Genomic DNA, 56,810 nt, shown 5'->3' with positions numbered 1-56,810 from the left:
GGAATGCGACGAGCGGGTGATCTTGATCGAAGACACACGCGAGCTGCAGTGCGCTGCCAAGGACTGCGTTGCACTCAGGACAAGACGGGGCTCGGTGACGCTTGCCGATCTCGTACGCTCGACGCTGCGGCTCAGGCCCGACCGCATCGTCGTCGGCGAAGTCCGGGGTGCGGAAGCCCTCGATATGCTGAAGGCATGGAACACTGGCCACCCCGGCGGCATCGCAACGGTTCACGCCAATTCGGCGCGCTCCGCCCTCTACCGGATCGAGCAACTCGCGCAGGAAGCCGTCGTCACTGTACCACGCCGTCTGATCGCCGATGCCATCGATCTGATTGTCTTCATCGCCGGGCGCGGATCCTCGCGCCGCATTGACGCCATCGCCGAGGTCACCGGTCTCGACGGCAGCGGCGATTACGCCGTCACCCAACTGACGCTCCCGCAACTTCAGCAGTTTTGAAAGGCCAATTCATGTGCAAGAAGCTTCGCTTTCTTTCGTCCACCGCGCTCGTGCTTGTTCTCACGGTCTCAGCCCGCGCAGCAGGCTCCGGCATGCCTTGGGAACAGCCGCTGCAGCAGATCCTGGAGTCTGTACAGGGACCGGTCGCCAAGATTATCGCCGTGATCATCATCATCACCACGGGCTTAACCCTTGCCTTCGGTGACACCGCAGGCGGTTTCCGCCGGCTGATCCAGATCGTCTTCGGGCTGTCGATCGCCTTCGCGGCATCGAGCTTCTTTCTCTCCTTCTTCTCCTTTGGCGGCGGAGCACTCGTCTGATGGCCGCTGGAGAGCAGCATATTGAGGGCTTCGCGGTTCCCGTTCACCGGGCATTGACCGAAGCCATCCTGCTGGGCGGTGCACCGCGAGCGGTGGCGATCCTCAACGGCACGGTGGCCGCAGCTATCGGCTTCGGTTTGCAGCAGTGGATCGCTGGGCTGGTGCTGTGGATTGCCGGCCACACGCTGGCGGTCTTTGCCACAAGATGCGATCCAGACTTCGCCAGCGTGCTCGTTCGTCACCTTCGTCTGAAGGGATGGTTGGCATGCTGAACCTGTCAGAATACCGCAGCAAAGCCGACAAACTTGCGGACCATCTGCCCTGGGCAGCGCTCGTCGCGCCCAGCATCGTGCTCAATAAGGACGGCAGCTTTCAGCGGACCTTACGGTTCCGCGGGCCCGATCTCGAAAGCGCGACGGAAGCAGAACTTGTCGGCATCTGCGCCCGGGCAAACAACGCGTTGAGAAGGCTCGGCTCCGGCTGGGCATTGTTCTTCGAAGCCGAGCGCATAGAGGCGCTCGGCTATCCTAACTCAACCTTTCCCGACGCCGCGTCTTGGCTGGTCGATGAAGAACGACGCGCGGCCTTCGAGGGCAAGGTCGCGCATTACGAGAGCCGCTATCATCTGACTTTGCTGTTCATGCCGCCCCCGGACGCACGGGCGAGGGCTGAAAGCGCGCTCGTTGACGCACACCAATCTGGCGGCGGGAGAGACTGGCCCCAGGAGCTGGCGCGGTTTCGCGACGAGACCGACCGGGTCCTCGATCTTTTGTCCGGCTTCATGCCCGAGGTGCGCGTGCTCGACGATGCCGAGACCCTGACTTACCTGCACGGCACAATCTCGACCCGCCGCCATCCACTCGCTGTCCCGGAAACGCCGATGTATCTCGACGGCATCCTGGTCGACGCGCCGCTTACGGGCGGCTTGGAGCCGATGCTCGGCGAACACCATCTTCGCACCCTTACCGTCCTCGGATTCCCGAATCTCACCCGGCCCGGAATTCTCGACGCGTTGAATCATCAGGATTTCGCCTATCGCTGGGTGACGCGCTTCATCCCGCTCGACAAGACGGAAGCCACGAAGACGCTGACACGGTTGCGCCGCCAGTGGTTTGCCAAGCGCAAGTCGATCGCGGCCATCCTGCGCGAGGTCGTGACCAACGAACCTGTCCCGCTGGTCGACAGCGATGCCGACAACAAGGCGCTCGATGCCGACGCAGCCCTTCAGGCGTTGGGCGGCGACCATGTCGGCTTCGGTTATCTCACCACAACGGTGACAGTGTGGGATGAGGACCATCAAGCCGCCGCGGAGAAACTTCGCGCGGTCGAGCGCATCATCAATGGGCTCGGCTTCACCACCATCCACGAAAGCGTCAATGCGGTCGAGGCGTGGCTCGGCTCGCTGCCTGGTCATATCTATGCCAATGTTCGCCAGCCGCTCGTTCACACATTGAACCTTGCGCATCTCATGCCGTTGTCGTCGGTCTGGGCAGGTCCTACGGCGAACGAGCATCTCGCCAAGGTCACCCAGCGAGAGGCCTCGCCACTTCTGTTCGCAGAGACCAACGGGTCGACACCATTCCGGCTATCCACCCATGTCGACGATGTCGGCCACATGCTGATCGTTGGCCCGACCGGCGCCGGCAAATCGGTGCTGCTTGCCCTGATTGCACTGCAGTTCCGGCGCTATGCCGGCGCGCAGGTCTATGTCTTCGACAAAGGCAATTCAACGCGCGCGGCAGTCCTTGCCACGGGTGGAGAACACCACGCGCTGGGTGCTGACGGTGCGCTCGCCTTCCAGCCCCTGCGCAATATCCGCGACCAGGCTGCCCGCAGTTGGGCAGCCGAGTGGATTGCCGGCCTCATTGCCCATGAGAATGTCACCGTCACGCCGGAGGTGAAGGAGGCAATCTGGTCGGCACTCACCAGCCTTGCCACCGCGCCGGCGCAGGAACGCACGCTGACCGGCCTTTCGGTCCTGCTTCAGTCCAACAGGCTGAAGTCCGCGTTGATGCCCTACACACTCGACGGTCCTTTCGGCCGCCTGCTCGACGCCGATGATGATCGGCTGGCCTTATCGAATGTGCAGTGTTTCGAGACGGAAGAGCTGATGCAGAGCCAAGGCGCTGTGCTGCCTGTGCTCACTTACCTGTTCCATCGTCTTGAAGAGCGGTTCGATGGACGGCCGACGCTGCTGATGCTCGACGAGGCTTGGCTCTATCTCGACAATCCGCTCTTCGCCGCCCGTATCCGCGAATGGCTGAAGGTGCTCCGAAAGCGGAATGTTTCGGTGATCTTCGCTACGCAATCGCTGGCTGATATCGCGGGCTCTTCAATCGCGCCGGCGATCGTCGAGAGCTGCCCCCAGCGCATTTTCCTTCCCAATGATCGTGCTGTGGAACCGCACGCGCGGGCAGCCTACGAGCGCTTCGGCTTGAACGAGCGGCAGATCGAATTGATCGCCCGCGCCACGCCGAAGCGCCACTACTATCTTCTGTCACGTAGCGGAAACCGTCTCTTCGAGCTCGGGCTTGGCCCCATCACTCTTGCGCTTTGCGGCGCTTCCGATCCGGCGACGCAGACCCTGATCGACAAAATCCAGTCCGAAAACGGGCAAGACAGCTTTGCCTCCCGATTTCTGAGCGCGCGCGGGCTCGATTGGGCTGCCGAGCTTCTTCAGCAATTCCCTCAACCAGACATGGAGCAATCCTCATGATTGGACGCCGTCTTTTCACCAGCCTGATCACCGTCTCCCTGATCGCCAAGCCAATGGCCGACTATGTGCAGCCGGCCTACGCCCTTGTCGTGTTCGATCCATCCAATTATGCGCAGAACGTGCTGACGGCGGCGCGCGCGCTGGAGCAGATCAACAACCAGATCCAGTCGCTGCAGAACCAGGCAACCATGCTGCAGAACATGGCGCGCAATCTTCAGCGTCTGGATTTCTCTTCCGTGGGCCAACTCACCGGTTCGCTCCATCGCATTGACGGTTTGATGGACCAGGCGAGTGGCCTCAGCTTTGATCTGGGCAAGCTTCAAGACCAGTGGCGCAGCCAATATCCAGAAAGCTACGAGGCCACGATCAAGGTCAGCGATGTGGCAACCGCTGCGCGCGAGCGCTGGCAGAGCGCCATGCAGGCGTTCCGCCAGACCATGCGGGTCCAGTCGCAGATCGTCGAGAACGTCCGCGCCGACGGCGACCTGCTTGCCGATCTCGTCAACCGCAGCCAAGGGGCAGCCGGTGCGCTTCAGGCAAGCCAGGCCACCAACCAGCTGATCGCGCTTTCAACCAAGCAGCAGATGCAGATCCAAACGCTGCTCGCGACTCAGTTTCGAGCTGAGGCCGAGGATGCCGCGCGCAAGGCGCAGTCCGAGGAAGCCGCCCGCGAGACGACCAAGCGCTTCCTGGGTACCGGCTCGGCCTATCCCGGCAATTGATCACCAACTCTGACGAGGAAGGCGGCGGCATGAACGACCTTGGCGTCATCGATCGCTTCATGGAGACGTTCATCCGCTATATTGACAGCGGGTTCGGTCTGCTTTCGGGCGACGTCGCCTTCCTCACCACCATCCTGATCGGCATCGACATCACGCTGGCCGGGCTGGCCTGGGCGCTCGGCGATGAGCCCAACATTCTCGGCCGGCTTACCCGCAAGGTGCTCTTTGTCGGCGTCTTCGCCTTCATCTTGAACAATTTTAAGAACCTCGCCGACATCATCTATCGCTCCTTTGCCGGGCTCGGCATCAACGCGTCCTCCGGCAATCTCTCCCCAGACAATCTCCTGCGCCCGGGCCGCATCGCCGCGACCGGTTTCGAAGGCGCTTGGCCGCTGCTTGATCAGGCAAGTCAGCTGCTCGGCTTTCCAGAAATCTTCGGCAACGCGCTCACCATCTTCGTGCTGCTCATGGCCTGGTTCCTGGTCATCATCGCCTTCTTCATCCTTTCCATTCAGCTGTTCATCACAATCCTTGAGTTCAAGCTCACCACGCTTGCCGGCTTTGTTCTGGTTCCCTTCGCACTCTGGAATCGATCGGCGTTTCTGGCCGAGCGCGTGCTCGGCAATGTCATCTCTTCAGGCATCAAGGTGATGGTACTTGCCGTCATCGTCGGCATCGGCTCCACACTCTTCGGCGAGTTTGCTTCCGCGCTGCGAGGCAAGGAGCCGGACCTGGCCGCCGCGATGTCACAGGTGCTGGGCGCGCTGGCGTTGCTTGGGCTCGGCATCTTTGGGCCCGGCATCGCGTCGGGTCTAGTGTCCGGCGCGCCGCAGCTTGGCGCGGGCGCCGCACTTGGCACGACTGCGGCGGCTGCTGGTGCATCGCTCGTTGCCGGAGGCACGGCATTTGCTGGCGCGCGCATGGCAGCCGGCGGCAGTCTCGCCGCAATTCGGGCCGGCACAACGATGGGATCGGCTGCTTTAACGGCCTGGCAGATCGGGCGAGCAACCTCGCCCCACACCGGCCTGTCCGGTGTGGCTGCTGGATTGCAGGGCGTGACCAGTGACGCCGGCGGCGCCGCGATGCGAGCAGCAAGAGCTGCCGCGGGAACGTTCGGGCGCAGCGCCGATGCCGGCCGGGAAGCGGCATGGACCGCGACCGGTGGTGCGCCCACCGCGTCCATGACTGGAAACCCGACCGCTGCAGACCCTAATGCCGCTCCGACGTGGGCAAGGCGCTTGCGTTCCGAACAGACCGCCCGTGCCCACCGCCACGCCGCCATGCAGGCTGTCCCTGAAGGCGACAGCCAGGGAGGCAGCGCCAATCCATCTCTCAACGACAAGGACGACTAGATGCTGTTCAAGCGACCCGTTCAACGTTACGGCAAGACACCCGAACCGGTCACGCCGTATCAAAAGGCCGCCCAGCTATGGGACGAGCGCATCGGCTCATCTCGAGTACAGGCTAGGAACTGGCGGCTCATGGCCCTCGGCTGTCTGGCCTTGGCGACCGGGCTCTCTGGCGGACTCGTATGGCAGTCGATGCAGAGCCGTGTTGTGCCTTACGTCGTCGAGGTCGACCGCTTCGGCGAGGCACGCGCCGTCGCGCCGGCGATCCAAGGCTACGAGCCCTCCGACGCCCAGATAGCCTGGCACCTCGGCCGCTTCATCCAGAATGTCCGTTCCGTCTCCACTGATCCGGTGCTGGTGCGGCAGAACTGGCTGGCGGCTTACGACTTTGCCACCGACCGTGCGGCACTCTTCCTCAATGAGTACGCCAAGGCGAACGATCCCTTCGGTCAGATCGGAACGCGCAGCGTGTCCGTCCAGGTGACCAGTGTGGTCAGGGCTTCCGACAGCTCGTTCCAGGTTAAATGGACTGAGCAGGTCTTTGAGCGCGGCAGCCTTGCCAGCACCACGCGCTGGACCGCGATCCTCACCGTCGTGATCCGCCCGCCAAGCAATACGGATCAGCTGCGCAACAATCCGCTCGGTGTCTTCATCAACGCCATCGACTGGTCGCGCGAGCTCGACAGTGCCGCACCGACATCCGTTTCCCCGAAGGAGCCCGCCGATGACAAATAGAGCCCAATCGTTCCGTGCCGCGCTGATCCTATCCGCATCGGCAGCAGTTCTCTCGGCCTGCGCATCAAAGCCGGTGCCGCCTGAGATTTCGTATGATGCTGCCGACTTCAAAGCAGCGGCAATCGAGAAGGCGCCAGAGACACCGGTCAAGATAGTCGAGGTGCCAAAGCCGTTGCCGCTCCCCGGCCAGTTGCAGCCAGAACCGGGCAAAATCGCCGACAAGCGCTCTCCTGAAGAACGCGTCGCCGACGCCAACAAGGCGGCGACGCAGCAACCCACCCGGTACGGCTACGTCAATGCGGTGCAGGTCTATCCCTTCACCGATGGCGCGCTTTATCAGCTCTATGCCGCGCCGGAGCGCGTCACCGATATCGCCCTACAGCCGGGCGAGAAACTGACAGCCGTGTCGGCCGGCGACACGGTGCGCTGGGTCATCGGCGATACCGTCAGCGGCACCGGTGACGACCAGCGCACCCATGTGCTGGTAAAGCCCTTCGCGCCGGGGCTTAGCACCAATCTGGTGATCACCACGGAACGACGCACCTACCATTTGCAGCTTCAAAGCACCGATAAGACCGCTATGGCGGCGATCTCCTGGACATACAGCGAGGACCAGATCGTCGCGCTCCGCCAGCGCAACGCTCAGGCCGAGGCTACCATGCCGGTGGCGGCGAACGTGGCGCTCGAAAACATTCGCTTTCGCTACTCGATTAGGGGCGACACACCGCCCTGGAGACCGACGCGAGCCTTCGATGATGGCAGCAAGGTTTATATCGAGTTCCCGCGCCGCATAGACCAGGGAGATGCCCCGCCACTCTTCATCGTCGGCTCTGACGGGGACAACCAGCTCGTCAACTACCGCATGCGCGGCAACTACTACATTGTCGATCGGCTCTTCGCCGCGGCCGAACTACGCCTCGGCACCAAGCAGCAGCAAGTGGTGCGCATCACAAGGACGGACGGCCGTCAACCGCCGCGTCGCGTATCTCTCTTTGCGCGCTCTAGCAGGTGAGGAGAGGGGCCTTATGACCGACACTTCCCCATCCAATGCTCCGCCAAAACTCGATCCCGAGCAGCTGCAGTTACGGGCCTCGCCCCGCCGCGCCGTGCGGTTCAGGCGCGGCGTGATCGTCGCCATCGCTGCCGTCGGGTCCGGTGCCATCCTGGGCGTCACGATGATGGCGCTGCAGGGACCGGCGCTTCGCTTCAAAGAAAAGGCGGAAGATCTCTACAACACTGACCGCAAGCCAACCCCTGAAGGACTTGAAACACTTCCCAAGGACTATTCCGGAGTGAAGCCGAACCCTCCTGTGCTTGGACCACCACTGCCGGGCGACCTCGGTCGCCCCATCCTTGAGCGGCGGCGCCAGCTCGGCATCGCGCCAGGGCAGGACAACTCCGCCGAGGAGCAGCGTGTTGCCCAGCAGGCGATTGAGGCGCGCGAATCACAAGTCTTCTTCCGCATTGAAAATCAACCCAAGGAGGCGGGCATCGGCGGTAATGCGAAAAGTGCCCAGCAGCCGTTCGGGGCGCCTCCGCAATCTGATGCCGCTCGGCCGTCAGATTCCGTTGCCCCGCCTGAGGGCGATCAGAACAATCAACAACGCAAGCTCGATTTTGTCAGCCAGCGCAACACCAGCGGGATCTACAACCCGCATGCATTGCAGACGCCAGCTTCTCCAAATCAGCTCATGGCCGGCAGCGTGATCGCCGCAAGTCTCATCACCGGCATAAATTCCGACTTGCCCGGGTTTGTCGTCGCGCAGGTCACCGAGAACGTGCACGATACGCTCACCGGCAGCATCCTGCTTATCCCGCAGGGCTCGCGGCTGATCGGGACCTATGACAGCGTCGTCGCTTTCGGGCAAAAACGGGCGCTTCTGGTTTGGCAGCGAATAATACTGCCAGACGGTTCTTCGATCGAAATCGACAATCTGCCGGCGACAGACACTGCCGGCTATGCCGGGCTCGCGGACAAGATCGATTTCCACACCTGGCAGCTGATCAAGGGAGTCGCGCTGGCCACATTGCTGGGCGTCGGCAGCGAGTTAAGTTTTGGAGAAAACGAAAGCGATCTGGTCAAAGCGATCCGGGAATCCACTCAGCAGAACGTCAGTCAAGCCGGCCAGCGCATCACCGAGAAGAACCTCAATGTTCAGCCCACCATCACCATCCGCCCAGGTTGGCCACTGCGCGTCATCGTGCACAAGGATCTGGTGCTACGGCCATACGCGAGTTGAGCGGGAGTGAATATGGCCAACTTGAAACTTGGAAAGCTTCCTGACCGAACACCTTCGAAGATTACCATCACCGTCAGCGCGCAGTTGGGCCAAGCGCTCAAAGAGTATGCTGCCCTTTATCGTCAGGCCTATGGCGAGTCTGAAACGGTGGCAGAACTCATCCCTTTCATGCTGGCGGGGTTTCTGGAAGGCGACCGAGCGTTTGCCAAGGCCAGAAAAGAAGGTTTGCCGACGTCCAGCATGCCGGAGAAGTCGCGGCGTCTGGCACGCTCAGATTCCGAGTAACCGAGGCAATGAGTGAATCGCCCGCACACGAGCCTCGATGGGCTAACTCCGCTTGAATATGTAATCCGATCCGTCAAGGATCACACGTGAACAGGCTCACTCACAAATGGAGGCAAACAGGGGAGCACGTCACCGCGACCGCACTCTTTGGCTCAAACTGCAACCGAGTGCCTGGCCCTTCCGCTTTGGAAATATTTGTCGAACCTGGCCGCGATGCTTCGGACGAATGGGCGACTTTCAGCCGGCACGACGAAACGGTCGCCATCCAGTTCAAGCAATCGAACGGGATCGTGGAGGGCCATGGTACTCGACTCAAGGAGGAGCTTCTGGCCGGCTTTGCCGAAGCGTTCCACCAGATCGACTGCCGAGAAGGCGAAATCACACATTAGCCTCTCGATGATCCAGCCGCGAACGCGGTCGTCGTCGGAAAGCGCGATACCGCGGACAACCGCCAGCCCGCCATGCGCGACTATACTTCCGTACTCGGCGGTTGAAATATTGTTCTGCACGTAGCCCTGGCGAAAACGGCCGATGGACGAAGGGCCAAACCCGATCAGTGTCTCGCAGCGATCCTCCGTGTAGCCCTGAAAACTGCGATGCAAAGCCCCTGCGCGCGCCGCTATCGCCAAGGCATCGCCTGGCTTGGCGAAATGATCGAGCCCTATTGCTTCATACCCCTTGTCCACAATCGCTCGCGCGGCGAGTTGCGATTGCGCCAAGCGCTCCGTGGGGCCAGGCAGCCACGCCTCTTTGATTATCGTCTGATGCTTCTTGAACCAGGGCACATGCGCGTAGCCGAACAGCGCCATCCTGTCCGGTTCCAGGGTCAGCGCCTGCGCTACGGTGGAACAGACGCTCTCCCTGCTCTGGTGAGGCAATCCGTAAAGCAGGTCCAGATTGACGGAACCGACGCCGCGGGAGCGAACTCCGTCGACGACAGCTTTCGTTTGCAAAAAGCTTTGCTCGCGGTTGATTGCCTTTTGCACTTTTGGCTCAAAATCCTGGACGCCGAGACTCGCCCTGGTCATGCCGATTTCGGCCAGCGCATCAAGGCGCGCCTCATCCATGTCGTTTGGATCGATCTCGACGCTGATTTTTGTGTCCGGGACAAAATCGAAGCTGTCCCGCAAGAACGCGCCAAGCGCCACCATGTCCCCGGGCTTCAGCATGGTGGGCGAACCGCCGCCGAAGTGAACTGCGCGGACATGCCCCTTGCCGCTGACGAGTCCCGCAACCGTCGCGATCTCCGCGTGTAGCGAGCGCAGATAGGCCGTCACCGGCTCATAGTGGCGCGTCTGTTTGGTATGACACGCACAGAACCAGCAGAGTCTGTCGCAATAGGGGATGTGCAGATAGAGCGAGATCTCGCCGCCACTTTTGAGCGCCTCCAGCCAGCCACGATAAACCGCAGGATTGACGCCCGTGTGGAAATGCGGTGCAGTCGGATAACTGGTATAACGCGGGACGTTCTCGCCAACCCGGGCAGCTAATTCGGACTGCATGTCGTGGTCCACCATGTTTGCATCGCTGGAACTCTGGGCTTATTGGCAAGCCAAAGCCCTGATTTCGGTCAATCAGCAACTCGGACAAACTGCCGCAAGGATTTTTCTACCTTAGATTGGTATCCTGCCGGCACTTGGGATCGGGTTGAGCGAGCGCATGTCAGTACGGCGAGACATTTACATTTCCGGTATCCCCGTTCTTTGCGTCCATTGCGAAGCACGGCATCGCGGCGTCTGCGGTTCGCTTCGTCCAGACAATTTGGTTGGGCTCGCCAAGACTTGCTCGCGGCGCCAGATCGAGTCAGGAGTGGAACTGATCGGCGACGCACAGGCGGTCGACAGCTATTCGAACCTGGTTTCAGGCGTGGTTAAGCTGACAAAGAGCCTTTCCGATGGTCGCCAGCAGATCGTCGGTCTCCAGTTTGCACCGCATTTTCTGGGACGTCCTTTTAAGGTGGAAAGCTCGATCAATGCGGAAGCGGTGACAGCTGTCACGCTGTGCTCGTTTCCAAGGGCAGCCGTCGAACGGATGATGAAGGGGTCGCCGGAATTCGAGCATCGCCTGCTCAAGCAGACGCTGAATGAACTCGATGAAGCACGCGAGTGGCTGGTGACGTTGGGGCGCAAGACCGCATCGGAAAAGGTGGCGAGTTTTCTCCTCATGATCGCTCGGAATATGGATTTCGGTGTTGACCCGGTAGCCAGGTCAGCGTCCTTCGATCTGCCGCTGACGCGCGCCGAGATGTCTGATTTTCTTGGAATTACGAACGAGACTGTGAGCCGGCAGCTGACGCAATTGCGGGCTGACGGCGTGATTCGGATCGAGAACACACGCCATGTGACGGTGGACAGCATGAGCCGGCTGCGCTCGATGTCGATGCCGAGCCTGAGCCAGAAGACCGACAGCCTGGACAGGTTATAGAGGCCGTTCGGCGAAGAGAAGGTACAGCCGTTGTCGCTCCTGATGGCGGAAGGCAGGCCGCGTTCCCTGAACAGGCGGATGGCGGCCTCGATGACCGGTCCTTCCTTCTTCGATTCGAGCGCTTCGCAGGCGAGCAGGTAGCGCGAGGCCTGGTCGGTGACCGTCACAATTCGACCATCGCCCGCCGGAACTCCCCTTAGAAGTCCGTGCACCATAACGCGTTGGTGATAGTTGCGTGCCGAAGCGCTGCCGCTGACGGGCGCGCTTTACAGGCCGTGACGATCGAGCAGACATGCGCCGTGCTCTTCGAGGGTATGCGGACATCGCCGGCGAGCCTCCTAATCAGGAGCTCCCTAATCTTCCTGGCGCCCAGTGGGTTGGCTTGTCCTTCTTGGTTGCGACGATCGTCAGCTCGATCTGGTCGGGCAGGCTTGGCGTAGCGCACCGGCCGCCGTGAAGGTCAACCTAGCTGCCGAAAAATCGTGCGCCCCCTGACATGGATCAGGGCGAGCAGGCGGCGGCTGCGCAATTGATGCACAGCGGATTTGGCGTCCGCCGGGTTCGAGATCGGGATTTGCGATGAAATTCGGCACAGAGATCGTGCTTCTAAGCCTGTTTGCTTTTGCGGCCCTGGTGGCTGCCGGTTTCGGCGTAGATGAACCTTTCCGCCAGCATATGTGGGTGTTGTTCTTCGCCGTAGCTGGTTTCACCGCGATCCTGTTGCGCAATACGGAGTTCAAGCCCGCAGTTCCGATAGACCCCGCCGCTTTTATGGACGGTCCAATCCGTTACGGGGCCGTCGCGACGGTGTTTTGGGGCGTCGTAGGCATGCTGGTTGGTGTGGTCATCGCGCTGCAGCTTGCCTACCCCGATCTCAGCGTCGAGCCCTGGTTCAACTTTGGCCGCTTGCGGCCGTTGCATACATCCGGCGTGGTTTTTGCCTTCGGCGGCAATGCGCTGCTTTGCACGTCCCTTTATGTCGTACAGCGCACCTGCCGCGCCCGGCTGTTCGGCGGCAATCTCGCCTGGTTCGTGTTCTGGGGCTATCAGCTGTTCATCGTCATGGCTGCGACGGGCTACCTGCTCGGCATCACCGAAAGCCGCGAATACGCCGAGCCCGAATGGTATGTGGATCTTTGGCTGACCATCGTCTGGGTCGCCTACCTCGTCCTGTTCCTCGGCACCATCCTGAAGCGCAGGGAACCGCACATCTACGTCGCCAATTGGTTCTACCTGTCCTTCATCGTGACCATCGCGATGCTGCATGTGATCAACAACCTGTCGATGCCAGCCTCGTTCGTGGGTTCAAAAAGCTATTCAGCCTTCTCCGGCGTCCAGGACGCCTTGACGCAGTGGTGGTACGGCCACAATGCCGTGGGCTTCTTTCTCACCGCCGGCTTCCTTGGCATGATGTACTATTTCGTGCCCAAGCAGGCGAACCGGCCAGTCTATTCCTACCGGCTGTCGATCATCCACTTCTGGGCGCTGATCTTTCTCTACATCTGGGCCGGCCCGCACCACCTCCACTATACCGCCTTGCCCGACTGGGCGCAGACGCTCGGCATGGCGTTCTCGATCATGCTTTGGATGCCCTCCTGGGGCGGCATGATCAACGGCCTGATGACGCTGTCCGGCGCCTGGGACAAGCTGCGGACGGACCCGATCATCCGCATGATGGTCATGGCCATAGCCTTCTATGGCATGTCCACTTTCGAAGGCCCGATGATGTCGATCAAGACGGTCAATTCGCTCTCGCACTACACCGACTGGACCATCGGGCACGTGCATTCCGGCGCACTCGGTTGGGTCGGCATGATCTCGTTCGGCGCGATCTATTTCATGGTGCCGAAGTTGTGGAACCGCGAGCGGCTCTATTCGCTGCGGCTCGTCAACTGGCACTTCTGGCTGGCAACGCTCGGGATCGTCGTCTACGCCGCGGTGATGTGGGTCTCCGGCGTTATGCAGGGCCTGATGTGGCGCGAATACGACGAGCAGGGCTTTCTGGTCTTCTCGTTCGCCGAAACTGTCGCCGCCATGCATCCGTACTACATCATGCGTGCCATCGGCGGCGCGATGTACCTGTCCGGCGCGCTGATCATGGCATGGAACGTCACCATGACAATCCTCGGCTACCAGCGCGAGGAGAAACCGATGCCGCGTCCCATCGCCGCCGTCCGACCTGCGCGATCAGGAGCCAGAAAATGGGCTTGATGGACAAACACGCCGTAATCGAGAAGAACGCCACGCTTCTTCTCGTCGGCTCCCTTCTGGTGGTGACGATCGGCGGCATCGTCGAGATCGCGCCGCTCTTCTATCTCGACAATACGATCGAGAAGGTCGAAGGCATGCGGCCCTATTCGCCGCTCGAACTCGCTGGCCGCAACATCTATGTGCGCGAGGGCTGCTACCTCTGCCACAGCCAGATGATCAGGCCGTTCCGCGATGAGGTCGAGCGCTATGGGCACTACAGTCTGGCGGCCGAGTCGATGTACGACCACCCGTTCCAGTGGGGATCGAAACGCACAGGACCGGATCTCGCGCGGGTGGGCGACCGTTATTCCAATGGATGGCACGTTCAGCACCTTGTGGATCCGCGCTCCGTGGTGCCGGAATCGATCATGCCGAGCTACGCGTTCCTGAAGGAAATGCCGATTGAGGTGAAGGACTTCTCGACGCACCTGATCGCGAACAGCCGTGTGGGCGTGCCCTACTCCGACGACATGATCGCGAGCGCGAATGCCGATCTCATGGCGCAGGCAGATCCCAACATCGACACATCCGGTCTTGAAGCGCGGTATCCAAAGGCCAAGCTCGGTGACTTCGATGGCAATCCGCAACAGGTCAGCGAGATGGACGCGCTGGTCGCTTACCTCCAGATGCTTGGCACTCTGGTCGATTTCAAAAACTACGACGAAGCCGCCGGTTACCGCTGAGGAGAATGGTGATGACCTACAACTTCATGCGGGCGTTTGCCGACACTTGGGGCCTGCTCGCTATGGCGCTGTTCTTCGTCGGATGCATCACCTTTGCGCTCCGTCCCGGCAGCAGGACGCGAGCCGACGAAGCTGCTCAAATCCCTCTCAAGGACGACTGATCATGAGCGGTGAGCACATTGACGAAGTCTCCGACGTCTCGACCACCGGCCATGAATGGGACGGGATCAAGGAGCTCAACAATCCGCTCCCGCGCTGGTGGGTGATCACCTTCTACGTCACCATAGTCTGGGCGATCGGCTACACCATCGCTTATCCCGCATGGCCTATGCTAAGCTCCGCCACCCGAGGCGTGCTCGTCTATTCCAGCCGCAACGATGTCAAGAATGAGCTGGCAGCGGCCGAGGTCGCCAAGGGCAAGTATGTTGCCGCCCTTCAGGCGAAGACTGTCGCCGAGATTGCCGCCGACGATGTTTTGCGCGGATTCGCTATCGCGGCCGGTGGCGCCGCCTTCAAGGTCAATTGCGTTCAGTGCCATAGCTCCGGCGCCCAGGGTTCGAAGGGCTTTCCCAACCTGAATGATGACGATTGGCTGTGGGGCGGCAAGGCCGAGCAGATCCAGCAGACAATCACGCACGGCATCCGCGTTGCCTCAGACCCCGACACGCGCCTGTCGGAAATGCCGGCGTTTGGTGACATCATTACGCCCGAGCAGATTACACAGGTCAGCGCTTATGTCTCGAGTCTCTCCGGCGCTGTTGGCGATCAAGCAATGGTCATACCCGGCGCCAATGTTTTCGCCGAGAATTGTGCCGCCTGTCATGGTGATAATGCAAAGGGAAACACGGAGCTTGGCGCACCCGACCTGACCGACGCGATCTGGCTCTACGGGGCGGGCGAGACGGCTATTGCCGCGCAGGTTCGCGCGCCAAAGCAAGGCGTCATGCCGGCCTGGGGTGGGCGTCTCGGCGAGGTCAAGGTCAAGGAACTTGCGGTCTATGTCCATTCGCTTGGCGGCGGAGAATAGGAACGGAAGCCTATTCTCGGCCCTCCCCCTGCCAAGCGACGAGGCCCGGCGCGAGCCGGGCCTCGACACCATTCCGGCTGTGACCTGCATCAACACGGGCGGACCGCCCACGGCGAGGCTGTTCGATGGGCGGCCCTGACATCGGCAGCGGGACTGGAGATGCCACGTGCGTGATAAAACGCAGACAGAACCGCCCCAAGCAGAAGCGATTGACTCCCCCAACACCCGTGAGCCGCTTTATGCCCCACGCAAGAAGGTTTTCCCCAAGCGAATCTCGGGTAATTTCCGTCGCTTCAAATGGCTGGTGATGGCGATCACGCTAGCGATCTACTATCTGACGCCCTGGCTGCGCTGGGACCGAGGTCCGTTTGCACCGGACCAGGCCGTGCTGATCGATCTTGCCAACCGCCGCTTCTATTTCTTCTTCATCGAGATTTGGCCGCAGGAATTCTTCTATGTGGCCGGCCTTCTCGTGATGGCCGGCATCGGCCTTTTCCTAATCACATCCACAGTCGGCAGAGCCTGGTGCGGCTATACCTGTCCGCAGACCGTATGGGTCGATCTGTTTCTGGTTGTGGAGCGTGCGATCGAGGGAGATCGCAATGCCCGCATGAAACTTGACGCCGGACCGTGGACCGCGCGCAAGCTTGTGCTGCGTGGATCGAAACACGCGATCTGGCTGGCCATAGGCTCAGCGACCGGCGGCGCCTGGATCTTCTATTTCGCCGATGCGCCAATGCTGATTGGCGAGGTCTTCGTTGGCACCGCGGCGCCGGTCGCCTACATCACCATCGGCGTGCTGACGGCAACCACCTACACATTCGGCGGGCTGATGCGCGAGCAGGTCTGCACCTATATGTGCCCGTGGCCGCGCATTCAGGCGGCCATGCTCGATGAAAATTCGCTCACCGTGACCTACAATGACTGGCGCGGCGAACCTCGCTCGCGGCACGCCAAAAAGGTCCAGGCCGCGGGGCAGCCGGTCGGAGACTGCGTCGATTGCAATGCCTGTGTCGCCGTCTGCCCGATGGGGATCGACATTCGCGATGGCCAGCAGCTCGAATGCATCACTTGCGCGCTGTGCATCGATGCCTGCGATAGCGTCATGGACAAGCTCGGCAAGGAGCGCGGGCTGATCTCCTATGCGACGCTGTCCGATTACAACGCCAACATGGCGGTAGCGACTGCAGGCGGCTCCTGCTCGGTGAACCCGTCGCTCGTCCGGACCGACGGCGGCGCTTTCTCCGACAGGTTAGCCCATTTCCATGTCCGCAAGATCTTTCGACCGCGCACCTTCGTCTACATGAGTGCGTGGTCGGCGGTCGGTCTCGCCTTACTCTACTCGCTGCTGACGCGCGATCGGCTCGAGGTCAACGTTCTGCACGACCGCAATCCGCAGTTCGTCACGCTGTCCGATGGTTCGATCCGCAATGGTTACACCGTCAAGCTGCTCAACATGATCCCAGAGCCAAGAACGATCGTCGTCACCATGCAGGGCCTGGCCGATGCCGAGATGAGCGTCGTCGGGATCGACATGCCTGCGGATCGCTCCCTCTCCGTTCCGGTCGAACCGGACCGGCTGAAAATGCTGAAGGTTTTCGTCCGCCAGCCGGCGGAACAGATCAATGCCCAAGCGCAGACGTTCAAGTTTCGGGTCGAGGACAAGGCGAGCTTCGAGTCGGACGAATACACGGCCACGTTCAACGCACCGGAGATCGTTAGATGAGCGTCAATGCACGAAGGCCCCCCGAATTCACCGGCAGGCATATGTTGCGTATCATCCTTAGCTTTTTCGGCGTGATCGTTGGTGTGAACCTGACCATGGCAACACTCGCCAGCACAAGCTGGACCGGCCTCGTCGTCGAAAACACCTATGTCGCGAGCCAGCAGTTCAACCGGATGGCCGAGAAAGGGCGCGCGCAGGCCGCACTCGGCTGGACCGGCAAACTGACCATCGCACGGGGCGAGGTCCGCTACGGCCTCAGCGATGCCGCCGGCAAAGCGGTCCAGTTGCACGGCGTCAGGCTCCTGTTCCGTCATCCCGCCTACGAGGCCGAGGACAAAGCCGTCATGCTTGCGCTCGCCACGAGCCAGGAATTTGCCGCCCAGCATACGCCAAGGGACGGCGTCTGGATCGTCCAAGTCGACGCCGATGCTGGTCTGGCAGAACCCTATCGCGACGTCCGTCGAATTATAATTTCCCATGGAGCGTTACAATGAGCTGTTGTGCACCGGGCGCCGAAACGGCGCTGGATCTGGAAAGCAGCATATCCGTCCTGCCATCAAGCCAAGAGGTCAGGCTGGCGAGCCGCTCGCTTGGCGGCGATCTGCACCAAACCGATCTCTCGGTCCCGACGGTGCATTGCGCAGCCTGCATCCAGAGTATCGAGAGGGCACTTGGAAAACTCGATCGCGTCGAGGGTGTACGTGTCAACCTGTCGACGAAACGGGTTGCGATCCGGTGGCGCGGAAATGAGGTTCCACCGTTTGTCGCCGCGCTTGGACGGCTGGGATACGAAGCGCATTTGTTCGCGCCCGAGACAGGGGAGAAGGACAAGACGCTATCGGAGCTGATCCGGGCCGTGGGGGTTGCCGGCTTTGCAGCGGGCAACATCATGCTGCTTTCAATGTCGGTCTGGTCCGGCGCTGAAGGTGCGACCCGTGACCTGTTCCACTGGGTCTCGGCACTGATCGCCATCCCCGCGCTCGCCTTCGCTGGTGGCATCTACTTCCGCTCGGCATGGAACGCATTGCGTCACGGCCGCATGAACATGGATGTGCCGATTGCGGTTGGTGTCTCGCTCGCCTACGCGATGAGCCTTTACGAAACCATCAACCATGGCGACCACGCTTACTTCGATGCATCGGTATCGCTACTGTTCTTCCTGCTGATCGGCCGCACGCTTGATCACGTGATGCGCGAGCGTGCCCGGACCGCGGTGAACGGCCTGTCACGGCTGGCGGCGCGCGGCGCCACAGTATTGCGCGACGATGGCACGCGCGACTACCGGCCGGTTGACGAGATCGAACCAGGCATGCAGTTGCTGATCGCTGCCGGCGAACGGATTCCCGTCGACGGCAAGGTCATTCGAGGCTCTTCGGATCTCGACTGTTCACTGGTTTCCGGTGAAAGCACACCCAGAACCGTGTCGTCAGGGGAAACCGTGCAGGCCGGCACACTCAATCTCACGGGCCCGCTGACCATCGAAGCAACAGCCGCCGCAAAAGACTCCTTCCTGGCCGAGATGGTGCGCCTGATGGAAGCCGCTGAGGGGGGGCGCGCGCAATATCGCCGGATCGCCGACCGCGTTTCGGCGCTCTATGCTCCGGTGGTCCATCTGACCGCCTTCGTGACGTTCCTCGGCTGGATGGTGGCCATCGGCGACTGGCACCGGGCAATGACGATCGCCATCGCCGTCCTTATCATCACGTGTCCCTGTGCGCTCGGCCTCGCCGTGCCGATCGTGCAGGTGGTCGCCGCGCGGCGCCTGTTCGAAAATGGCGTGATGGTCAAGGACGGTTCGGCCATGGAGCGCTTGGCGGCGATCGACACGGCGGTGTTCGACAAGACCGGCACGCTTACGCTCGGTGAGCCCCGGCTCGTCAACGCGTCTTCCATCGATCCGGCCATGCTGGCAATCGCTGCCGAGATGGCCGCGCACTCCCGTCACCCGCATTCAAATGCCATTGCCACCTTTGCCGGTTTCGCCGGTCAGCCAAAGCTCGAAGCTGTCAGCGAACACCCCGGATTCGGCATCGAAGCCACCACGAGGGGAAGCACCTGGCGACTGGGGCGGCGTGGTTGGGCTGGATGGAAGGCCCGAACCGGTGGCGAAAGCAGATACGGCGGAACGGTTCTGACCAAAGACGGGATCATCGTGGCGTCCTTTGTCTTCAAGGACGCGCTGCGTCCGGACGCCAGGGCGGCCATCGAGCAATTGAACAACGCCCGAGTTTCCGTGAAAATGCTGTCGGGCGATACCGGGGCTGCATGCGGCGAGGTCGCGACGACGTTGGGGATACATCACTTTGTTCCGGCGCTGCTTCCTTCCGGCAAGGTCAAGTATATTGAAAACCTGGCGAAGGACGGCCACAAGGTGCTCATGGTTGGCGACGGCCTCAACGACACCCCTGCGCTGGGCGCGGCATATGTCTCGATCGCTCCAGCCACGGCGGCCGATGTTGGCCGCAAAGCTGCGGATTTCGTTTTCCTGCACGAAAGCCTTTCGGCCGTCTCCCTTGCCCTCGACGTTTCGCGAAAGGCCGGACAACTGATCCGGCAAAACATCGCCATCGCGATTGTCTACAACGCCATTGCCGTCCCGATCGCCATTTTGGGGCAGGTAACACCATTGATTGCGGCAATCGCGATGTCGGCCTCATCACTGCTTGTCATTGGCAATGCGTCGAGGCTGCAAGGTTTTGTGCCAGACGTGCCAAGGAGAACTGCTCCGCCTGATAGCCGCTCCCACACCGGCACATTGACGCAACCCTCATGACAATCCTGGTCTATCTCATACCGGTGGCGCTGTTGTTGGGCGGGCTTGGACTGTCTGGCTTCCTGTGGGCCTTGAGGAGTGGTCAATACGAGGATCTCGACGGAGCCGCCGAGCGTATCCTCATTGACCGGGACGAGAGGCCGGAACGCTGATTCCGTCACTCGAAGGCCTGCGTCGCCCATTCCTCCAAGCGAGCGGCTGATGCCACGAAGTACCTCCCACGGCCGCACGAGCGCTGGCGATGTACGTGTTCCAAGTGCAACGGAGCGGATAGACCGGCGGCGCGGATTTGTCGTGTCTGGCTGACCCAGATCAGTGCTGTCTCCTCATCGCCCTGATTTCAATGGACGAGTCTTTTCAAGGGGAGAACGCATGTCTAGCGGGACGGAAGCTGAGCGGCATCAGGTGCTGGCCGTGTTCGCCGGGGGCGCCGGCATTGTCGAAGCCGTGAGCAGTCCGGCGCACGTCATTGCAGGAGCCGATGCGTTCGAATGAGCGAGTTCAAGCCAGTTCGGTTCGTTGATGTCGCGCTGGAGGGGCAATTCTGGCGCGAGAGGCTGGAGACGGTGCTGACACGGACCATCCCCAGCCAGCACGTCCAGCTTGGCAAGCAAGGTGTATTGCTGTCCCTCACACTGCCGAACCAGTCGCTGCCACTGAGCGTCCCAGGCAACGAGCACGATTCCGGGCAGGTGTTCTGGGATTCCGACGCTGGCAAGTGGATAGAAGCAGCATCCTACGCGCTGTCACACAGGCGTGATCCCGACATCGAGGCATGGATCGAAAATATTGTCGATGATCTCGAAAAGGCGCAGGCTCCCGACGGTTATCTGAACTGCTGGTACCTGCAGCGCGAGCCCGACAAGCGCTGGACCAACCTGCGCGACAATCACGAACTCTACAATCTTGGACATCTGCTCGAGGGCGGTATCGCCTACTTCCTCGCGACGGGCCGGCGCCGGCTCCTGGACATCCTTGAGCGGTATGTTGACCATGTCCGCAAGACATTCGGCCCGAACCCCGGCCAGAAGCGCGGCTATTGCGGCCATCAGGAAATCGAGCTGGCCCTCGTTAAGCTCTATCGCTTGACTGGAGACAGAATGCATCTCGACCTCGCGGCCTATTTCATGAATGAGCGCGGGCGTCAGCCGCACTACTTCGATCAGGAAGCGGTCGCGCGCGGGGAGAACCCCAGAGATTTCAGGGCGAAAAGATATGAGTACAACCAGTCGCACAGGCCGGTGCGCGAGCAAACTAAGGTGGTCGGACATGCGGTCCGAGCGATGTACATGCTTTCTGCCATGGCCGACCTCGCGGCGGAACTGAATGACGACAGCCTCAAAAAAGCATGCGAGGTGCTCTGGGCCGACGTCATCTCCTCGAAAATCTACATCACGTCCGGCTTGGGTCAGGCTGCCGCGAATGAAGGCTTTACTGTGGATCACGACCTGCCGAACGATACGGCGTATGCGGAGACCTGCGCCTCGGTAGGCCTGATCTTCTGGGCACATCGCATGCTGCATCTCGAACTCGACGGCCGATACGCCGACGTTCTGGAACAGGCGTTGTTCAACGGCGCGCTGACCGGCCTTTCGCGCGATGGCGAGCGCTATTTCTACTCCAATCCGCTCGAGAGCGATGGGCGACGCAGCAGATGGGCCTGGCACTCATGCCCATGCTGCACGATGAATTCGTCTCGTCTAATTGCTTCGATCGGAGGCTATTTCGTCTCGGCCAGTGAAAACGCAATCGCCTTCCATCTCTACGGCGGCGTTTCGACGAACATCCAACTCGCTACGGGCAATGTGTTCCTGCGGGAAACCAGCGCCTATCCATTTTTCGGCTCGATCAGGATCGAGGTCAGCCCTGACGCGCCGACCGAGTTCACGATCAACCTCCGCATTCCCGGTTGGGCTCATGAAGCCGAAGCTTCGGTCGGGGGATGTGCAGTCGACGTGACGGCATGCACCAGAAATGGCTATCTTGCGATCTCGCGGCTATGGAATGCCGGAGACACCATCGCCCTCGAACTACCGATTTCTCCCGAGCGCATCTATGCTCATCCCTCGGTCAAGCAGGATATCGGCCGGGTGGCGCTTAAGCGCGGACCATTGGTTTATTGCGTTGAAGAGGTCGACAATCCCGGGGCGCCCGTGCAGCAGCTCACACTGCCGCGAGAGTCCAAGATCGAAACGATGGAACGGGGCGATCTTTTCGATGGCGTGGTCACGCTGACTGCCTCCGCGCAGCGCGTCGAAGACCAAGGCTGGGGAGACAGCCTATACAGAAATACGCCCCCCATCGCTTCGGACTGCCGGCTAACCGCCCTGCCATACTATCTCTGGAACAATCGGGCAAAAGGCTCGATGCAAGTGTGGCTGCTGGAAAGCTGAATGGCCGATGTGAGAAACCCGTTGGTTGGCTGGCTATCTGCCCAGGTGAGCGGAGTATGCCAAAGTTTTGTTTGCAGGAGTGAACGGATGTCGCGATTTCGCCTATTGACGATCTTCATGTCGGGAATGCTGGGAACGGCGACGTTGCCGGATCCAGTCGCCTCGGCACCAGTCCTCAACCCCGCCAATCGCAATGGGCTGGTCGAGCAGAACGAATTACTGATGCTGGAGAACAGGCTGCGGCGGCAGCAATATCAGCAGCAGCAGCAGCAGCAGTTCCGTTCCCAGGATCGCGAGATCGCGACGCAGCAACGGCCCGATCGACCGCTTACTTGCCAGCTACAGCCGTCAAGCAACGGCTTTGTGAGCATCTGCCGCTGATGAGGCGGCTTGCCACTTATTTAGGCGGCCATAGCTTGTGCGCGTCGTGCTTAACTAGCATCAGAGGCGTTTTTTGATTTCGCAGCTCGTGCTTGGGCACTGGAGAGCCTACGCGATGGCGCCACGCTGATGGCCGACTCCGATGACAGCTTCGACATCATTGTCGTTGGAGCGGGGCCGGTCGGACTTTGCTTCGCCGCATCACTCGCTCAAAGCCAACTCAAGGTCGCAGTTGTCGAACAGAACTCAATTGATATTCTCGCCAATCCGCCTTTTGACGGCCGGGAAATCGCGCTGACCCACGCCTCGATCAGAATCCTTCGCGAGATCGGCGCCTGGGATGCCATCCCCGCTTCGGACAAATCACAGCTTCACGGCGCGCGCGTGCTCAACGGTTCGAGCCCTTTCGCTCTGCGTTTCGATCCTCCCAGCGGGTCTGGAGAACCCCTCGGAGTTTTGGTCCCAAATTGCCGGATCCGCTACGCGCTGTTCAAGACAATCCACGTGCAGAATCACGCGCGGCTCCTGTGCGGCCACTCGGTCGTAGATGCAACAACCAGCCACACAGGAGCACTCGTAACGCTGTCTAATGGCGTGCAGTTGAACGCTAGCCTTGTGGTTGCCGCCGATTCACGTCTGTCGGCCACTCGTGATCTGCTCGGCATAGGCGCCGATATCAATCGGCTTGGCTACTCGATGCTAATATGCCGGGTGCGGCATGAGCGCGCCCACCACCAGGTGGCAATCGAATGGTTCGATCACCATCAGACAATAGCGATGTTGCCCCTGGCGGAGGGAGTGTCGTCGCTGCTGCTCACCCTGCGCTCAAACGAGGCCGATAGACTGCTTGCCTTCAGCGACCATTTGTTTCTGAGGGAATTGACGAACCGGTGTCGAGGGCGCCTTGGAAAAATGACCTTGGCAAGCAAGCGCCATACCTATCCGCTGGTCACGACTTGGGCGCACAAATTCCGAGCTCCCAGCGCCGCACTCATCGGCGACGCTGCCATCGGCATGCACCCGGTGACTGCGCATGGTTTCAACATCGGTATCAGCGGCCAGAAGCAACTCGCCTATGGAATCCTAACAGCATGTCGCGACGGTCGCGAGATTGCCGATCCCGACATGCTGCACGGATACGAAAGGTGGCTGCGCCTGTCAGCGGCGCCGCTCTTCCACGGCACGAACATTCTTGTCGGACTCTACTCAAGCGAGCACCCGGCGGCACGGCTTGCACGACATGTGGGGCTTCGGTTCGCCCAACATGCCCCCTTTATGCGGCATGGCATTTCGGCCATGCTTAGGCGATGAAACCGTACCAGCAGCTTTGGACCGTGCGCGATGAAAGAGGGCCTCATTCGCCGGAGTAATCGCTGCCCCTGCACGCAGAGGCGGCAGCTTCCCGCGGCAGGCCCTAAATGTCGCCCCGAAGAGGTATTGTCACCGCGCGAATTGGAAGCCGGCGATATCGACGACATGGTTCTGAATGGTCTGGCGGCAAAAGACCTCCCAGCAACGATGTTCGAAATCGAGATTACCGAAGAATCCCCAGTGGACCCGGACAGAGTAGATGAAAAGCTCGGGCGCCTTTCACATGCCGGCATTTCCATCGCGCTCGATGACTTCGGCACCGGCTTTTCCACGTTGGCATCGCTCAAGGACAGTCGGATACGCAAGGTGAAAATAGACCAAGGCTTCATTCGCGGCCTAGCCAAGTCTCGGGAGGACCGGCTGCTTGTCAAAACGGTGATCGATCTTGGTCGGGCGCTCGGGATCGATGTCATGGCCGAGGGCGTCGAAACAGAGGCAGACCGGCAAATTCTGCACAAGCTTGGCTGCAGAACCGCTCAGGGCTTCCTATTCTCCAAGGCGGTGCCTTTGAGCCAAGCGCTTGAATTGGCACTAAAAGAGCACGCGAAGCAATGTTGATCGCCGCCGTCATCAGTCACTGCATCGAGCAGAGCAGTCACTGCATCGAGCCGAGCGTAAAAGGACCGATGGGCCGGGCGAGGCGGAAATGGGAAACACGTTGATCACTGGCGTGCCATACGCCGTTTGTGGCGCAGGTTAGGTTTTCCAGGGTGGCAAGTCGCCTCCAGTCCGCGGTTCACTTCGGTTACGCCGATCATGATGTCCGGAAGCAAAGCGAAGGCTTGGAAGGGTAGTCTGCTTGCTCAGGTCAGACGAATCCCAGTTGTTGGGCGGTCTGGAACAAAGCGAGCAGCATGATCAGGCAGCCGACGAGCCGCAAAAGCGTCCGCTCGGCAATCGCCTTGAGCACCCATCCGGCAAGCGGAGCGGCGACTATGCCGCCGACGATCAGCCCCAGCACCGAGCTTGCATGTGTCGACAGCGCCCCCGCTTCCTGCCAGTGCCCACTGACGAGCGCGACGATGAAGGTGACGGACACCGCTAGCGTGATCAGGAACTCGGCCGCATTGACAGTGCCGATCACGTAGCGGGGCGGCGCGCCGGCGCCGAGCAATCCGGTCACGACCATCGGGCCCCATCCGCCGCCGCCTGCAGCGTCGAGGAAGCCGCCTACAGTACCCAGCGGCGCCACAAGACGGGTAGGAACCGGATTGCTGGGGATCTTGCGGAACGACCGGAGGAACAGCCAGAGCCCGATCACAGCGAGATAGGTCGTGACGTAGGGCTTCACCTTGTCGCCGTCGAACGAGGTCAGCACGAAGGCGCCGAGGCAGCCGCCGAGAATGCCGAAAGGAGCAAGCCGCCAGAACAGCTTCCAGTCGATATTGCGGTGGTAGTGGTGCGCCGTGCCGGAAGCGGCCGTGGTGAACACTTCCGCCGCGTGTACCGCGGCGGAAGCCTGCGCCGGCGGAACACCGAAGGAGAGCAGCACGGTGGAGGAGATCGCGCCATAGGCCATGCCTAACGCGCCGTCAACCGCCTGGGCGAGGAAGCCGACAATGGCGAACAGAATGAAGTCAGTCATTGGTGTCCGCCGTGAACGTGCCGCCGTATGTAGCCTTGTGGATGTGGCATCCGGCTTGGCTCCGAGGCAGAGAAAAGGGCGGCATCGCTGCCGCCCATCGAGATTATTGAAGTGCGTGGACCTTAGAAATCCATACCGCCCATACCGCCCATACCGCCCATGCCACCCATGCCGCCGCCGGGCATGCCGGCAGGCATGCCGCCGCCAGCCGACTCCTTCTTCGGAGCCTCCGCGATCATGGCTTCGGTGGTGACCAGCAGGCCGGCGACCGAGGCCGCGTCCTGAAGAGCTGTGCGCACGACCTTGACCGGATCGACGATACCCATGGCGATCATGTCGCCATATTCGCCGGTCTGGGCGTTGAAGCCGAAGGTCGGGCCCGTGTTCTCGAGAATCTTGCCGGCAACGATCGATGCTTCCGCACCGGCGTTGGCCGCGATCTGGCGGGCCGGAGCCTGCAGCGCGCGACGCACGATGCTGATGCCAGCGGTCTGGTCGGAGTTGGCGCCGCTGACGGTGATGGCCAGCGAAGCGCGCAGGAGTGCGACGCCGCCGCCGGGAACGATGCCTTCTTCGACGGCCGCGCGGGTCGCGTTGAGGGCGTCGTCGACGCGGTCCTTCTTTTCCTTGACTTCGATCTCGGTCGCACCGCCGACGCGGATGACGGCAACGCCGCCCGCCAGCTTGGCGAGACGTTCCTGCAGCTTCTCCTTGTCGTAGTCCGAGGTGGTCTCCTCGATCTGCTGCTTGATCTGGGCGATGCGGCCCTGGATCTCGGCCTTCTTACCGGCGCCGTCGACGATGGTGGTGTTCTCCTTGGAGATCGACACCTTCTTGGCGCGGCCGAGCATGTTGAGGCCAACATTCTCGAGTTTGATGCCGAGGTCTTCGGAAATGACCTGGCCACCGGTGAGGATGGCGATGTCTTCCAGCATGGCCTTGCGGCGATCGCCGAAGCCCGGCGCCTTGACGGCGGCGATCTTCAGGCCGCCACGCAGCTTGTTGACGACCAGCGTGGCCAGGGCCTCGCCTTCGACGTCTTCCGAGATGATGACCAGCGGCTTCGAGGTCTGCACGACAGCCTCGAGGATCGGCAGCATGGCCTGCAGATTGGAGAGCTTCTTCTCGTGGAGAAGGATGTAGGCGTCTTCCAGATCCGCAACCATCTTGTCGGCGTTGGTGACGAAGTAGGGCGAGAGATAGCCGCGGTCGAACTGCATGCCTTCGACGACTTCGAGTTCGGTCTCGGCGGTCTTGGCCTCCTCGACCGTGATGACGCCCTCATTGCCGACCTTCTGCATCGCTTCGGCAATCATCGAGCCGACCGAAGCATCGCCATTGCCGGCGATGGTACCGACCTGGGCAACCTCTTCCGAGGTCTTGATCTTCTTGGCATTCTTGATCAGCGTCGAGACGACGTCGCCAACCGCAAGGTCGATGCCGCGCTTCAGGTCCATCGGGTTCATGCCGGCGGCAACCGCCTTGTGGCCTTCCTGGACGATCGACTGCGCCAGAACGGTCGCGGTCGTGGTGCCGTCGCCGGCGATGTCGTTGGTCTTCGAAGCAACTTCGCGGACCATCTGCGCGCCCATGTTCTCGAACTTGTCCTCAAGCTCGATTTCCTTGGCGACGGTGACGCCGTCCTTGGTGATGCGCGGGGCGCCGAACGACTTGTCGATGACCACGTTGCGGCCCTTGGGGCCGAGCGTGACCTTCACTGCGTCGGCGAGGATGTTGACGCCGCGCAGCATGCGCTCACGGGCATCGCGAGAAAATTTTACGTCTTTGGCAGCCATTTTTAGCTCCTGGCAGGGGCTTGAATTGAGCCCGGGGTTTAAGCGATGGTGAGGCCGATATTCAGCCGATGATGCCCATGATGTCGGATTCCTTCATGATCAGAAGGTCTTCGCCATTGAGCTTGACTTCGGTGCCCGACCACTTGCCGAACAGGATGCGATCGCCGGCCTTGACGTCCAGCGGCACGAGCTTGCCGGCTTCGTCACGGGCGCCGGAACCAACGGCGATGATATCGCCTTCCTGCGGCTTTTCCTTAGCCGTGTCGGGGATGATGATGCCGCCGGAGGTCTTGGATTCGGATTCGACCCGACGAACGACCACGCGGTCATGCAGCGGCCGGAAATTCGACTTTGCCATTTTGGATATCCCTGGTGCGGAGGTTGAAAGGTTCTCCGTTGCCGGAGCGTGGTTAGCACTCGCCAGTGGAGAGTGCTAACGTGGCGCTGAAATAGGCTGCGGGCTCGTACTAGTCAAGACGTACGAGGGGACGGCCGAAGAGCAAAGGATTTGGAATCGGCGCGGAAGGCTCGCCCCCGTTACGGTGCATCCAACTGCCTTAGCGAGCGTTTCGGCCGTAAGCTCTGGGCCAACTTTCGTCTCTGTTTGGAATGTGAAATTATGTGAAATTAATGGCCGAGCAGTCGGCCGGAATCGATGGCCAGCCAAACAGTCTTGAGCTTTTTGCAATTCATCTAACCTAAGTGGCATCGCCAAAAGGAGCGCTTATCGCAATCGATGGTCTGCAAATGCCTGCCGAAGCGCCTGGCAATCCTAAAGCAAGGCGCTCGCAATTTGCTTGTTCGGTAGTTCCGATCAGCAGGTCGAGAGGAATGCTCGTTTTGAGGACGATGTTTGGGATTTCGTGATCGAGGTGGATTGTTTCCGTGGTGAGGTTTGCGTCGGCGATTAGATAGACAAGATGGCGCGCCCGTCCAGTGCGCCTACCGCGCGAATCTCTCCCTTCACGAATTCCGCCGTGAACGCAGCGCGTTGAGCCGCAACGGCACCGGAAAGCCTTCACGATCATGCCCGGTACTGGCGTGTGCTGCGATGTTGTAGGGTGGTCAGGCGGGCCTTGACGTCATTGCGACGGTAAATGAGCAGCGGGGACCGGGTGGGGGGGCTTGGGGTTAGTCCCCGCTGCTTTGAGCTGCCTTCGCAGGGTGCAGTGGCAGCACAACTAAATAGTGACTGAGCGATGACAGGACCCAGACAGCGGAGCCTTGGGCACCCTGTCAGTCTTACATCGGCTAGTGCCGCCCCCCAAGGCTACCCGGGCGGGTGTCTCAAGAGTGCGGCCGGCGACGGACCTTCAAAGATTGCGACTTCCGCGCCCCAGCCTACACTCCGGCCTGACGCGCGTGCCCACCCAATGACGAGTGCCCACCCAATTGACCCCAGCGTCAAGCGACAGGTCATTAGTAGCCGATAAAGATCGCCCCCAAATCGGCCCCTTGGGCTAGCTCGGATAAACAATTCGGGTGAGCGGGTTCAACGGGGTCAAAAGGAGGGGTCGGAATATCCGGGCCAAATTTTCTTACGACCCATCGGATAACAGGCTCATGCGTGGCACCCCCCGTGCCCCTTCGGTTTCACCACACAGGCCCGAGCGAGACGACCGCCAGACGCCGAGAGGCTGCCCGGTGGCGGTACCTCAGACCGACATGAGCACGCGCTGGCGGGGCAATCCTTGTCCAGCGGTTGGAGTGCGGAGTGTGCGTAGGGCATACCAATCGGGTCGCCTACTTGCGGCTGTCGTCAGTGCAACGTAGCTACCGGGTAACGAAATGGAGGGGTCTATGTTTCTATGGCCGCATTGCGCTCCTGGTCCTCAGGCCGCTCCCGGTAGCGCCCTTCCTGCTTGGCCTTCCGGATACCCTGGGCCTGCCGCCGCCGCCTGTCGTCATAGTCCTTGTGGGCAATCGCAGCGATCATGTCCAGCATCATCCCGTTGATGGCCTCCTGCATCCGGCCGGTGAACTCGTCGGTTCCGCTTGAAGCCATGCTCCAGGAGGTGGGGAGGTCGAGACTGGTCTTCGTCTGCGCGATGTGGATCACCGGCTTCGACGTGCCAACCTGCTCGACGATCCATCTCGACAAGCCAATGAAGAACCACACTCTGATGCAGACGATCACGCGCGCGAACCGAGTTGCGCCCGGCAAACAAGCGGGTCAGCGCGGATCGATCCGCTGCGCGACCAAACGCAGTCGTTGCGCGTGTGCAAGGTCGAGGAGGCGATCTTCAAGTTTACGGATCCCAACATTGCGGGGAAATCCAAGCTCACGCGGCGACTCGCGCCCGGTCGGCCGGACCATCCGCAGGAAACATCGCGGAGCGAACCGACGCCGGCAGACGACCAATGACAAGCGTCTGAATTGTGACGACCTGCTCGCGCCGATAGGCCCCTTCGGCGACATCCCGCCAACGAACGCGTCCGCGCTGGCGAACCCAACGGACCTCGGCGACGGTGATATGCATATAGTCGCCGGCAATGGCCAGGCCACGATCAGATCCATCGCAGCTTCGTTGCGCACCGGGACGACCGCGGCGACGGAGCACATAGCCTTCGGCCTGTTGGCCTTCGCGATACATCGGTTTTCGCGCGCAAGCGTCCACACCGCGTCTGCCGCTCCCTTCGCGCTGCTGTATTCCTCTATGAGCCTTTTCGCGATCGCCTTCCGCATGGCGTCGTCCATTGACGCTGCATGCTCTCTGCGTAGCCGAAAGGCCTCGAGGAATCGCTGGTGCAAGGAAGAGACTGCCATCCGGAACTCGTTCACAATGTCGTTGATCACTGATTGTGCGACAGAGGGGTTGGCGGGCCTTCGCTCTTAATGATCTTGAGTGAAACGAAGCCGGGTCGGCTGCTTACGTCGACCGCTTAGGAAGAGGCGACCGTCGCGCGTTGGGCCGAGCAGTACGGAAATGGCTGCAGAGAGATAGCACGCGGGTATAGATATTGGGACATGCGAACAGCGTGTCGAAGGAGCGCCGTGTCGATGTCATCATCGGCATCGACGTAGATGCAGCGCATCAGCTTCACCAGTTTGCCTGTCTCTGCGTGTCTTCTCGATCGTTTCCCCGACCAGATGGAGAGGCATTCTAATTTTTCCGTACTTCAGTACGTACTGCGGAGAAAGCCTTTCTTGGGTCGTCTTCCGAAGCGGAAACGTTGAAGGACAGAGGATCATTGGGCCTATGTGTCCACGCTAGCACGGTGACTCATCCAAAAAAATGCACGACAAGCTCCATCGAACAGGAGATTTGTCGTCAACCTGCCAGCGTATTACGTGATGTTGCTAGCACCGAAGAATTTCAAGCATCAAAGACTTGCCAATGAACGACCTCAAAAAGGTGTGCCCACACAATGTCACAGCAGATGAGAATGCGAAGCTTTGGCCGATCGAGGATCGACAGGATTCGACACGACACCATCTCCTGCCAGCCCATTCCCGTCTACTCGACCTAGGGCTGTCGAGCATGAGCAAGACCGTCCTTGCCTTATGGTCTGTGAACTCCGGCTTTGACCTCGCCGAATGGCAGTCGTAAATAATGCAGTCAAAAGTGTGCATACCGCGACGGCGACCACATTGTTTTAGTCTTTTCAACAGTCTAAAAATCTGACGGTATTCTTGACGGCATTCCTTGGAAAGATGATGAGATTTTACAAATCAAAACAATCAGTTATAGATCTCATTGATCATTGAGTGGGAATGATTCAGGCCCACTCAAACGCCGCGAAAATACGCCAATCTGCGACGTAACGTACTGAAAATAAAAATAAATCCGTTCAGGGACAATCGGCGACAATCGGCACGCAGAGATTGGCTTTGACGGACCGCTTGACGGACCTTCCGCATATTGCCCACCCGATTTTTGCTAAGTACCGTCGGAGCCAATGAGGCTCGGGACGGTACTTTTTTTATGCCTTAAGGCATTGAAGAAAAAAGGAATTTCCTGTCACGGAACCTCGAATTGTACTGACGGTACTTTTCACGAGGCGATGGGTATGCTGACGGACGCCGCCCTTAAGGCGCGCGGCGGAAGGGCACTGGGTCACTTTGACGTTCTCGCGCATCAATCCGTTACCGGTACATCTTGGCCAGGGCCTTTTCGGTGCGCTTGCCGGGCTTCGGACGGATGAGGCGCATGGACGTGTCCCGCTCAGGCTTTCATGCCTGGCTTAACCGAAGCCCCAGCGCGCCGGTCCGGATATGACGAAGCTCTTCTTGTCGAGATTGACCGAAGCTTCAAAAGCAGCGACTGCACCTACAGCACGCGCCGGGTCTGGCACGACATCCTGGCCGAGGGCCTCTCTTGCAATGGCGGCACGGAAGAGTTTAGAAGGGAGCCTCAAATACTCCGATCCCGTATTTGCAGCTAACACGGTCGTTGTCAGTCATTCATATGCAAGTGCAGAGATGGAGTACACTGATTGTGTGGTAGTTTGCGGGGGAATCGAGAGTTGCACAGGGGTTCAATTTCGATGCCAAGAACAGGGTCTGTTCCCTGATGAATAGCATAGTTTCCTCGACAGATTTTAAGGGGTAGTGTCTGGCCTGAAGGCGATTGCAAATTAGGTTCGAGGACAAAGCATGCGCTGCACATCGCAGGATCAGCTCCCCCAAGCGAACGTACCCGGTGCTAATATAACGACTCTTCTGCTTCCCTAAAGTAAAGAAAATGGTGGTAATTCTGTGGCGTAGTTAGGGCGGGCGCAGCCCGCCTCCAGCCCGACCCTTAGCAGAGGCTTTCATGACCAATCCCACCACGCCAAGCTTGGGACTGACCCGCCGTAGTTTTGTCCAGACCGCCGCCGGCATGATTGCGCTTAGCGTGACCGGCCTGTCGCGTCTAGCGCACGCCGCCGCGCCCGCCAACGCGGTGGCACAGATCGGCACCAACGCTTCGTCCATACCCGGCGTCCCTGCCGAACGCATAGACGGTCGGGCCAAGGTGACCGGGCAAAAGGTTTTCGCCCGCGATTTCAATGCCCGCGACATGCCAGGCTGGCCCGCGCGGCAGTGGTATGCGCTGTACTTGTATGCGCTGACGACGGACCACGCCTTTCTGGGGGTCGATCTCAAGGGCATTCCTAACGCCGCGCGACCGAAGCGGGTGATCCTTGGCAATAACCTGTCGGGCCGCTTCGTTGCGCCTCGGGTGACGCTGCGGCGCGACCTTCATTTGGATGAGCGCATGCAGGCACCAGTGGCAAGAGGAGATAGCACCATCTTCGACCGCCCGCCCAATATCGAAGTCGATCTGATCGTGAAGCCGGGCAATGTGCCGGACTTCCTGGGCCAGGCAGTGGCGCTGCTGCTGTTCGACAGCATCGCCGGTTTTCGCACTGCGCGCAACGCGCTGCAGTTCCGCGACGCTGAGTTCCAGATTTATGCCGTCGATGTCGGTCATTCAAAGGGCATGGGAAGCGTTTTCCCGACCGAAACCACCTATGTGAAGTATACGATCGGAAACGAGAATTTCAGCTATGCGACCGCAGATCCGAAAAAGTATGAGAAGAAGGACGTACTGCAAGACTATCGCGAGCGGATCGCCGCGGCGCTGATTGCCGACCCGAGCCATGTGTCTCAACCGATCGCCTGCGACAAGCAAGCCATGGACCCGATGTTCATGGAGCCTGAAACCGGCATTGCTTGGTATGAGGCGGGAGCAAACGCGCTGCATCTTGTGCTGGGCACCCAATCGCCCGATGGCGACATCGCTGATATCGCAGGAATGTATGGTACACCCGACGCGCCGGTTAAGGTGACGGACATCCGTCTGACCAGTTGCTATCCGGGAGGCGGTTTCGGCGGGCGGGACAGTTCGCCATTCTCGCTAATGCTCGCACTGGCCGCGCCCTTTGCTTATGGCAACCCGGTGCGGCTGGAGTTCGATCGGTTTGAACAGTTCCGCACCGGACTGAAGCGGCAAGGTGTGCGGATCGAGGGGCGGCTTTCCGTCAGGGCCGACATGAAGATGCTGGCGGCCCAGATGGTGCTGCGGTTCGATGGCGGCGGTCGCAAGAACCTCAACCCCTATGTAGCGAGCCTTGCCGCGCTCTGTGCTGGCGGGGCTTACCAGCTCCCGATGGCCGACATCGTCGCGAATGCCACGCACACCCAGAATGTGAGCGGCGGGTCGCAACGCGGTTTTGGCGGGCCGGAGGCCTATTTCGGCATTGAAACCGCGCTCGATGACCTAGCCGTGCAAAAGGGCTGGGATCCCCTGGCTCTGCGCCGTGCCAATCTGGTCGCAGATGACGGTACCACCGTTGCGGGCGGGCCCATTGCGCAGGAATTGCGCCTGCCCGAGATCCTGGACATTGCCGAAGCGCATACGCTCTGGCGCGACCGGGCGGCGATCAAGGCCGATTTCGCTTCGCGGGGGGAAACCTATGGCACTGGGCTCGCGCTCTCGCTGCAAGCGTATGGTACGTCGGGCGACGGCGTGGTCGCGGCGGTGCATATCGGCGCGGATGGGAGGATTCGCGTGGAATCCGACGCCGTGGACATGGGCAACGGTTCGGCCACTACGCTTAGCGTGGTGATTGGCCCGATACTCGGCGCCAATGCGGCGCAGGTGGATATGGCCTGCTATACGCTCTGGGGTCAGACAGGCCTGACGACCCAGGATACAACCGCAAGCACGCGATGGGCCAACCCCGATTGGACGCAGAAATCGGTCGGCTCATCTTCGGCTTGCTTGACCGGACTGCATCAGGTCCATGTTGTCCAGCAAACAGCGCGCGCGCTGTTTGAGGGCAGTGTGATGGCTGCGGCGCGCGAGCTCTGGCATCAGCCTTACATGAATGTCGCGCAGACACGCTGGCAAGATGGCGCGCTTCTTGCCACGGACGGCGCGCTGCCCCCGCTGTCGCTGGCGGATCTGGGTCGGACAATCCATCAGCAGGGCTTACCGAGCGGCGCGCTGGGTCATGCCTATTTTCAAGCGCAATGGGTCGAAGCCGATTTTCCGACACCGGGTGGGCTGCTGCATCTGCAACTTGATGGTCTCTCCTACTACGCCCCCGGCGCAGACAATCCACTGAGGGTGGTACGGCAGAATACCAACGGCCCCGAGGCCGCCAGCAAACGCTACGCCCGCTATGTCTGGGCGCCTTGCCTGAACATTGTTGGGCTGACGGTGGACCGCAGCAATGGCCAGGTGCGCGTCGAGAATGTCGTAAGTATCCTGAATGCGGGCCGGGTGCATGTGCCGGAGCTTGTCTCAGGCCAGTCGCAGGGAGGCATCGCCATGGCGCTGTCCCAGACACTGCTGGAGGATATGCCGCCAGGGATGGAGGGGCCGGCCAACGGGCAGTGGAACCTGAACCGTTATCATCTGGCGCGGATGCAGGATGTGCCGCTGGGCGTGGAATATCGGCCGGGCGCCCGGGCGCAGGAACTGATCATCCTGCCTGAAACCCCCGGCGACGGCCGAGCCGGGCGCGGCATTGCCGAGGCTGTCATGTGTTCCGTGGCGCCTGCGATCTCCAATGCATTGCGGGATGCGGTCGGGCAGCGCTTTGCCTCTCTGCCGATTACACCTGAAAAGATCCTGAAAGGCCTGGCGCAATGAGCATCAAATTCACTGTAAACGGTTTACCGCAGGAAGTGCCCGATGCCCGGGGCGACAACCTGCTCATCGACTTCCTGCATGACGATCTGAATCTAACGGGGACGAAGTTCTGCTGCGGCATCGGCGTCTGCCGGGCCTGCACCGTGGCCGTGGCGAAACCGCCGAACCCGGCGGGAACCCCGGTGATTAGTTGCTCGACTCCGCTTTCCATCCTGGAGGGTTCTGCGATCACCACCATCGAGGGCGTCTCCGCCGGGCCGGAACTCTTGCCGATACAGGAGGCCTTCCTCCGCCATTTCGCCTTCCAGTGCGGCTATTGCACCCCAGGCATTGTGATGGCGGCCAAATTGTTTCTCGACGAGCTGCAAGACGAGCCACCGCCGCAAGATCTCCATCAGGCGATCTCGGTGAGGATCGGAGCCCATATCTGCCGGTGCTCGGGCTATGTGCGGTATGTCGAGGCGCTGCATGAAACTGCGCTTTCCGTGATTGCTGCGAAAAGAGGCGTCCAATGATCCGGCATGTCTGGCTCATCGCAGCCCTGATTGCCCTGCCGCAGCCTGCCGCCGCCGAACAGACCACTTCCGAACGCTATGCGGAGGCCTGCCGCGTCCTCATTGGTCCGCTGCCGGAATTCTCCTGCGCCGACGGCGTCCCGGTTCCGGTGACGGTGGACGGCGTTCCGGTCAAGGATCCGAAGCCGCAGATGGAATGCGACCGCCCGGCGCTGCTGTCCAATGGCGCGGAATCCGATGGGCAATGCGTGCCGCATTCACGCATCCTGTCACTGTCGACTGAGACGATGATGGTTTCCGTCATGTGCCGCCAGAAGGTGATCCGCGATCCGGCCAGCATGGATTTCGACGAGATCGACGTGATTGCGCATGATCCCGCGACCGGCGCGACCTGCTGGTTCCAGGCCGAAGGCAGCCGCGATAAACCGGTCGAGGGCCTGAAGGTGCCATCCCCCACCGCGGGGACGGACAATGGCTTCTGGAACGCGCCGGAAATCGTCGCTGGCGATCGTTGCGGCAATTGCCATGACAACGATCCCTTCATGTATTCGCCATTTGTCGGGCAGGTTTGGCGCGAGGTGCCAGTGGCGCCTTTCGGACCCTATTTTCATGTCGGCCCGGAATTCGGGTTTGACGCCTGGCCGACGAAGACTTTCGCGCTGCGCGACAATACCTGTCTCGGCTGTCACCGGATCGGCCAAGCGGAAACCTGCGGCGGCCTCACACGGTGGATGACCGGGAAGGAGCACCCCCAGGGCGCCGATCCGTTCGCCCGGCGATTTGCGATGTCACATGCCATGCCGCCCGGTTTCAGGCAAGATGAGGCAGTCTGGAACATCATTTATCGCGAGGCAGTGGCGCAGATCGAATCATGCTGTGCCAAGCCCGGTCAGCCCGCGTGCGCGCTGACCCCGCTGCCGAGCACGCGGCAATGAAGGACAGTCTCGCCTTTCCGCGCCTGATGGATTGTGACCTGCTGGCTGATCTGCCGGGCGACCAGAAGATCGCCTTTCTCGACGTCTTCGGTCTGCGCCGCTACGCCGAACCAACTGAGATCCTGTCGCAGGCGGGCTTCTGTATCGTGGCCAGGGACTCGTGGAGGCGAACCACTGCGACAGCCGGGGCAATTTGCTGTAAACGTACTTCTTGCGTGCGCCCGCGGAGGAGCGCCTGCAGAGTGCCGAAGGGCGCGGCGACAACCTCCGGGTTGCAGTGGAGGATTCCTAAGCTGAAGCGACGAACACGCAGATGCAGGTTTTCATGTGCCCGATTGACCCAGAGGGTGAGCAGACCCTGGGCCTCAGGGTAGGTTTGCGAGACGGCGTCAGGAAAAAGGTAGATCATCTGACGCTGGACGGTTTTTAATGCAATTATACGTTCCTGATGTCGCCTGGCGTTTTTGTTTTTGCAAAGCAATCCAAATAAGAAATGGTAGAGAAAAATGGCCACAGAAATGAACGATCCCGCGAACAATCCGCTGCAATCTATTCAAGTCGGTTCAGTTGTGTTTTCCGATACGCCAAGATTTGGCGCTCCAGAGTTCGAGGATGGAATCACGAGTTTTATTGAGAACGACACAGGCACGGACTCCATGTCCGGGAACAGCGTCTTCACAAATACCAGCAGCATGAACCAAGGATCGATCGGCATTTCGGGCAGCTATGGCGCAAGCGGCATAGCAAAGTTCAAGGCAGGCGTTTCTGCCTATTTTGCAACATCCAAAGCCGACCTCGGTAGTCACCTGTCGATACACTTTCTCGCGCATAGATGTGTTGGTCTTGAATACATGGATCTCGATGATCTCCTGGTCTCTCAGCTGATAACGAAATTAAAGGTGAGATCACAGAAAACTCTTCAGGACGCGCTTGACGCTTTCAATGCTAGCAAGAAGACAAAGCCGGCTTCGTCTGATGGAGGCGCCCTGGAGACATGGTTACAATCTTCAGATGTGGTAAAATGGCGTAATGCGTCCGCCGAGTTTTACTCCCAGTGTGGAGAGGGCGTCGTAGTTGCGGTGCTTTGGGGAGGATGGGGCTCGGTCGTCCTCGACCTTGTGAGCAAGAGTTCCGAGTCCCAGTGGAAGGCCGGCGGAAGTGGCAACTTCGAGTTTGCAGGCCTAACGGGCTCGGCGACGGTCTCTGCCTCCTTCGGTCATCAGGAGGCGACCATCGGGCAAGATGCCACAACCTCGGTCACGGGATACTTCAACGGTCGATGCGTAGAACCTCTGATTGAGTCGTGGGTGAAGTCCTTAACGGAAACCGCGACCAAAGGGCTCACCGAGCTGGGCAAGGTTCACATGGCCGATCTGCCCAGCACGCCCGTGAACACGCCCCCATCGCCGCCGGAATTGAGGAAGCCACCCTCTGACAAGGGAGTCGCCGACAAGATAGGGGAGATCACCGACCTCGATGGATTAGAAGCTTTCGCGAAAGCCTCCGCCTACGACAAATACAAGAAATCTACCAAGGACGATCCTCCGATGGACTTGCGCGCGTTTCTCACTTACGCGTCCAAGGAGAACGACCTCTCTGCGATCCCCAAAGGCGCGGTTTCTCCCTCTGACTTGTTGGTCGACGAGTCGGACGATGATACCTCGGGAGAAGAACGGCAGTCGCTCGACCGTCTTTCGGCGGTCCCCCGACCGCTTGTTGCAACCGCGAGCAGCGAGCCATCCAATGCGCCGAAGGTGCCGGCGGCGGCATTGGGAAAGGATGGCTACGTGCCTCTGGGTGTGTTCGTCGTCGGTTGGGGGCAGTTATTCCCGTGGCTGGTATCCGGCCAGGACAATTCTATCGGCAAGGACGGATCGCCGATCGACCTTGTGGCACTTCGCACAATGCAGCAGGACTTCGTGACATTGCAGCGCCTCTACGATCGGATGCAGTATGAGGGCCTTCAGCTATCCGGCAGCCTCATCGCGATAAACTTTAGAGAGATCAGCATGGCCTTCGGTCAGGGCGCAACCCGCGCCGCCGACTACCTGTACAAGTTCGTGGGCAACCTCGGTGGCAAGCCAGGAGGCCTGTCCCCGAGGGATTTCATCAAGCAGACGATCGATGGCCTCGGCGCTGCCGGGAAAGCAATCTACGAACGCTGGCAAGAGGTCGGCTTCCTCCGGGAGTGCGAGCTCGGGGTTGGGGTGGTCGTCAACGCCGACTCGCTCCCTTGGAAATCGGCTTCCTTCCGCGTCCTAGGACGAGCGGCCGACTACGGTCCTAGCGATCCTCGGTCCTTCCCGGCAATGGAGAAATGCGACTTCGAGCAGAACATCGCCAAGCCGAACTACCTCGTGTTCGCCCCGACGGCGAAGGGATGGCCGGTCATACTGCCCGACAAGCGGATTGTCCTGTTCGTGAGCGACGGTACCACGTCTGGCATATTCTCGCGATACGATATGTTGCAGTTCGGGTACTTCGTGTCGAAGAAGATGGGCGGAGATGACTTCGGCATGGGAGGCACGGGCAAGGTTATCGCCGTGAACGGCCATTGCATCGTCTTCGAGCCAGTGCCGGGGACCAAGACCCTTCAGGCGTTCTGCGTCGAGCCGGACCAGAAGAACCGGAACGTCAATCTTCAGACCAAAAACGTAACAATCACCCTCTATCCGCTTCCCTTTGAAGCCGCCGAGGGGCTGGGGGATACGGATTGGAAGGGGTGCGCAATGACGACTGGGATGGGAGACCTGACTTCGCAGCTCGAGAACATTCGCACGATGCTGCGCGGGGAAACAGTGCGGCTCGATAGCGAGACTTGGCAGAATATGTCCTACAGCGACTATGGGGTCGGGTTGCAGCGGCTAAAGCTGTCCTACGTCGGGCTTGTGCCAAGGCCTCCCAACGTGCTTCCGGAGTAGCATCGCGACGTGCTGGATGCGGCCCGAGCCAAGGCGCGACGCGGGGAAGTATGCCAACGGGCCAAAGTGCTCATGGTATCCGCACCGTTCGCCCTTCATCCTGAAATCCGAAAGGTCCTGCAGCAGGCGGATTCAGGCACGTTGCGCTTCCTCATGGCAGACAAGGAAGGCTCATTCGGCAAGAAGGGCGAAATCGAAATGATGGAGGGCGACCCCGGCAACGCCGCCGCAGTCGCGACTGTTCTCAACACGCCACTGAACGAGTTTCAGGGGCGGTTGTTGGAAGACTCCGAGAGTTTCCATCACGCCGGCGTTCATATTCACTCAAAAATCATCGCTGCCGATCCCTTCGGGACAGATCCGATCTTGGTTACCGGGTCCGCCAACTTCTCGACAAACTCAAGCATGGTCAACGATTCCAACAGCCTCATCATCCGCGGTGATACCGCAATCATGGACATCTATTTCACGGAATTCATGCGGATGTTCGAACACTATTGGTTTCGCTATACGCGCGCGAGAAAAGAAGCAGAGGCCAAAAAAAGAAGGCAAAACTCTGGAAGATGTACTGTCGCTCAAGGAAGATGCATCTTGGTCAGATCCCTTTTATGTGGCGGGATCGAAGGAGATGCTTGATCGCCAGGCTTTCGCGGGGATCGTCGTCTAGAAGCCATTCCCACCGGGCAAACGGCGACGTACGCGAACTATAATCGGCGCGGACAGGTGGTAGTCCGAGAGCTTACCCGAAATGCATGTGACGGTGAGTTTGGCCATCTACCATGGCCATTGATTTTGCTACGAAAAAATCAAATGCACCTAATTGAGGCGGTGACGGTACTTTTCGAGACGGCATGGGCATGCCGTCGAACGCAGCAAAGTGCGAGAAATCGCCCGATTGGTCCCGACAGTTGGTGAAACCTCAAAATATTATTTGTGGCGATTTTCCCTTTAAATCAAGAGCGTAACTTTTTGACGGCCCATGTGTCGGACTTTCGAGCCGCAAACAAGAAAAAACCCAGTTAGATCAAAACCTAGCTGGGCAAAAAACAATCGAGTGGGAGTGAGGGAAAGACCTTAAATTCGGCGAAGCGGCTGTTTTTGAGTAGATTAGCGTAGGATCTTCGGCGGTCCGGAAGATCATCTGCCGCACATGATCAATGACGATCCTGATCGTTTTGTCACAGTAACGCCCGCCATAGTGATTCCACTGTTCACTCGATCGACCCGGATGTTTACCACGAAGGTTTCGCGTCCGACGCTGTGATGTCGCCCGGCATACTCTTCTGTCTCGAGGGGCCAGCCCTGGAGCAGGCGCTTGAACAAATGCAAGAGCGCCAGATTCGTCACCTTTCAGTGCTCAACCGGTAGAAGCGGACGACGGGCCTCATCTCGCTGAGTGATATCGCTCTGAAGAGCGAAAGTTCGATCCTCGCGCCGCTTACCAAAATCGTCGCACGCGACGCTGAACGGCACCTGCACGCCGCCTGGGGTTCAGGGACGCCTGCAAGAACTAGACGAGAGCGGCATGCGTTTAGAGGGAACCAGGCATGCGCCCCCGAGCCCGACGGAATTGGCTTCCGAATCCGTGACGGCGCTCTCGGCTGATCGATGAGCATCGGCGACGGCACGGCGACCCGCGTAGCAGGCGGCGGTTTGTGTGAGCCAATCATGAAGGCCTACCGCCAGGAAGCACTGGCGCCTGAGCACGCAAGTCGGGCTTGAAATATGAAGGCGCGCGGCGCACGATGGGCAGAAATGCACTGAGAGGGAGACGGGGGGGGGCGGCTGGAGCGTAGCAACGCTTGGAGGAAGCCATGAACGTCAAAGCGATTCTCGAGGACAAGGGTCGAGCAGTCGAGACGATCGGCCCGAACGAGGCGCTCGCCGTGGCGATCAACAGGCTCGCCGAGCACAGGATCGGCGCACTGGTCGTTACCAATGGCGATCGCAAGGTGGTCGGCATCGTGTCCGAGCGCGACGTCGTCTGCGCCTTGGACAAGCATGGGGCTGCGGCGCTGGAGCAGAGTGTCCGTCACGCAATGACCGCCAAGGTCAAGCTCTGCACCGAGAACCACACGATCAACCAGGTCATGGAGATTATGACCACAGGCCGCTTCCGCCACCTGCCCGTGGTGAAGAACGGCCAACTGGACGGCATCGTCTCGATCGGCGACGTGGTGAAGAAGCGCATCGAGGAGGTCGAGCATGAGGCCGAAGAGATTATTCACTACATCTGGGCGGGGTAAGCTCGCCAAAGGCCCGCCGTCTGGCCGCGGCAGCCTGAATAACGGATAAGCAGGCTGCGGGATCGCACACCGTATCAGATACTGAGACTTGGGCATAACGTAGCGCCAAACCATGCAATCTTGAGAAAAATCCGATACTAGGGCACAATTTGTAGACGCATCTGAAGTGCGCAGCTATCTCAACCCCGGCCGTCTTGCGCCGAGTGACGGATCGCGGCGGAGGGTTGGCGTCGATGGATCAGGCGTTCTTTCTTCTGTTCGCTGCGGCGTCCGTGATCACGGCACTGACCGTGGTCCTGGCGCGGAATCCGGTTCACAGCGCATTGGCGCTGATGGCGTGTTTCCTGCAGATCTCGGCAATCTTCGTCTTGCTCGAGGCACCGTTGCTCGCTGTCATCCAGATTTTCGTCTATGTCGGCGCAATCATGGTCCTGTTCCTGTTCGTGATCATGATGATCGATGTGCGCGAAGCGGTGTTGCAGCGGTTCTTGCCGGGCGGCAACCTGCCGGCTCTGGTGCTGCTCGTCCTGCTTGGGGTCGAGATGCTTGTACTGGTGCTCTGGAGCGACCGCTTTTCGGTCACGGAGCCCGTCGCGATGCGCGGCGGCGATCAGATCAGGCAGCTCAGCATGACACTTTTCGCCGACTATCTCCTACCGTTTGAAGCCGCCTCCGTGATCCTGCTGGCGGCCCTAGTCGGCGCCATCGTGCTGGCGCGGAAGGAGCAGGGGTGATGGTTCCGCTCTGGTGGTATATTTTGCTCGGAGTGGTCCTGTTCGTGATCGGAGCGGCGGGCGTGCTGCTCAGGCGCAACATCCTGGTCGTGCTGATGTCGCTGGAGTTGTTGCTCAACTCGGTCAACATCAATTTCATCGCTTTCGGGCGTTACTACGACGATTTCCGCGGGCAGATCTTCGCGATCTTCGTCATCGCAATCACCGCGGCGGAGGTTGCGGTCGCCCTCGGGATTCTGGTCGCCCTCGTGAGGAACAAGTCCACCCTCAAGGTCGACGACGTGACCATGATGAAAGGATAGCGGCTTGGACCCGGTGATATCGATCCGGCCGCTGCTTGCCGTCGCCGTCGCAGGCCTGGCGGCCCTTGCAGTTCTCGTTCTGAACAACCGCGAAAAACTCCGCGATCTCGTCTCGCCCTTAGCCGCGATCGCCATGTTTGCAATTGTCGCCTCGATGGCACCCACGGTGCTGGCCGGCGGGACGGTCGATTTGCGCCTGTTCGAGATTCTGCCGGGGATCGACTTCGCTTTCCGGGTCGATGCGCTCGGCATGGTGTTTGCCACCGTCTCGTCGCTCTTGTGGATCGTGGCGGCGATCTATTCCATCGGCTACATGCGCCACTTGAACGAGCACGCGCAGACCCGGTTCTTCGCCTGCTTCGCCACCAGTCTCGCGGCGGCCGTCGGGGGCGCCTTCGCCGCCAATCTGTTCACGCTGGTGATCTTCTACGAGGTGCTCAGCCTCGTTACCTATCCGCTCGTCTATCACCACGAGGACGAAGAGGGATGGACGGGTAGCCGCAAGTATCTCGTCTATTTGATGGGGGCGTCGAAAAGCGTGCTTCTCGCCGCGCTGGCACTGACCTACCATCTGGCGGGGTCGCTCGACTTCGTGCCAGGCGGGCTGCTGGCCGGGGTCGATGCCTCGCCGGCGCTGCTGACCGTGGTCTACTTCTGCTATCTGTTCGGCTTCGCCAAGGCCGCGGTGATGCCGATGCACGCCTGGCTGCCTGCCGCGATGGTCGCGCCGACACCGGTCAGCGCTCTCTTGCATGCGGTGGCCGTGGTCAAGATGGGCGTGTTCTGCGTGCTGCGGGTGGTGTTCCATGTCTTCGGCACGGGGCTGGTGGACGGGCTGGGGCTCGGCATCGCAACGGCCTATCTGGTCTCGTTCACCATCCTGATGGCGTCCATCTACGCCCTGACGCGGGACGACCTGAAGGCGCGGCTCGCCTATTCGACGGTCAGCCAACTCTCCTACATCGTGCTGGGCGCGGTCCTGCTGTCGCCGGTCGCGATGGTCGGCGGGATCATCCACATTGCGGCGCATGCGTTCTCCAAAATCACGCTCTTTTTCTGCGCCGGGTCGATCTATTGCGCGTCCGGCAAGCGGAACATCAGCGACATGGCCGGCATCGGCCGCAGGCTGCCCTGGACGATGGGCGCGTTCTTCGTGGCCTCGCTCAGCATGATCGGGGTGCCGCCGACCGCGGGCTTCGTCAGCAAGTGGTATCTGGCGCTGGGCTCGGTGGAGGCGGGGGAGATTGCGTTCCTGGTCGTGCTCTTGGTGAGCTCGGTCCTGAACGCCGCCTACTTCCTGCCGGTCAGCTATGTCGCTTTTTTCGGGACGGAGACACAGGAAAGTCCGGCGACGGTCCGTGAAATTCCGATGGTGACGATCCCGCTGGTCGCGACCGCGATCCTGTCGGTGTCGATGGGTATTTTCCCCGGCTATTTTCTCACCCTGGCGGAAGGAGTGGTCAGATGATCAGGCGTGTCGTCAATTTCTTTGGTGAGGCGAGATACGCGGAGCAACGCCGCCGGCTGTTTTATCTGGCGCTCGTTCTGGTCGTCATCGCCGATTTTCTGGTCCCCCGCGAACACGCTGAATACCTGTGGGACCGCTTGCCGGGCTGGTCGGCCGTCTATGGCTTCTTGTCCTGCGTCCTGCTGATCTTCGTCTCCAAGTTCCTCGGCCATCAGGGCGGGTTGATGCGGCGCGAGGACTATTATGATTGACTTCGTCCATCCCGCCCTGCTGTTCATTCTTGGCGCCCTGCCGATCCCTTTCCTGAAAGGATCAATCCGCAAGGCCTATCTGATTTTGATTCCCGCGCTGGCGATCCTCGCCGTGCTCACCGTGCAGCCAGGCAGCTACGGCGCGGCGGAGTTCATCGGGCAGGAAATCCTGATTGCGAAGGTCGACAAACTGAGCATCGTCTTCGCCACCGTTTTCACCATCATGGCGCTGATCGGCATGGTCTATGCGCTGCACCTGACGGGCGCCGGAGAGCATGTGGCGGCGTTCGTCTATGCTGGCAGCGCGCTCGGCGTGGTGTTTGCTGGCGACTACCTGACCCTGTTCTTGTTCTGGGAAGCCATGGCGTTTGCCTCTGCCTATCTGGTTTTCGCCCAGCGAGGCGAGCAGGCGATCCGCGCCGCGTTCCGCTACCTCATGGTCCATATCACTGGCGGCGTCGCCCTGCTCGGCGGCGTCATTCTCCACGGGCTCGCCACCGGCTCCTTGCTCTTCGGCCCGATCGCGGGGGGGATGGACGTCGCCGCCTACCTGATCCTTGCCGGGTTCATGCTCAACGCCGCGGTGCCGCCGCTCAACGCCTGGCTGACTGACGCCTACCCGGAGGCGACCGTCACCGGGGCGGTGTTCATGAGCGCCTTCACCACCAAGACCGCCGTCTACGTGCTGGCGCGGGCGTTTCCGGGGACCGAACTTCTGGTCTGGCTCGGCACCATCATGGCGCTTTACGGCGTCATCTACGCGGTGCTGGAGAACGACTGCCGGCGGCTCCTGGCCTATCACATCGTCAGCCAGGTGGGCTACATGGTGGCGGGCGTCGGCATCGGCACCGAGATGGCAGTGAACGGGGCTTCCAGCCATGCCTTCGCGCATATCCTCTACAAGGCGCTCCTGTTCATGGGTGCGGGGGCGGTGATCTACGTCACCGGGCGGCGCAAGCTCACCGAGCTCGGCGGGCTCTACAGGACCATGCCGCTGACCGTGGCGCTCTACATGGTCGGCGCCTTCGCAATCTCGGCATTTCCGTTCTTCTCGGGCTTCGTGACCAAATCGATGGTGGTGGCCGCCGCCGGGCAGGATCACCGCGCGCTGGTGGTTCTGGCGCTGACGATGGCGTCGTCGGGGACCTTCCTGCACACTGGGCTCAAGCTCCCGTATTACATGTTCTTCGGCACGGACCAGAGGCTGGAGGCGCGGGAGCCGCCCCGCAACATGCTGGTTGCGATGGGAATGGCTGCGGTGCTGTGCATCGCGATCGGGGTGTTCCCCCAGCCACTTTACGCGCTGCTGCCCCATCCAGTCGACTTCGAACCCTACACCGGCGTTCATATCACCGAGAGCCTCGGCATACTGATGTTCACCGCATTGGGTTTCGTGCTGTTCCTCAGGGCGCTTGACCCCGAGAACACGATCAGCATCGACGCCGACTGGTTCTACCGCAAGGCCGCGCGGTACTTCACGTGGCTCGCCGAAAAACCGCTGGCGCGTTACGAGAAGGCGGTGAGCGACATCTCCGAGACCGCGGTGCTGCCCTTCCTGCATGGAACCGCACGGGCTGGACTGCGGATCGATCTCAACGGTGTGGACGCCGTCGTCAACGGCGTCGCCCGTTCAATCCTGCGCGGTGGCGGCGCGCTGCGACAGTTGCAGACCGGCGTCGTGACCCATTACGCGCTGGCCATGATCGTCGGTGTGATCGCAGCCATCGCCGTCTTCGCCGTGGTGTGGCGGTAGCGGTGCGATGGCGTTCCCGCTGCTTAGCCTCATCGTATTCATACCCGCCGCCGGGGCAGCGGTTCTGATGCTTCTCCGCAACGACGATCAGGTGCGATGGACGGCGCTGGGCGTCACCGTCCTCGACTTCGCTCTCTGCATCGCGATGCTGGCCGGCTTTGACACCACTACCCACGAGATGCAGTTCACCGAGACGCGCCCGTGGGTGCCCGCGCTAGGGATCACTTACGCGCTTGGCATCGACGGAATCAGCGCGCTCTTCGTGTTCCTGACCGCGCTATTGGGTTGGATCTGTGTGCTCGCCTCTTGGGTCGCGATCGACCGCAAGGTGAAGGAGTTCATGGTCAGCCTGCTGGCCATGCAGGCGCTGATGCTTGGGGTGTTCTGCGCGCTCGACCTGTTCCTGTTCTACGTCTTCTGGGAGGCGATGCTGATCCCGATGTACGTGATCATCGGCGTCTGGGGCGGCGACGGCCGGGTCTATGCGGCGTTCAAATTCTTCCTCTACACGCTGGCGGGCAGCCTTCTGTTCCTGATCGGTGTCATCGTGCTCTATTTCCACGGCGGCGAAACCTTCGACATCCGCGCCCTGATGGCGCAGGATTTGCCGTTCCGGGCCCAGTCCTGGCTGTTCTTCGCCTTCCTGATTGCGTTTGCGGTCAAGGTGCCGATGGTCCCGGTCCATACCTGGCTGCCGGACGCCCATGTACAGGCGCCGACGGCGGGTAGCATCATCCTCGCCGGCGTTCTCCTGAAGATGGGCGCCTACGGCTTCCTGCGGTTCTCGCTGCCGATGCTGCCGGAGGCGTCGCTGTATTATTCGACGCTAATGCTTTCGCTTTCGGCGCTCGCAATCGTCTATGGCGGGTTACTCGCGCTGGCGCAGGACGACCTCAAGAAGCTGGTGGCCTATTCCAGCATCAGCCACATGGGTTTCGTGACGCTGGGTATTTTCACGTTGAACCTCCGCGGGCTTGAGGGCGGCATCCTGCAAATGTTCAATCATGGCATAACGACGGGCGCGTTGTTCCTGTTCGTTGGCCTGATCTACGAGCGGACTCATACCCGCAGCATCGCGGATTATGGCGGGCTGATGAAGGCGGCGCCGGTCTATACCGCGTTTCTTGCGCTGTTCACCCTGTCGTCGATGGCGCTGCCGGGAACGAATTCGTTCGTGGGCGAGTTGCTGGTGCTGTCGGGCGCGTTTGCGGCCAATCTGGCCGTCGGCGCGGCCGCCGTTTTGGGGGCACTGCTGGGCGCGGCCTATCTGCTTGGCATGTACAGGAAAGTCGCGCTTGGTCCAGCCAGCATCGGCGTGCGGTTCAAGATTCGCGACGTAAACGCCCGCGAACTGGTGGCGATCCTGCCGCTGGCGGTCTTCGTGCTCTGGGTCGGGCTCTATCCGAAACCTTTTCTCAACATCATCGGGCCTTCGGTGAGGCATCTGCTCACGCAGGTGCATTCTAACGGGGGCGGCCAATGACCGCTGCCACGCTTTTCCAGTCGATCCTAGCGAGCCTGCCCGAGATCGTGGTGGTCACTGGGGCCTGCATCTTGCTGATTCTGGGACAGCTTGTGCCAAAGGGACAGGGGTATTTCCTCGTCTGGGCTTCCGCTGCGACCGTGCTGGTTGCGGCCCTGGCGACACTGTTACTGGCGGGTGAGGTACGGCCGGCCTATTCGGGCATGTTTATCGCCGACCGCTTCGCGGTCTTCTTCAAGATGGTGTTCTACCTTTCGACCATCCTGACGTTCCTCCTGTCGCGAAAATATGCCGAGATCGAGGAGATCGCGTTGAGCGAATACTATGTCCTGCTGCTCTTTGCGCTTTCCGGCATGATGATCATGGCCTCGGCAACCGATCTTCTGTCGATCTATGTCGGCCTCGAGCTGATGGCGCTCTCGACCTATGTGCTCACCGGCTTCCTCAGGAAGGAGCGGCGGTCGAACGAGGCGGCGCTGAAATACGTGGTTCTCGGCGGGGTCTCGACGGGAATCTTCCTCTACGGCGTCTCGCTGATCTACGGGATCACCGGCACGACGCAGCTGGACGGGATGGCTGCGGCGGTGACCGGCGACCCGCTCGATCCTGGATTGCTCCTGGCGGTGGTCTTCATCGTCGCGGGGCTGGTCTTCAAGGTCGGCGCGGTGCCGTTCCACATGTGGGTGCCGGACGTCTATGAAGGCGCGCCGACGACAATCACGGCCTTCATGTCGGTCGCCCCCAAGGCGGCGGGGTTCGCGGTGATCCTGCGCGTGTTCCTCAACCCGCTGGTCGCCGCTTCCGACGCCTGGATCATCGTCGCGGTGATCGCGGTGGTGACGATGGCGCTCGGCAGCTTCGTGGCGCTGGTGCAGGACAATTTCAAGCGCCTGCTCGCCTATTCCAGCATCGCCCATGCGGGCTTCGCGCTCTTCGGCGTGGTGGCGGGTGGCGCCGACGGGATTGCCGGCGTGATGCTCTACCTGCTGATCTACGCCTTCATGAATCTCGGTATCTTCGGCATCGTCATCATGATGCGGAATGGCGATTTCTCCGGCGAGGTCATCGAGGACTACGCCGGCTTCGCCAAGTCGCATCGCGGGTTGGCGCTTCTGATGCTGCTCTACCTGTTCTCGCTCGCCGGCATTCCGCCGACAGCCGGGTTCTTCGCCAAGTTCTACGTGCTGGTGGCGCTCGTCGAGCGGGGTTTCGTCACGCTGGCGGTGATCGCGGTGCTGCTGAGCGCCGTCGCCGCCTACTTCTACATCCGCATCGTCATGGTGATCTACATGCGCGAGCCGGAGCGCGCGTTCGAGCCTGCCCTGACGCCGTCCGTCCGCGCCACGCTCGCCTTGACCGCCGCCGGCACCATCGGCATCGGACTGTTTCCGGCGTGGTGTCTGAGGCTTGCCCAGAGTTCCGTGCTCGGCGGTTGACACGATTGGATTTGCAATGAACCGGCCAACCGAATACTCTTGGAGCTACGAAAGGATGCCCTAGTCGCTGCACGAGGGCCGCACCGCCGGCCAAAAGATTTGGTCGGTCGCAGCTTGAGCAAGCCCTCGGTGGGTAACCGGGGCAGCGCGACATGACTGGAATGGAATTCCTGCCGGTTCTCTTCATGGTCGCCGGAATTGTCCTGGTGGCCGTGGCGACGCTGTACGTCTCCTCGCTCCTGCGCCCGTCCAACCCCTATCCCGCGAAGAACATGCCCTACGAGTGCGGTATGGACCCGGCCGGCGAGGCCGCCGGGGGCCGCTTTAGGGTGCAGTTCTTCATCCTAGCAATCCTGCTGGTGGTGTTCGACGTCGAGGCGATGTTCCTGTTTCCCTGGGCGGTCGTGCTGAAGGAGATCGGGCTCGTCGGCTATGTCGAGATGTTTGTCTTCATGCTGCTGCTCATCGTGGGCTTCGCCTACGCCTGGCTGAAAGGAGCGCTGGAATGGGAGGAGTAGGCGAAACGATTCGCGACAGCGTGCTGTTCACCACCGCCGACAGCGTCATCAGCTGGAGCCGGCGGTCGGCGCTCTGGCCCGAGACCTTCGGGATTGCCTGCTGCGCCATCGAGATGATTTCGGCCGGCTGCGCCCGCTACGACCTCGACCGCTTCGGCGTGGTGTTTCGACCTTCGCCGCGCCAGTCCGACGTGATGATCATCGCCGGCACGGTGACGCGGAAGTTCGCTCCGGTCGTGCGCCGGCTCTTCGACCAGATGCCGGAGCCACGCTGGGTCATCGCCATGGGCACCTGCGCGATCTCGGGCGGGGTCTACAACACTTACGCCGTGGTGCAGGGGGCGGAGACTTTCGTGCCGGTGGACGTGCATGTGCCCGGCTGCCCGCCGCGGCCCGAGGCACTGATGCATGGCATCCTTCTGCTCCAAGAGAAGATCAAGAGGTCCCGCGCGCTGGCCGGGACGCCTCTGGATCGGGTTGTAGCCTCATGAGCATGGAGACGTCCCTCATCCGCACCCTGATCGCGGAACGTTTCGGGGGGGAAATCGAGGAGCTTGGCTTCTCGCATGGGGTTCACGCTTTCGCCTCACCGCCTGACATGATCGTCGAGCTCTGCCAATTCCTGAAGGGCCATCCGACGCTGCGGTTCGATTTCCTGTCCGACATCTGCGGGGTCGACCATTATCCCGAAACGCTGCGCTACGAGGCGGTGTACCACCTCTATTCGATGCCGAACAAATGGCGCGTTCGGATCAAATGCCGCCTCGGCGATCCGCCGCGGGTCCCGTCGGTGACGGGGGTCTGGCGGACCGCCAACTGGCACGAGCGCGAGGCCTGGGACATGTATGGCATCCGGTTCGAGGGCCATCCCGACCTGCGCCGGATCTACATGTGGGAAGGCTTCGAGGGCTTTCCGCAGCGCAAGGACTTTCCGCTCCGGGGCTACAAGGACACGCTGAACCCGTTTGGCGCAGAAGGCCCGCCGCCGACGCAGCCCGATCTTGCCACCAAGGACATTCCATAAGGGAGGCCGTTCAACGCCGGGAAATGAGATGACCGAAGTCACGGAACTGAGCAGGCCGGCAGGTGAAGCGCTCGACACAAAGGAGGTGCTTCTCAACCTCGGCCCGCAGCATCCCAGCACGCATGGGGTGCTGCGGCTCGTCCTTGAGTTGGACGGCGAGTATGTCGCGCGCGTGGACCCACACATCGGCTACCTCCACCGCGGCACCGAAAAGCTGGCCGAGAGCTTCACTTACACCCAGATTTTTCCGCTAACCGACCGGCTCGACTACCTCTGCCCGCCCTCGAACAACCTCGCTTTCGCGCTAGCGGTGGAGAAGCTCCTGGGCATCGAAGCGCCGATCCGCGCGCAATATATCCGCGTGCTGATGGCCGAACTCGCGCGGATCTCCGGTCACCTCCTGATCACCGGCGCGTTGCCGATGGACCTGGGCGCCATGACCGCGTTGGTTTACGCCATGCGCGAGCGTGAAATGATCATGGACCTGTTGGAGATGATCAGCGGGGCGCGGATGCACACCTCCTTCTGCCGGGTCGGCGGTGTGCGCGAGGACCTGCCCGACGGGTTCTTCCCCAAGATCAGGGAGTTCTGCGACATCTTCCCGAACCGGATCCGCGACTATGAACGGCTGGTCGAGAACAACCGGGTGTTCCTGAAGCGCACGCAGGGGATCGGCGTGATCTCAGCCGAGGACGGTATCGACCTTGGCCTGAGTGGCCCGAACCTGCGCGCCTCGGGCGTTGACTGGGACATCCGCCGCGACGAGCCTTACGAGATTTACGACCGGCTGGCTTTCAACGTCATTACCCGCGATGAGGGCGATTGCTACGCGCGCTGGCGATGCCGCGTCGAGGAGATGCGCGAGAGCGTCCGGATCATCGAACAGTGCCTCGACCAGATGCCCGAGGGGCCGTTCCAGATCGATATGCCGACAATCGCTTTCCCGGTGAACAAGGACAAAGTGCACTGCTCGATGGAGGCGCTGATCCAGCATTTCGACCTCTCGGCCTATGGCTTCAAGGTGCCGAAGGGCGAGGTCTATTCGGCGATCGAGGCGCCAAAGGGCGAGCTCGGGTTCTACATCATCAGCGACGGGTCGCAAAAACCGTTCCGGATGAAAGTGCGGGCGCCGTCATTCGTCAACCTTCAGGGACTGTTCGGGGTCAGCAATGCCCGCTACCTGGCGGACATGATCGCCGTGCTGGGCAGCCTCGACCCTGTGATGGCCGAGGTGGACAAGTAGCAGGAGATTTTGGATGAACATGCGTGAACAGATCGAGGCGGCGGCGGCGCGGTATCCCGACCAGCGCTCGGCGATCATGCCCGCGCTTCTGATCGCGCAAAAGGAACATGGCCATCTACCCGGCCCGGTGTTGGAAGAGGTCTCCGACATCCTCGGTGTCGAGCGGGTCTGGGTCTACGAATTGGCGACCTTCTACACCCTCTTCCATACCGAGCCGGTGGGGCTGTTCCACTTGCAACTCTGCGACAACCTATCCTGTATGCTGCGCCGATCCGAGGACCTGCTGAGGCATCTGGAGACTGTGCTGGGGATCGAAAAGGGCCGCACAACCCCGGACGGGCTGTTCACGCTTTCGACCGTCGAATGCCTCGGCGCTTGCGAGATGGCCCCGGTGATGCAGGTCGGCGACGACTATCACGGCGACCTCGACATTGCGCGGATCGACGCGCTCTTGGACAGGCTGCGCGCGGCGGCGGGGCAAACGACCGGCGCCGAACTCGCCGCCGCAGGACCGCCGGGTGAGTAGCCGCCATGTTCGAACCGGTCCTTCTCAGAAACATGGACGAGCCGGATGGCCATCTGCTTTCGAGCTATGAGGCCGGCGGCGGCTACCAGGCGCTGGCGAAGGCGCTGCGCGAGCACACGCCCGACGAGATCATCGACCTCGTCAAGCAAGCGAACCTGCGCGGTCGCGGCGGCGCCGGATTCCCGACCGGGTTGAAATGGAGCTTCGTGCCGAAACGGGCCGACAAGCCGAAATACCTGTGCTGCAACGCCGATGAGGGCGAGCCCGGCACGTTCAAGGACCGGATCATCGTGGAGCGTGATCCGCACCAACTGATCGAGGGCATGGTGATCAGCGCCTACGCGATCGGGGCGGAAACCGCCTATGTCTACATCCGCGGGGAATACGTGCTGGCGATCCACCGGCTGAAGCAGGCGATCGCCGAGGCCCATGCAAAGGGTTATCTGGGAACACGGATTCTGGGCTTGGATTTCAATTTCGTCGTGCACATCCATTGCGGCGCCGGCGCATATATCTGCGGCGAGGAGACGGCGATGCTCGACTCGCTCGAAGGCAAGCGGGCGCAGCCCCGTCTGAAACCGCCATTTCCGGCGGTCGCGGGGCTCTACGCCAGCCCGACCGTGATCAACAATGTCGAGACGCTGGTCTGCGTGCCGCATATTGTGGCGCGGGGGCCGGACTGGTTTCGCGGCATCGGCCCTGACAAGAGCCCCGGTCCGAAGCTTTATTGCCTCAGCGGGCACGTGCGGAAACCGGGCCTTTACGAACTGCCGATGGGCATATCGCTGCGTGAACTGGTCGAGGACCGCGCGGGCGGGCCGCCGCCGGGGCGCAGGATCAAGGCGGTGATCCCCGGTGGGGTCTCGGCGCCGCTGATCCCGGAGCGCGGGCTGGATGTCGGGATGGACTTCGACTCACTGGCTGCGGTCGGCTCGATGCTTGGCTCGGCCGGGGTGATCGTGATCGACGACTCGACCTGCATGGTCAAGGTCGCCACCCGGATCATCGAGTTCTTCCACCACGAGTCCTGCGGCAAGTGCACGCCGTGCCGCGAAGGGCTCAACTGGGTTGTGAAAGTGCTGCGCCGGGTCGAGGCGGGACAGGGCGTGCCGGACGATCTGGAACAGCTGGAGGCGCTCTGCAAGGGCATCTTCGGCAACACGTTCTGCGCTCTGGGCGATGGCGCGGCTATGGGGCTGCGGGCGGCACTGGCGCATTTCGAGCATGAATTCGTCGCCCATATCGAGGAGGGCAGGTGCTCGTTTCACTAAGGAGCGCGCAGGGAGAAGGCCGCAAGAAAGTCATGGTTAGCGTCACGATCGATGAACAATCGCTGGAAGTGGAGGCAGGCTCTACGGTGCTGCAGGCTGCCGAGCGTTTGGGCATCGAAATCCCGACCTTCTGCTATCTCAAGCGGCTGCCGGCGCTGGCCTCCTGCCGCATGTGCCTGGTGGAGATCGAAGGGCAGCGGCGGCTGCAGCCTTCCTGCGCCACCGCGGTCACCGACGGCATGGTGGTGCGGACTAACACGCCGCTGATCGACGAAACGCGCTCTTCCATGCTCGACATGCTGCTTGCCAACCACCCCCTCGACTGCCCGATCTGTGACAAGGGCGGCGAGTGCGAGCTTCAGGACATGGTGATGGCATACGGGCCCCGGGAAAGCCGATTCCGCGATGCCAAACGTGTGTTCCACTCCGAGGACATCCGTCTCAGCCCCGTCATCATCATGAACGTCAACCGCTGCATCCAGTGCCAGCGCTGCGTCCGGATGTGCGAGGACGTGGTCGGAGCGGTCGCCTTGGGCACCATCGAAAAAGGCATGGATACCGCCGTCACCGGCTTCGAGGGCAGTCTCGCGAGTTGCGACCAGTGCGGCAATTGCGTCGAGGTCTGCCCGGTTGGCGCGCTGATGAGCTTCCCCTATCGCTACAAGGCGCGGCCCTGGGATCTGGTCGAGACCGACACGGTCTGTCCGCACTGCGGCACGGGCTGCCAGCTGACCGTCGGCACACGCAAGGGCGAGTTCATGCGGGTCCGCTCGAAGTGGGACGAGGGGCTCAACCGCGAAACGCTCTGCGTGCGGGGACGCTTCGGCCTCGATTTCGTAGAGAGCCAGGACCGGATCAAGCGGCCGATGATCCGTCGTGATGGTGCCTTGGTTCCGGTTTCCTGGGACGAAGCCGGGGACTACCTGCGCCTAGGCCTGTCGGCCGTCGAGAGCAAGGCTGCGGGCGGGCTGGCCTCGCCGCGCCTGCCCAACGAGGTGCTTTATCAGTTCCAGAAGCTGATGCGGACGGTATTCCGGACCAACAACATCGACTGCTCGTCGCGCTGGTCCACGCCCTTCGAGACGCTCGGCCCGTTGGTGGCGGGCTTCTACACCCGCGCGCCGCTGGAGGAGGTGATCGGCAACGACTGCGTGCTTGTCGTCGGTGGCAACGTGACCGACGAGAACCCGGTCACTGAATACCTGCTGCGAGACAGCGCCCGGCGGCGGCAGACCGGGTTGCTCATGCTCTCGGCGCGGCCATCCCGTCTGGACGCCGATGCCCGGGTGGTCGTTCGCGTTCGGCCGGGCGGTGAGGCAGCGAGCCTTGCCGCGGTAGTGGCCGGGCTGGTGGCGGCGGCTGGTCAGGCCTTGCCGCGTGACGTTTTTGCCGACATGGGCGCGACAAGCGGTGGGCCGGAAGCGACCGCAGAAAGTAACGGGCCGGACCGTCTGGTCGCCGCGCTGCTGGAAGGCCGCAGCGTCACCGTTCTTGTCAGCGCCGATCTCCTGAGATCACCCGAAGCGCGCGCGACGTTGCAGCAACTCAGAAACCTGTTGCAGCTTCTCCGCATACTCGGCAAGGACCTGGCGATGCAGTTCCTCTTCGACCGTGCCAACCAGTTGGGCGCCTGGGACATGGGGGTTTTGTCGGCGGCGCTGCCGGGGCTGCGCCCGGTCAACGATGATGCGGCGCGCACCGCTCTCGTACGGGCCTGGGGCGCCGAAATTCCGCCTGAGCCGGGCGCAGATCTCGACGCCATGCTGGCGCTTTGTAACGAGGGGCGGGTAGGCGCGCTTTATATCGCCGGAAGCGACCCTCTGATGGCCTATCCCGACCGGGGATTCGTCAAGCGGGCGCTTGATGCCACCGATCTCCTGATCGTGCAGGACACGTTCCTCACAGATACGGTGGGCGTGGCCGATGTCGTCCTGCCAGCGGCGGGTTATGGCGAGGAAACCGGCACCTTCACCAACAACGAGGGCCGGATCCAGAAGGTCTGCAAGTTCCGCGAACCCGCCTTCGAGGCGCGGGGCAATCTAGCGATCTTCGACTTCGTCGCAGCGCTCCGCAACCAGGCATTGCAACCGATGCAAGGCGAAATCTTCCGCGAGATTGCCCGGCTGGTTCCGGCCTACCAAGGGCTGACGGACGGGCTTGGAGCCGACGGAGCATTCACCACGGCGGACCCGACGCCGCCGGCTGGCGAGTTCTTCGCCCCTCCGCCTAACCCGAATGCGGCCGACCGGCTCATGTTGGTCACCGGCAACGGCCTGTTCCACAATGGATATCTTTCCGAACGCTCGGAGATCCTGAATACGGTGGCGGATGACCCATATGTTGAGATGAGCGCGTGGGACGCCGCGCAGCTTTGCCTTTCGGATCGCGATCAGGTGGTCGTGCGATCCGCCCAGGGCGAACTGAGGGCGCAGCTCAAGGTCAACAGGCATTTTCCCCCGGGCCTCGTGTTCGTGCCTGAAAACTATAGAGACCTGCGTCTCAACAGCCTTATGCGGCGGGGCGAATACCCTTGTCCGGTGGAGGTTCAAAAGGCGCACGCTGCCCTCGCCACCGGAGTCGGGGCGCGCCCTGAAAATCGCGGCCAAGGCATTGCCGAGCTTCCGGGCAGTTCACCCTAATCGGCTCCCCCGGGTTTGCATCCTCAGTGATAAGGGGTGCCGGCAATGTAATCGCTCAACGCTTGCTCGGTACGGAGCAATTCGTCGAGCCGGTGCTTGACCACGTCGCCGATGCTCACCACGCCGACAGAAGCGTCGCCATCCATGACCAACACATGGCGCGTGCGTCGGTCGGTCATGAGCGACATCACAAAGGGCAGCAAATCCTGTGTCGAACAGGTCACCACACTGCGGTTCATGATGTCGGCGACCCGCATTGTGGGCGCCTCGATTCCGTATTCAGCCACCGCATAGCAGCAGTCCCGCTCCGACAGCGTGCCCAGGCATTCCCCGGGCGAACGGCTGACGACCACGAATCCGATGTTGTTGTCCCGAAACAGCCGCAGGACTTCTACGACCGTCTGATCTGGTGTGACCGAGATGAGCTCGGGAGATTTGGTCTTCAAGATTTGGCGGACAAGCATCTGAGCCTCCTGTGCTCCGGCTTGACGGCTGCCGCGCGTTCACGTTCGGCGGATATTCCGCCACCAGTTGTATCCCTGAGGCTCGCTCGTCTCGACCAGCACGTCCTGTTCGGTGTTCAGGCGCGCGGCGACGACGCCGCCGCCGGTCGTCGCCTTGCCCGGTTTGCCGAGCAGGTCGTCGCGCCCGACCACCAGGTCACGCGAGGAAAAACTCGAGAATTCGTACTGTTGGCCAAGCGCGATCGCGTCGGCCGGGCAG

52 protein-coding genes and 4 pseudogenes (2 of these 56 only partly in view) are annotated in these 56,810 nt (G+C 61.2%); 46 read left to right on the top strand and 10 right to left on the bottom strand.

Annotated features, from left to right (window positions below; translation table 11 throughout):
* The 10 genes in view from trbB to AC0L2M_RS12350 are tightly spaced (at most 29 nt apart) and all read left to right on the top strand, a layout consistent with a single transcriptional unit that may run on beyond the window.
* Positions 1-460 carry the final stretch of a P-type conjugative transfer ATPase TrbB gene (gene trbB, locus AC0L2M_RS12395; protein ID WP_254017441.1) on the top strand. 509 nt of this gene lie to the left of the window's left edge, so 460 of the gene's 969 nt are visible here — the last part of the coding sequence; its start codon lies off the left edge, out of view; the stop codon is at positions 458-460.
* 11 nt (positions 461-471) lie between these two features.
* Positions 472-780, top strand: coding sequence for a TrbC/VirB2 family type IV secretion system protein (locus tag AC0L2M_RS12390; RefSeq protein ID WP_008871922.1), 309 nt, complete (start codon positions 472-474; stop codon positions 778-780).
* Positions 780-1,052, top strand: coding sequence for a VirB3 family type IV secretion system protein (locus AC0L2M_RS12385; protein ID WP_473534993.1), 273 nt, complete (start codon positions 780-782; stop codon positions 1,050-1,052). Before AC0L2M_RS12390 ends, AC0L2M_RS12385 begins: the two co-directional genes overlap by 1 nt.
* On the top strand, positions 1,046-3,496 hold the full coding sequence (trbE, locus tag AC0L2M_RS12380; protein ID WP_473534992.1) for a conjugal transfer protein TrbE: 2,451 nt from the start codon (positions 1,046-1,048) through the stop codon (positions 3,494-3,496). Before AC0L2M_RS12385 ends, trbE begins: the two co-directional genes overlap by 7 nt.
* Complete coding sequence (gene trbJ / locus AC0L2M_RS12375) at positions 3,493-4,218, top strand: P-type conjugative transfer protein TrbJ (protein WP_473534991.1); 726 nt, start codon at positions 3,493-3,495, stop codon at positions 4,216-4,218. Before trbE ends, trbJ begins: the two co-directional genes overlap by 4 nt.
* Positions 4,219-4,247: 29 nt before the next feature.
* Entirely contained in the window at positions 4,248-5,570 is a 1,323-nt protein-coding gene (gene trbL, locus AC0L2M_RS12370; RefSeq protein WP_473534990.1) for a P-type conjugative transfer protein TrbL, read from the top strand.
* On the top strand, positions 5,571-6,302 hold the full coding sequence (gene trbF / locus AC0L2M_RS12365; protein WP_473534989.1) for a conjugal transfer protein TrbF: 732 nt from the start codon (positions 5,571-5,573) through the stop codon (positions 6,300-6,302).
* Positions 6,292-7,314 (top strand): P-type conjugative transfer protein TrbG, encoded by a 1,023-nt coding sequence (gene trbG / locus AC0L2M_RS12360; RefSeq protein ID WP_473534988.1) that lies wholly within the window; start codon positions 6,292-6,294, stop codon positions 7,312-7,314. The genes trbF and trbG overlap by 11 nt, the downstream gene beginning before the upstream one ends.
* 13 nt (positions 7,315-7,327) lie before the next feature.
* On the top strand, positions 7,328-8,542 hold the full coding sequence (locus AC0L2M_RS12355; protein ID WP_473534987.1) for a TraB/TrbI/VirB10 family type IV secretion system protein: 1,215 nt from the start codon (positions 7,328-7,330) through the stop codon (positions 8,540-8,542).
* Positions 8,543-8,554: 12 nt separating this feature from the next.
* Positions 8,555-8,827, top strand: coding sequence for a DUF2274 domain-containing protein (locus tag AC0L2M_RS12350; RefSeq protein WP_473534986.1), 273 nt, complete (start codon positions 8,555-8,557; stop codon positions 8,825-8,827).
* A 152-nt stretch (positions 8,828-8,979) separates the two neighbouring features.
* Here the strand turns inward: AC0L2M_RS12350 and hemN are convergent, their stop codons facing one another.
* On the bottom strand, positions 8,980-10,329 hold the full coding sequence (gene hemN / locus AC0L2M_RS12345) for an oxygen-independent coproporphyrinogen III oxidase (RefSeq protein WP_473532504.1): 1,350 nt from the start codon (positions 10,327-10,329) through the stop codon (positions 8,980-8,982).
* A 157-nt stretch (positions 10,330-10,486) separates the two neighbouring features.
* Here hemN and AC0L2M_RS12340 point away from each other — a divergent pair, with 157 nt between their 5' ends.
* Positions 10,487-11,251 carry a Crp/Fnr family transcriptional regulator gene (locus AC0L2M_RS12340; protein ID WP_473535012.1) on the top strand — a complete coding sequence of 255 codons (765 nt, stop codon included), beginning with the start codon at positions 10,487-10,489 and terminating at the stop codon, positions 11,249-11,251.
* On the opposite strand, the pseudogene AC0L2M_RS12335 reads toward AC0L2M_RS12340, so the two are convergent.
* A pseudogene (locus AC0L2M_RS12335) lies at positions 11,194-11,708 on the bottom strand (IS481 family transposase); the annotation flags it as partial. The gene AC0L2M_RS12340 and the pseudogene AC0L2M_RS12335 overlap by 58 nt on opposite strands.
* A 122-nt stretch (positions 11,709-11,830) precedes the next feature.
* Here AC0L2M_RS12335 and ccoN point away from each other — a divergent pair.
* The 13 genes from ccoN (at position 11,831) to AC0L2M_RS12270 (ending at position 24,413) form a co-directional block, all read left to right on the top strand.
* Complete coding sequence (gene ccoN / locus AC0L2M_RS12330; protein WP_473512845.1) at positions 11,831-13,462, top strand: cytochrome-c oxidase, cbb3-type subunit I; 1,632 nt, start codon at positions 11,831-11,833, stop codon at positions 13,460-13,462.
* Complete coding sequence (ccoO, locus tag AC0L2M_RS12325) at positions 13,453-14,184, top strand: cytochrome-c oxidase, cbb3-type subunit II (RefSeq protein WP_077376382.1); 732 nt, start codon at positions 13,453-13,455, stop codon at positions 14,182-14,184. The genes ccoN and ccoO overlap by 10 nt, the downstream gene beginning before the upstream one ends.
* 11 nt (positions 14,185-14,195) lie before the next feature.
* A complete protein-coding gene (locus AC0L2M_RS12320; RefSeq protein WP_040591650.1) occupies positions 14,196-14,345 on the top strand; it encodes a CcoQ/FixQ family Cbb3-type cytochrome c oxidase assembly chaperone in 150 nt (49 codons plus the stop codon).
* Between the two features lie 2 nt (positions 14,346-14,347).
* Entirely contained in the window at positions 14,348-15,211 is an 864-nt protein-coding gene (gene ccoP / locus AC0L2M_RS12315) for a cytochrome-c oxidase, cbb3-type subunit III (RefSeq protein WP_473534985.1), read from the top strand.
* 166 nt (positions 15,212-15,377) lie between these two features.
* Positions 15,378-16,937 (top strand): cytochrome c oxidase accessory protein CcoG, encoded by a 1,560-nt coding sequence (gene ccoG / locus AC0L2M_RS12310; protein WP_065010501.1) that lies wholly within the window; start codon positions 15,378-15,380, stop codon positions 16,935-16,937.
* Positions 16,934-17,431 (top strand): FixH family protein, encoded by a 498-nt coding sequence (locus tag AC0L2M_RS12305; protein WP_473534984.1) that lies wholly within the window; start codon positions 16,934-16,936, stop codon positions 17,429-17,431. Before ccoG ends, AC0L2M_RS12305 begins: the two co-directional genes overlap by 4 nt.
* Positions 17,428-19,710, top strand: a complete 2,283-nt coding sequence (locus AC0L2M_RS12300) for a cation-translocating P-type ATPase (RefSeq protein ID WP_473534983.1) — start codon at positions 17,428-17,430, stop codon at positions 19,708-19,710. Before AC0L2M_RS12305 ends, AC0L2M_RS12300 begins: the two co-directional genes overlap by 4 nt.
* Entirely contained in the window at positions 19,707-19,862 is a 156-nt protein-coding gene (ccoS, locus tag AC0L2M_RS12295; protein WP_008871940.1) for a cbb3-type cytochrome oxidase assembly protein CcoS, read from the top strand. The genes AC0L2M_RS12300 and ccoS overlap by 4 nt, the downstream gene beginning before the upstream one ends.
* Positions 19,863-20,082: 220 nt before the next feature.
* Complete coding sequence (locus tag AC0L2M_RS12290) at positions 20,083-20,205, top strand: hypothetical protein (RefSeq protein ID WP_473534982.1); 123 nt, start codon at positions 20,083-20,085, stop codon at positions 20,203-20,205.
* Positions 20,202-22,103 carry a glycoside hydrolase family 127 protein gene (locus AC0L2M_RS12285; RefSeq protein WP_473534981.1) on the top strand — a complete coding sequence of 634 codons (1,902 nt, stop codon included), beginning with the start codon at positions 20,202-20,204 and terminating at the stop codon, positions 22,101-22,103. The genes AC0L2M_RS12290 and AC0L2M_RS12285 overlap by 4 nt, the downstream gene beginning before the upstream one ends.
* Entirely contained in the window at positions 22,104-22,484 is a 381-nt protein-coding gene (locus tag AC0L2M_RS12280; protein WP_473534980.1) for a hypothetical protein, read from the top strand.
* A 129-nt stretch (positions 22,485-22,613) separates the two neighbouring features.
* On the top strand, positions 22,614-23,795 hold the full coding sequence (gene ubiM / locus AC0L2M_RS12275) for a 5-demethoxyubiquinol-8 5-hydroxylase UbiM (protein WP_473534979.1): 1,182 nt from the start codon (positions 22,614-22,616) through the stop codon (positions 23,793-23,795).
* 30 nt (positions 23,796-23,825) lie between these two features.
* Positions 23,826-24,413, top strand: coding sequence for an EAL domain-containing protein (locus AC0L2M_RS12270; RefSeq protein WP_473534978.1), 588 nt, complete (start codon positions 23,826-23,828; stop codon positions 24,411-24,413).
* A 250-nt stretch (positions 24,414-24,663) separates the two neighbouring features.
* Here the strand turns inward: AC0L2M_RS12270 and AC0L2M_RS12265 are convergent, their stop codons facing one another.
* From AC0L2M_RS12265 to AC0L2M_RS12250, 4 genes and pseudogenes are all read right to left on the bottom strand, one after another.
* Positions 24,664-25,440, bottom strand: a complete 777-nt coding sequence (locus tag AC0L2M_RS12265; protein WP_473532447.1) for a sulfite exporter TauE/SafE family protein — start codon at positions 25,438-25,440, stop codon at positions 24,664-24,666.
* A gap of 122 nt (positions 25,441-25,562) precedes the next feature.
* Entirely contained in the window at positions 25,563-27,236 is a 1,674-nt protein-coding gene (gene groL, locus AC0L2M_RS12260; RefSeq protein ID WP_473534977.1) for a chaperonin GroEL, read from the bottom strand.
* A gap of 61 nt (positions 27,237-27,297) precedes the next feature.
* Positions 27,298-27,594 carry a co-chaperone GroES gene (gene groES / locus AC0L2M_RS12255; protein ID WP_008871949.1) on the bottom strand — a complete coding sequence of 99 codons (297 nt, stop codon included), beginning with the start codon at positions 27,592-27,594 and terminating at the stop codon, positions 27,298-27,300.
* A gap of 1,449 nt (positions 27,595-29,043) precedes the next feature.
* Positions 29,044-29,268, bottom strand: a pseudogene (locus tag AC0L2M_RS12250) (recombinase family protein); the annotation flags it as partial.
* Between AC0L2M_RS12250 and AC0L2M_RS12245 the strand changes: the two are divergent.
* Positions 29,192-29,350: pseudogene (locus AC0L2M_RS12245) on the top strand (hypothetical protein); the annotation flags it as partial. The pseudogenes AC0L2M_RS12250 and AC0L2M_RS12245 sit on opposite strands and share 77 nt — an antisense overlap.
* A gap of 59 nt (positions 29,351-29,409) precedes the next feature.
* Here the strand turns inward: AC0L2M_RS12245 and AC0L2M_RS12240 are convergent.
* Positions 29,410-29,934, bottom strand: a complete 525-nt coding sequence (locus AC0L2M_RS12240; protein WP_473535015.1) for a hypothetical protein — start codon at positions 29,932-29,934, stop codon at positions 29,410-29,412.
* Positions 29,935-31,387: 1,453 nt separating this feature from the next.
* Between AC0L2M_RS12240 and AC0L2M_RS12235 the strand changes: the two are divergent.
* The 4 genes and pseudogenes from AC0L2M_RS12235 to AC0L2M_RS12220 form a co-directional block, all read left to right on the top strand.
* A pseudogene (locus AC0L2M_RS12235) lies at positions 31,388-31,559 on the top strand (IS3 family transposase); the annotation flags it as partial.
* 434 nt (positions 31,560-31,993) lie between these two features.
* Complete coding sequence (locus AC0L2M_RS12230) at positions 31,994-34,822, top strand: xanthine dehydrogenase family protein molybdopterin-binding subunit (protein WP_473534976.1); 2,829 nt, start codon at positions 31,994-31,996, stop codon at positions 34,820-34,822.
* Positions 34,819-35,337 carry a (2Fe-2S)-binding protein gene (locus AC0L2M_RS12225; RefSeq protein WP_473534975.1) on the top strand — a complete coding sequence of 173 codons (519 nt, stop codon included), beginning with the start codon at positions 34,819-34,821 and terminating at the stop codon, positions 35,335-35,337. The genes AC0L2M_RS12230 and AC0L2M_RS12225 overlap by 4 nt, the downstream gene beginning before the upstream one ends.
* Positions 35,334-36,272, top strand: a complete 939-nt coding sequence (locus AC0L2M_RS12220; protein ID WP_473534974.1) for a hypothetical protein — start codon at positions 35,334-35,336, stop codon at positions 36,270-36,272. The genes AC0L2M_RS12225 and AC0L2M_RS12220 overlap by 4 nt, the downstream gene beginning before the upstream one ends.
* A gap of 100 nt (positions 36,273-36,372) precedes the next feature.
* On the opposite strand, the gene AC0L2M_RS12215 is transcribed toward AC0L2M_RS12220, so the two are convergent.
* Positions 36,373-36,786 carry a hypothetical protein gene (locus tag AC0L2M_RS12215; RefSeq protein WP_473534973.1) on the bottom strand — a complete coding sequence of 138 codons (414 nt, stop codon included), beginning with the start codon at positions 36,784-36,786 and terminating at the stop codon, positions 36,373-36,375.
* Here AC0L2M_RS12215 and AC0L2M_RS12210 point away from each other — a divergent pair.
* The 17 genes from AC0L2M_RS12210 to nuoG all read left to right on the top strand — a co-directional run bounded on the left by AC0L2M_RS12210 (position 36,779) and on the right by nuoG (position 56,087).
* Positions 36,779-39,193 carry a hypothetical protein gene (locus AC0L2M_RS12210; RefSeq protein ID WP_473534972.1) on the top strand — a complete coding sequence of 805 codons (2,415 nt, stop codon included), beginning with the start codon at positions 36,779-36,781 and terminating at the stop codon, positions 39,191-39,193. The genes AC0L2M_RS12215 and AC0L2M_RS12210 overlap by 8 nt on opposite strands.
* A gap of 9 nt (positions 39,194-39,202) precedes the next feature.
* The gene (locus AC0L2M_RS12205; RefSeq protein ID WP_473534971.1) at positions 39,203-39,829 is read left to right on the top strand and encodes a phospholipase D-like domain-containing protein; all 627 of its coding nucleotides are present in this window, start codon (positions 39,203-39,205) and stop codon (positions 39,827-39,829) included.
* Between the two features lie 1,178 nt (positions 39,830-41,007).
* Positions 41,008-41,439, top strand: coding sequence for a CBS domain-containing protein (locus AC0L2M_RS12200; RefSeq protein ID WP_077376492.1), 432 nt, complete (start codon positions 41,008-41,010; stop codon positions 41,437-41,439).
* 233 nt (positions 41,440-41,672) lie between these two features.
* Entirely contained in the window at positions 41,673-42,173 is a 501-nt protein-coding gene (locus AC0L2M_RS12195; protein WP_023800377.1) for an NADH-quinone oxidoreductase subunit J, read from the top strand.
* Complete coding sequence (gene nuoK, locus AC0L2M_RS12190; RefSeq protein ID WP_023800378.1) at positions 42,173-42,475, top strand: NADH-quinone oxidoreductase subunit NuoK; 303 nt, start codon at positions 42,173-42,175, stop codon at positions 42,473-42,475. The genes AC0L2M_RS12195 and nuoK overlap by 1 nt, the downstream gene beginning before the upstream one ends.
* A 4-nt stretch (positions 42,476-42,479) precedes the next feature.
* Positions 42,480-43,943 carry a monovalent cation/H+ antiporter subunit D family protein gene (locus tag AC0L2M_RS12185; RefSeq protein WP_473534970.1) on the top strand — a complete coding sequence of 488 codons (1,464 nt, stop codon included), beginning with the start codon at positions 42,480-42,482 and terminating at the stop codon, positions 43,941-43,943.
* Positions 43,940-44,194 (top strand): hypothetical protein, encoded by a 255-nt coding sequence (locus AC0L2M_RS12180; protein ID WP_419696031.1) that lies wholly within the window; start codon positions 43,940-43,942, stop codon positions 44,192-44,194. The genes AC0L2M_RS12185 and AC0L2M_RS12180 overlap by 4 nt, the downstream gene beginning before the upstream one ends.
* On the top strand, positions 44,187-45,947 hold the full coding sequence (locus tag AC0L2M_RS12175; RefSeq protein WP_473534969.1) for a Na(+)/H(+) antiporter subunit D: 1,761 nt from the start codon (positions 44,187-44,189) through the stop codon (positions 45,945-45,947). Before AC0L2M_RS12180 ends, AC0L2M_RS12175 begins: the two co-directional genes overlap by 8 nt.
* A 7-nt stretch (positions 45,948-45,954) precedes the next feature.
* Positions 45,955-47,430: an NADH-quinone oxidoreductase subunit M gene (locus AC0L2M_RS12170; RefSeq protein WP_473534968.1), complete on the top strand. Its 1,476-nt coding sequence runs from the start codon at positions 45,955-45,957 to the stop codon at positions 47,428-47,430.
* Complete coding sequence (locus AC0L2M_RS12165) at positions 47,427-48,866, top strand: NADH-quinone oxidoreductase subunit N (protein ID WP_287226363.1); 1,440 nt, start codon at positions 47,427-47,429, stop codon at positions 48,864-48,866. The genes AC0L2M_RS12170 and AC0L2M_RS12165 overlap by 4 nt, the downstream gene beginning before the upstream one ends.
* Before the next feature lie 152 nt (positions 48,867-49,018).
* Positions 49,019-49,384 carry an NADH-quinone oxidoreductase subunit A gene (locus tag AC0L2M_RS12160; protein WP_287226362.1) on the top strand — a complete coding sequence of 122 codons (366 nt, stop codon included), beginning with the start codon at positions 49,019-49,021 and terminating at the stop codon, positions 49,382-49,384.
* Positions 49,372-49,875 carry a NuoB/complex I 20 kDa subunit family protein gene (locus AC0L2M_RS12155; protein WP_127208038.1) on the top strand — a complete coding sequence of 168 codons (504 nt, stop codon included), beginning with the start codon at positions 49,372-49,374 and terminating at the stop codon, positions 49,873-49,875. The genes AC0L2M_RS12160 and AC0L2M_RS12155 overlap by 13 nt, the downstream gene beginning before the upstream one ends.
* Positions 49,872-50,408 carry an NADH-quinone oxidoreductase subunit C gene (locus AC0L2M_RS12150; protein WP_473534967.1) on the top strand — a complete coding sequence of 179 codons (537 nt, stop codon included), beginning with the start codon at positions 49,872-49,874 and terminating at the stop codon, positions 50,406-50,408. The genes AC0L2M_RS12155 and AC0L2M_RS12150 overlap by 4 nt, the downstream gene beginning before the upstream one ends.
* A gap of 28 nt (positions 50,409-50,436) precedes the next feature.
* Positions 50,437-51,651, top strand: a complete 1,215-nt coding sequence (nuoD, locus tag AC0L2M_RS12145; RefSeq protein WP_023800387.1) for an NADH dehydrogenase (quinone) subunit D — start codon at positions 50,437-50,439, stop codon at positions 51,649-51,651.
* Between the two features lie 13 nt (positions 51,652-51,664).
* Positions 51,665-52,177, top strand: a complete 513-nt coding sequence (locus AC0L2M_RS12140; RefSeq protein WP_473534966.1) for an NADH-quinone oxidoreductase subunit NuoE — start codon at positions 51,665-51,667, stop codon at positions 52,175-52,177.
* A 5-nt stretch (positions 52,178-52,182) separates the two neighbouring features.
* A complete protein-coding gene (nuoF, locus tag AC0L2M_RS12135; RefSeq protein WP_473534965.1) occupies positions 52,183-53,448 on the top strand; it encodes an NADH-quinone oxidoreductase subunit NuoF in 1,266 nt (421 codons plus the stop codon).
* Positions 53,449-53,480: 32 nt separating this feature from the next.
* A complete protein-coding gene (nuoG, locus tag AC0L2M_RS12130; protein ID WP_473535011.1) occupies positions 53,481-56,087 on the top strand; it encodes an NADH-quinone oxidoreductase subunit NuoG in 2,607 nt (868 codons plus the stop codon).
* A gap of 23 nt (positions 56,088-56,110) precedes the next feature.
* On the opposite strand, the gene AC0L2M_RS12125 is transcribed toward nuoG, so the two are convergent.
* Entirely contained in the window at positions 56,111-56,551 is a 441-nt protein-coding gene (locus AC0L2M_RS12125) for a CBS domain-containing protein (protein WP_023800391.1), read from the bottom strand.
* A gap of 39 nt (positions 56,552-56,590) precedes the next feature.
* On the bottom strand, positions 56,591-56,810 hold the 3' portion of the coding sequence (locus tag AC0L2M_RS12120; RefSeq protein WP_023800392.1) for an NADH-quinone oxidoreductase subunit I. It continues 347 nt past the right edge of the window; 220 of the gene's 567 nt are visible here — the last part of the coding sequence; its start codon lies beyond the right edge, outside the window — the gene reads right to left on this strand; it ends in the stop codon at positions 56,591-56,593.

This window comes from Mesorhizobium sp. WSM4806 (genome assembly GCF_055811635.1).
This window is presented reverse-complemented; position numbering and strand designations above follow the sequence as displayed.

Coding starts and splice junctions, on each gene's coding strand:
- AC0L2M_RS12390 (WP_008871922.1), top strand. CDS start 472: ATGTGCAAGAAGCTTCGCTTTCTTTCGTCCACCGCGCTCGTGCTTGTT.
- AC0L2M_RS12385 (WP_473534993.1), top strand. CDS start 780: ATGGCCGCTGGAGAGCAGCATATTGAGGGCTTCGCGGTTCCCGTTCAC.
- trbE (WP_473534992.1), top strand. CDS start 1,046: ATGCTGAACCTGTCAGAATACCGCAGCAAAGCCGACAAACTTGCGGAC.
- trbJ (WP_473534991.1), top strand. CDS start 3,493: ATGATTGGACGCCGTCTTTTCACCAGCCTGATCACCGTCTCCCTGATC.
- trbL (WP_473534990.1), top strand. CDS start 4,248: ATGAACGACCTTGGCGTCATCGATCGCTTCATGGAGACGTTCATCCGC.
- trbF (WP_473534989.1), top strand. CDS start 5,571: ATGCTGTTCAAGCGACCCGTTCAACGTTACGGCAAGACACCCGAACCG.
- trbG (WP_473534988.1), top strand. CDS start 6,292: ATGACAAATAGAGCCCAATCGTTCCGTGCCGCGCTGATCCTATCCGCA.
- AC0L2M_RS12355 (WP_473534987.1), top strand. CDS start 7,328: ATGACCGACACTTCCCCATCCAATGCTCCGCCAAAACTCGATCCCGAG.
- AC0L2M_RS12350 (WP_473534986.1), top strand. CDS start 8,555: ATGGCCAACTTGAAACTTGGAAAGCTTCCTGACCGAACACCTTCGAAG.
- hemN (WP_473532504.1), bottom strand. CDS start 10,329: ATGCAGTCCGAATTAGCTGCCCGGGTTGGCGAGAACGTCCCGCGTTAT.
- AC0L2M_RS12340 (WP_473535012.1), top strand. CDS start 10,487: ATGTCAGTACGGCGAGACATTTACATTTCCGGTATCCCCGTTCTTTGC.
- ccoN (WP_473512845.1), top strand. CDS start 11,831: ATGAAATTCGGCACAGAGATCGTGCTTCTAAGCCTGTTTGCTTTTGCG.
- ccoO (WP_077376382.1), top strand. CDS start 13,453: ATGGGCTTGATGGACAAACACGCCGTAATCGAGAAGAACGCCACGCTT.
- AC0L2M_RS12320 (WP_040591650.1), top strand. CDS start 14,196: ATGACCTACAACTTCATGCGGGCGTTTGCCGACACTTGGGGCCTGCTC.
- ccoP (WP_473534985.1), top strand. CDS start 14,348: ATGAGCGGTGAGCACATTGACGAAGTCTCCGACGTCTCGACCACCGGC.
- AC0L2M_RS12305 (WP_473534984.1), top strand. CDS start 16,934: ATGAGCGTCAATGCACGAAGGCCCCCCGAATTCACCGGCAGGCATATG.
- AC0L2M_RS12300 (WP_473534983.1), top strand. CDS start 17,428: ATGAGCTGTTGTGCACCGGGCGCCGAAACGGCGCTGGATCTGGAAAGC.
- ccoS (WP_008871940.1), top strand. CDS start 19,707: ATGACAATCCTGGTCTATCTCATACCGGTGGCGCTGTTGTTGGGCGGG.
- AC0L2M_RS12290 (WP_473534982.1), top strand. CDS start 20,083: ATGTCTAGCGGGACGGAAGCTGAGCGGCATCAGGTGCTGGCCGTGTTC.
- AC0L2M_RS12285 (WP_473534981.1), top strand. CDS start 20,202: ATGAGCGAGTTCAAGCCAGTTCGGTTCGTTGATGTCGCGCTGGAGGGG.
- AC0L2M_RS12280 (WP_473534980.1), top strand. CDS start 22,104: ATGGCCGATGTGAGAAACCCGTTGGTTGGCTGGCTATCTGCCCAGGTG.
- ubiM (WP_473534979.1), top strand. CDS start 22,614: ATGGCCGACTCCGATGACAGCTTCGACATCATTGTCGTTGGAGCGGGG.
- AC0L2M_RS12270 (WP_473534978.1), top strand. CDS start 23,826: ATGAAAGAGGGCCTCATTCGCCGGAGTAATCGCTGCCCCTGCACGCAG.
- AC0L2M_RS12265 (WP_473532447.1), bottom strand. CDS start 25,440: ATGACTGACTTCATTCTGTTCGCCATTGTCGGCTTCCTCGCCCAGGCG.
- groL (WP_473534977.1), bottom strand. CDS start 27,236: ATGGCTGCCAAAGACGTAAAATTTTCTCGCGATGCCCGTGAGCGCATG.
- groES (WP_008871949.1), bottom strand. CDS start 27,594: ATGGCAAAGTCGAATTTCCGGCCGCTGCATGACCGCGTGGTCGTTCGT.
- AC0L2M_RS12240 (WP_473535015.1), bottom strand. CDS start 29,934: ATGGACGACGCCATGCGGAAGGCGATCGCGAAAAGGCTCATAGAGGAA.
- AC0L2M_RS12230 (WP_473534976.1), top strand. CDS start 31,994: ATGACCAATCCCACCACGCCAAGCTTGGGACTGACCCGCCGTAGTTTT.
- AC0L2M_RS12225 (WP_473534975.1), top strand. CDS start 34,819: ATGAGCATCAAATTCACTGTAAACGGTTTACCGCAGGAAGTGCCCGAT.
- AC0L2M_RS12220 (WP_473534974.1), top strand. CDS start 35,334: ATGATCCGGCATGTCTGGCTCATCGCAGCCCTGATTGCCCTGCCGCAG.
- AC0L2M_RS12210 (WP_473534972.1), top strand. CDS start 36,779: ATGGCCACAGAAATGAACGATCCCGCGAACAATCCGCTGCAATCTATT.
- AC0L2M_RS12200 (WP_077376492.1), top strand. CDS start 41,008: ATGAACGTCAAAGCGATTCTCGAGGACAAGGGTCGAGCAGTCGAGACG.
- AC0L2M_RS12195 (WP_023800377.1), top strand. CDS start 41,673: ATGGATCAGGCGTTCTTTCTTCTGTTCGCTGCGGCGTCCGTGATCACG.
- nuoK (WP_023800378.1), top strand. CDS start 42,173: ATGGTTCCGCTCTGGTGGTATATTTTGCTCGGAGTGGTCCTGTTCGTG.
- AC0L2M_RS12180 (WP_419696031.1), top strand. CDS start 43,940: ATGATCAGGCGTGTCGTCAATTTCTTTGGTGAGGCGAGATACGCGGAG.
- AC0L2M_RS12175 (WP_473534969.1), top strand. CDS start 44,187: ATGATTGACTTCGTCCATCCCGCCCTGCTGTTCATTCTTGGCGCCCTG.
- AC0L2M_RS12170 (WP_473534968.1), top strand. CDS start 45,955: ATGGCGTTCCCGCTGCTTAGCCTCATCGTATTCATACCCGCCGCCGGG.
- AC0L2M_RS12165 (WP_287226363.1), top strand. CDS start 47,427: ATGACCGCTGCCACGCTTTTCCAGTCGATCCTAGCGAGCCTGCCCGAG.
- AC0L2M_RS12160 (WP_287226362.1), top strand. CDS start 49,019: ATGACTGGAATGGAATTCCTGCCGGTTCTCTTCATGGTCGCCGGAATT.
- AC0L2M_RS12155 (WP_127208038.1), top strand. CDS start 49,372: ATGGGAGGAGTAGGCGAAACGATTCGCGACAGCGTGCTGTTCACCACC.
- AC0L2M_RS12150 (WP_473534967.1), top strand. CDS start 49,872: ATGAGCATGGAGACGTCCCTCATCCGCACCCTGATCGCGGAACGTTTC.
- nuoD (WP_023800387.1), top strand. CDS start 50,437: ATGACCGAAGTCACGGAACTGAGCAGGCCGGCAGGTGAAGCGCTCGAC.
- AC0L2M_RS12140 (WP_473534966.1), top strand. CDS start 51,665: ATGAACATGCGTGAACAGATCGAGGCGGCGGCGGCGCGGTATCCCGAC.
- nuoF (WP_473534965.1), top strand. CDS start 52,183: ATGTTCGAACCGGTCCTTCTCAGAAACATGGACGAGCCGGATGGCCAT.
- nuoG (WP_473535011.1), top strand. CDS start 53,481: ATGGTTAGCGTCACGATCGATGAACAATCGCTGGAAGTGGAGGCAGGC.
- AC0L2M_RS12125 (WP_023800391.1), bottom strand. CDS start 56,551: ATGCTTGTCCGCCAAATCTTGAAGACCAAATCTCCCGAGCTCATCTCG.